The organism is Acidobacteriota bacterium, from assembly GCA_039030395.1.
Lineage (GTDB): Bacteria > Acidobacteriota > Thermoanaerobaculia > Multivoradales > JBCCEF01 > JBCCEF01.
This window is the reverse complement of record JBCCEF010000027.1, coordinates 1-56,548: the sequence shown is the minus strand read 5'-3', so window position 1 is coordinate 56,548 and position 56,548 is coordinate 1. Positions and strand designations below refer to the sequence as shown.

General features: G+C 65.7%; 52 protein-coding genes, 5 tRNA genes, 1 rRNA gene and 2 pseudogenes (1 of these 60 cut by a window edge). 19 read left to right on the top strand and 41 right to left on the bottom strand.

What is annotated here, in order from left to right:
• Both AAF481_18455 and AAF481_18450 read left to right on the top strand, forming a co-directional pair.
• Nucleotides 1-2,401, top strand: partial view of a hypothetical protein gene (locus AAF481_18455; GenBank protein MEM7483151.1) — the 3' portion only. The gene continues 1,838 nt to the left of window position 1, outside the view; only the last 2,401 of its 4,239 coding nucleotides appear in the window; the start codon falls outside the window, past its left edge; its stop codon occupies nt 2,399-2,401.
• A gap of 271 nt (nt 2,402-2,672) precedes the next feature.
• On the top strand, nt 2,673-4,532 hold the full coding sequence (locus tag AAF481_18450; GenBank protein MEM7483150.1) for a CBS domain-containing protein: 1,860 nt from the start codon (nt 2,673-2,675) through the stop codon (nt 4,530-4,532).
• A gap of 80 nt (nt 4,533-4,612) precedes the next feature.
• Here AAF481_18450 and AAF481_18445 read toward each other — a convergent pair.
• The 31 genes and pseudogenes from AAF481_18445 to AAF481_18295 all read right to left on the bottom strand — a co-directional run bounded on the left by AAF481_18445 (nt 4,613) and on the right by AAF481_18295 (nt 31,186).
• A pseudogene (locus AAF481_18445) lies at nt 4,613-5,013 on the bottom strand (GSU2403 family nucleotidyltransferase fold protein).
• A 221-nt stretch (nt 5,014-5,234) separates the two neighbouring features.
• Nucleotides 5,235-5,456 (bottom strand): hypothetical protein, encoded by a 222-nt coding sequence (locus AAF481_18440; GenBank protein ID MEM7483149.1) that lies wholly within the window; start codon nt 5,454-5,456, stop codon nt 5,235-5,237.
• Nucleotides 5,453-5,920 carry a DUF6036 family nucleotidyltransferase gene (locus tag AAF481_18435; GenBank protein MEM7483148.1) on the bottom strand — a complete coding sequence of 156 codons (468 nt, stop codon included), beginning with the start codon at nt 5,918-5,920 and terminating at the stop codon, nt 5,453-5,455. Before AAF481_18435 ends, AAF481_18440 begins: the two co-directional genes overlap by 4 nt.
• Nucleotides 5,921-6,059: 139 nt before the next feature.
• Complete coding sequence (locus AAF481_18430; GenBank protein MEM7483147.1) at nt 6,060-7,025, bottom strand: helix-turn-helix domain-containing protein; 966 nt, start codon at nt 7,023-7,025, stop codon at nt 6,060-6,062.
• A gap of 28 nt (nt 7,026-7,053) precedes the next feature.
• Nucleotides 7,054-8,007 (bottom strand): EamA family transporter, encoded by a 954-nt coding sequence (locus AAF481_18425; GenBank protein MEM7483146.1) that lies wholly within the window; start codon nt 8,005-8,007, stop codon nt 7,054-7,056.
• A gap of 128 nt (nt 8,008-8,135) precedes the next feature.
• Nucleotides 8,136-8,867 (bottom strand): cbb3-type cytochrome c oxidase subunit I, encoded by a 732-nt coding sequence (locus AAF481_18420; GenBank protein MEM7483145.1) that lies wholly within the window; start codon nt 8,865-8,867, stop codon nt 8,136-8,138.
• A complete protein-coding gene (locus AAF481_18415) occupies nt 8,864-9,808 on the bottom strand; it encodes a cbb3-type cytochrome c oxidase subunit I (protein MEM7483144.1) in 945 nt (314 codons plus the stop codon). Before AAF481_18415 ends, AAF481_18420 begins: the two co-directional genes overlap by 4 nt.
• Nucleotides 9,805-10,284: a cytochrome c oxidase subunit II gene (locus AAF481_18410; protein ID MEM7483143.1), complete on the bottom strand. Its 480-nt coding sequence runs from the start codon at nt 10,282-10,284 to the stop codon at nt 9,805-9,807. Before AAF481_18410 ends, AAF481_18415 begins: the two co-directional genes overlap by 4 nt.
• The gene (locus AAF481_18405) at nt 10,281-10,460 is read right to left on the bottom strand and encodes a hypothetical protein (protein MEM7483142.1); all 180 of its coding nucleotides are present in this window, start codon (nt 10,458-10,460) and stop codon (nt 10,281-10,283) included. The genes AAF481_18410 and AAF481_18405 overlap by 4 nt, the downstream gene beginning before the upstream one ends.
• Nucleotides 10,441-12,060 carry a multiheme c-type cytochrome gene (locus AAF481_18400; protein MEM7483141.1) on the bottom strand — a complete coding sequence of 540 codons (1,620 nt, stop codon included), beginning with the start codon at nt 12,058-12,060 and terminating at the stop codon, nt 10,441-10,443. Before AAF481_18400 ends, AAF481_18405 begins: the two co-directional genes overlap by 20 nt.
• A gap of 108 nt (nt 12,061-12,168) precedes the next feature.
• A complete protein-coding gene (locus tag AAF481_18395) occupies nt 12,169-13,221 on the bottom strand; it encodes a cytochrome bc complex cytochrome b subunit (GenBank protein ID MEM7483140.1) in 1,053 nt (350 codons plus the stop codon).
• Nucleotides 13,218-13,739 carry a Rieske (2Fe-2S) protein gene (locus tag AAF481_18390; protein ID MEM7483139.1) on the bottom strand — a complete coding sequence of 174 codons (522 nt, stop codon included), beginning with the start codon at nt 13,737-13,739 and terminating at the stop codon, nt 13,218-13,220. Before AAF481_18390 ends, AAF481_18395 begins: the two co-directional genes overlap by 4 nt.
• A gap of 283 nt (nt 13,740-14,022) precedes the next feature.
• Complete coding sequence (locus tag AAF481_18385) at nt 14,023-14,673, bottom strand: response regulator transcription factor (GenBank protein ID MEM7483138.1); 651 nt, start codon at nt 14,671-14,673, stop codon at nt 14,023-14,025.
• The gene (locus tag AAF481_18380) at nt 14,670-16,064 is read right to left on the bottom strand and encodes a GAF domain-containing sensor histidine kinase (protein ID MEM7483137.1); all 1,395 of its coding nucleotides are present in this window, start codon (nt 16,062-16,064) and stop codon (nt 14,670-14,672) included. Before AAF481_18380 ends, AAF481_18385 begins: the two co-directional genes overlap by 4 nt.
• A 37-nt stretch (nt 16,065-16,101) precedes the next feature.
• Nucleotides 16,102-16,296: a DUF3565 domain-containing protein gene (locus AAF481_18375; protein ID MEM7483136.1), complete on the bottom strand. Its 195-nt coding sequence runs from the start codon at nt 16,294-16,296 to the stop codon at nt 16,102-16,104.
• Between the two features lie 6 nt (nt 16,297-16,302).
• Nucleotides 16,303-17,121 (bottom strand): PhzF family phenazine biosynthesis protein, encoded by an 819-nt coding sequence (locus AAF481_18370; protein ID MEM7483135.1) that lies wholly within the window; start codon nt 17,119-17,121, stop codon nt 16,303-16,305.
• A 93-nt stretch (nt 17,122-17,214) separates the two neighbouring features.
• A complete protein-coding gene (locus AAF481_18365; GenBank protein ID MEM7483134.1) occupies nt 17,215-18,060 on the bottom strand; it encodes a hypothetical protein in 846 nt (281 codons plus the stop codon).
• Nucleotides 18,061-18,202: 142 nt separating this feature from the next.
• Nucleotides 18,203-18,637 (bottom strand): dUTP diphosphatase, encoded by a 435-nt coding sequence (dut, locus tag AAF481_18360; GenBank protein MEM7483133.1) that lies wholly within the window; start codon nt 18,635-18,637, stop codon nt 18,203-18,205.
• Complete coding sequence (locus tag AAF481_18355) at nt 18,634-19,695, bottom strand: hypothetical protein (protein MEM7483132.1); 1,062 nt, start codon at nt 19,693-19,695, stop codon at nt 18,634-18,636. The genes dut and AAF481_18355 overlap by 4 nt, the downstream gene beginning before the upstream one ends.
• 10 nt (nt 19,696-19,705) lie before the next feature.
• Complete coding sequence (locus tag AAF481_18350; GenBank protein MEM7483131.1) at nt 19,706-20,155, bottom strand: prepilin-type N-terminal cleavage/methylation domain-containing protein; 450 nt, start codon at nt 20,153-20,155, stop codon at nt 19,706-19,708.
• Between the two features lie 17 nt (nt 20,156-20,172).
• Entirely contained in the window at nt 20,173-20,652 is a 480-nt protein-coding gene (locus tag AAF481_18345) for a type II secretion system protein (GenBank protein MEM7483130.1), read from the bottom strand.
• A 180-nt stretch (nt 20,653-20,832) separates the two neighbouring features.
• Nucleotides 20,833-23,460, bottom strand: a complete 2,628-nt coding sequence (locus tag AAF481_18340; protein MEM7483129.1) for a secretin N-terminal domain-containing protein — start codon at nt 23,458-23,460, stop codon at nt 20,833-20,835.
• Between the two features lie 2 nt (nt 23,461-23,462).
• The gene (locus AAF481_18335; GenBank protein MEM7483128.1) at nt 23,463-24,020 is read right to left on the bottom strand and encodes a hypothetical protein; all 558 of its coding nucleotides are present in this window, start codon (nt 24,018-24,020) and stop codon (nt 23,463-23,465) included.
• Complete coding sequence (locus AAF481_18330; protein MEM7483127.1) at nt 24,020-24,625, bottom strand: hypothetical protein; 606 nt, start codon at nt 24,623-24,625, stop codon at nt 24,020-24,022. Before AAF481_18330 ends, AAF481_18335 begins: the two co-directional genes overlap by 1 nt.
• The gene (locus AAF481_18325; GenBank protein MEM7483126.1) at nt 24,622-25,302 is read right to left on the bottom strand and encodes a hypothetical protein; all 681 of its coding nucleotides are present in this window, start codon (nt 25,300-25,302) and stop codon (nt 24,622-24,624) included. The genes AAF481_18330 and AAF481_18325 overlap by 4 nt, the downstream gene beginning before the upstream one ends.
• Complete coding sequence (locus AAF481_18320) at nt 25,299-26,270, bottom strand: hypothetical protein (GenBank protein ID MEM7483125.1); 972 nt, start codon at nt 26,268-26,270, stop codon at nt 25,299-25,301. The genes AAF481_18325 and AAF481_18320 overlap by 4 nt, the downstream gene beginning before the upstream one ends.
• Nucleotides 26,239-27,840, bottom strand: a complete 1,602-nt coding sequence (locus AAF481_18315) for a GspE/PulE family protein (protein ID MEM7483124.1) — start codon at nt 27,838-27,840, stop codon at nt 26,239-26,241. The genes AAF481_18320 and AAF481_18315 overlap by 32 nt, the downstream gene beginning before the upstream one ends.
• A gap of 67 nt (nt 27,841-27,907) precedes the next feature.
• Nucleotides 27,908-29,131: a type II secretion system F family protein gene (locus tag AAF481_18310; protein ID MEM7483123.1), complete on the bottom strand. Its 1,224-nt coding sequence runs from the start codon at nt 29,129-29,131 to the stop codon at nt 27,908-27,910.
• 3 nt (nt 29,132-29,134) lie between these two features.
• Nucleotides 29,135-29,944: a secretin N-terminal domain-containing protein gene (locus AAF481_18305; protein MEM7483122.1), complete on the bottom strand. Its 810-nt coding sequence runs from the start codon at nt 29,942-29,944 to the stop codon at nt 29,135-29,137.
• Complete coding sequence (locus AAF481_18300) at nt 29,937-30,545, bottom strand: hypothetical protein (protein MEM7483121.1); 609 nt, start codon at nt 30,543-30,545, stop codon at nt 29,937-29,939. The genes AAF481_18305 and AAF481_18300 overlap by 8 nt, the downstream gene beginning before the upstream one ends.
• Nucleotides 30,542-31,186: an RNA polymerase sigma factor gene (locus AAF481_18295; protein ID MEM7483120.1), complete on the bottom strand. Its 645-nt coding sequence runs from the start codon at nt 31,184-31,186 to the stop codon at nt 30,542-30,544. Before AAF481_18295 ends, AAF481_18300 begins: the two co-directional genes overlap by 4 nt.
• 185 nt (nt 31,187-31,371) lie before the next feature.
• Between AAF481_18295 and AAF481_18290 the strand changes: the two genes are divergently transcribed.
• Genes AAF481_18290 through AAF481_18280 form a run of 3 tightly spaced genes read left to right on the top strand, consistent with a single transcriptional unit; the run spans nt 31,372 to nt 33,988 of the window.
• Nucleotides 31,372-32,631 (top strand): 3-deoxy-D-manno-octulosonic acid transferase, encoded by a 1,260-nt coding sequence (locus AAF481_18290; GenBank protein MEM7483119.1) that lies wholly within the window; start codon nt 31,372-31,374, stop codon nt 32,629-32,631.
• On the top strand, nt 32,628-33,665 hold the full coding sequence (gene lpxK / locus AAF481_18285) for a tetraacyldisaccharide 4'-kinase (protein ID MEM7483118.1): 1,038 nt from the start codon (nt 32,628-32,630) through the stop codon (nt 33,663-33,665). Before AAF481_18290 ends, lpxK begins: the two co-directional genes overlap by 4 nt.
• Nucleotides 33,662-33,988 carry a hypothetical protein gene (locus tag AAF481_18280; protein ID MEM7483117.1) on the top strand — a complete coding sequence of 109 codons (327 nt, stop codon included), beginning with the start codon at nt 33,662-33,664 and terminating at the stop codon, nt 33,986-33,988. Before lpxK ends, AAF481_18280 begins: the two co-directional genes overlap by 4 nt.
• 66 nt (nt 33,989-34,054) lie before the next feature.
• On the opposite strand, the gene AAF481_18275 is transcribed toward AAF481_18280, so the two are convergent.
• From AAF481_18275 to gltX, 3 genes are all read right to left on the bottom strand, one after another.
• Nucleotides 34,055-36,532 (bottom strand): hypothetical protein, encoded by a 2,478-nt coding sequence (locus AAF481_18275; GenBank protein ID MEM7483116.1) that lies wholly within the window; start codon nt 36,530-36,532, stop codon nt 34,055-34,057.
• 124 nt (nt 36,533-36,656) lie between these two features.
• Nucleotides 36,657-36,730: transfer RNA gene (locus tag AAF481_18270), tRNA-Gln, on the bottom strand.
• Between the two features lie 78 nt (nt 36,731-36,808).
• Nucleotides 36,809-38,263, bottom strand: coding sequence for a glutamate--tRNA ligase (gene gltX, locus AAF481_18265; GenBank protein MEM7483115.1), 1,455 nt, complete (start codon nt 38,261-38,263; stop codon nt 36,809-36,811).
• Nucleotides 38,264-38,522: 259 nt separating this feature from the next.
• Here gltX and AAF481_18260 point away from each other — a divergent pair, with 259 nt between their 5' ends.
• Both AAF481_18260 and AAF481_18255 read left to right on the top strand, forming a co-directional pair.
• Nucleotides 38,523-38,789 (top strand): hypothetical protein, encoded by a 267-nt coding sequence (locus tag AAF481_18260; GenBank protein MEM7483114.1) that lies wholly within the window; start codon nt 38,523-38,525, stop codon nt 38,787-38,789.
• A gap of 121 nt (nt 38,790-38,910) precedes the next feature.
• On the top strand, nt 38,911-40,272 hold the full coding sequence (locus AAF481_18255; GenBank protein ID MEM7483113.1) for a tetratricopeptide repeat protein: 1,362 nt from the start codon (nt 38,911-38,913) through the stop codon (nt 40,270-40,272).
• Between the two features lie 60 nt (nt 40,273-40,332).
• Here the strand turns inward: AAF481_18255 and AAF481_18250 are convergent, their stop codons facing one another.
• The 4 genes and pseudogenes from AAF481_18250 to trkA form a co-directional block, all read right to left on the bottom strand.
• Nucleotides 40,333-41,637 (bottom strand): VCBS repeat-containing protein, encoded by a 1,305-nt coding sequence (locus AAF481_18250; GenBank protein MEM7483112.1) that lies wholly within the window; start codon nt 41,635-41,637, stop codon nt 40,333-40,335.
• 80 nt (nt 41,638-41,717) lie between these two features.
• The gene (locus AAF481_18245; GenBank protein ID MEM7483111.1) at nt 41,718-42,107 is read right to left on the bottom strand and encodes an ACT domain-containing protein; all 390 of its coding nucleotides are present in this window, start codon (nt 42,105-42,107) and stop codon (nt 41,718-41,720) included.
• Between the two features lie 3 nt (nt 42,108-42,110).
• The gene (locus tag AAF481_18240) at nt 42,111-43,562 is read right to left on the bottom strand and encodes a TrkH family potassium uptake protein (protein ID MEM7483110.1); all 1,452 of its coding nucleotides are present in this window, start codon (nt 43,560-43,562) and stop codon (nt 42,111-42,113) included.
• 24 nt (nt 43,563-43,586) lie between these two features.
• A pseudogene (gene trkA, locus AAF481_18235) lies at nt 43,587-44,963 on the bottom strand (Trk system potassium transporter TrkA).
• Nucleotides 44,964-45,146: 183 nt separating this feature from the next.
• On the opposite strand from trkA, the gene AAF481_18230 reads away from it, so the two are divergent.
• The 5 genes from AAF481_18230 (at nt 45,147) to AAF481_18210 (ending at nt 48,100) form a co-directional block, all read left to right on the top strand.
• The gene (locus tag AAF481_18230) at nt 45,147-47,561 is read left to right on the top strand and encodes a TonB-dependent receptor (protein MEM7483109.1); all 2,415 of its coding nucleotides are present in this window, start codon (nt 45,147-45,149) and stop codon (nt 47,559-47,561) included.
• Nucleotides 47,562-47,683: 122 nt separating this feature from the next.
• Nucleotides 47,684-47,757: transfer RNA gene (locus AAF481_18225), tRNA-Pro, on the top strand.
• Between the two features lie 39 nt (nt 47,758-47,796).
• A tRNA-Arg gene (locus AAF481_18220) sits at nt 47,797-47,873 on the top strand.
• A 67-nt stretch (nt 47,874-47,940) separates the two neighbouring features.
• A tRNA-His gene (locus AAF481_18215) sits at nt 47,941-48,015 on the top strand.
• 8 nt (nt 48,016-48,023) lie between these two features.
• Nucleotides 48,024-48,100, top strand: a tRNA-Arg gene (locus tag AAF481_18210).
• 36 nt (nt 48,101-48,136) lie between these two features.
• On the opposite strand, the gene AAF481_18205 is transcribed toward AAF481_18210, so the two are convergent.
• Both AAF481_18205 and AAF481_18200 read right to left on the bottom strand, forming a co-directional pair.
• A complete protein-coding gene (locus AAF481_18205; protein MEM7483108.1) occupies nt 48,137-48,532 on the bottom strand; it encodes a type II toxin-antitoxin system VapC family toxin in 396 nt (131 codons plus the stop codon).
• Nucleotides 48,529-48,768, bottom strand: a complete 240-nt coding sequence (locus AAF481_18200) for a type II toxin-antitoxin system prevent-host-death family antitoxin (protein ID MEM7483107.1) — start codon at nt 48,766-48,768, stop codon at nt 48,529-48,531. The genes AAF481_18205 and AAF481_18200 overlap by 4 nt, the downstream gene beginning before the upstream one ends.
• Before the next feature lie 183 nt (nt 48,769-48,951).
• On the opposite strand from AAF481_18200, the gene AAF481_18195 reads away from it, so the two are divergent.
• The 4 genes from AAF481_18195 (at nt 48,952) to AAF481_18180 (ending at nt 53,501) form a co-directional block, all read left to right on the top strand.
• Nucleotides 48,952-51,066 carry a tetratricopeptide repeat protein gene (locus AAF481_18195; protein MEM7483106.1) on the top strand — a complete coding sequence of 705 codons (2,115 nt, stop codon included), beginning with the start codon at nt 48,952-48,954 and terminating at the stop codon, nt 51,064-51,066.
• Nucleotides 51,063-51,311: a glutaredoxin family protein gene (locus AAF481_18190; protein MEM7483105.1), complete on the top strand. Its 249-nt coding sequence runs from the start codon at nt 51,063-51,065 to the stop codon at nt 51,309-51,311. Before AAF481_18195 ends, AAF481_18190 begins: the two co-directional genes overlap by 4 nt.
• Before the next feature lie 430 nt (nt 51,312-51,741).
• On the top strand, nt 51,742-52,203 hold the full coding sequence (locus AAF481_18185) for a hypothetical protein (protein ID MEM7483104.1): 462 nt from the start codon (nt 51,742-51,744) through the stop codon (nt 52,201-52,203).
• Nucleotides 52,200-53,501 (top strand): tetratricopeptide repeat protein, encoded by a 1,302-nt coding sequence (locus tag AAF481_18180; protein MEM7483103.1) that lies wholly within the window; start codon nt 52,200-52,202, stop codon nt 53,499-53,501. The genes AAF481_18185 and AAF481_18180 overlap by 4 nt, the downstream gene beginning before the upstream one ends.
• Nucleotides 53,502-53,540: 39 nt before the next feature.
• On the opposite strand, the gene AAF481_18175 is transcribed toward AAF481_18180, so the two are convergent.
• The gene (locus AAF481_18175; protein MEM7483102.1) at nt 53,541-53,798 is read right to left on the bottom strand and encodes a hypothetical protein; all 258 of its coding nucleotides are present in this window, start codon (nt 53,796-53,798) and stop codon (nt 53,541-53,543) included.
• Nucleotides 53,799-54,002: 204 nt separating this feature from the next.
• Between AAF481_18175 and purM the strand changes: the two genes are divergently transcribed.
• From purM to AAF481_18160, 3 genes are all read left to right on the top strand, one after another.
• A complete protein-coding gene (gene purM, locus AAF481_18170; protein ID MEM7483101.1) occupies nt 54,003-55,082 on the top strand; it encodes a phosphoribosylformylglycinamidine cyclo-ligase in 1,080 nt (359 codons plus the stop codon).
• Nucleotides 55,079-55,714 (top strand): phosphoribosylglycinamide formyltransferase, encoded by a 636-nt coding sequence (gene purN / locus AAF481_18165; protein ID MEM7483100.1) that lies wholly within the window; start codon nt 55,079-55,081, stop codon nt 55,712-55,714. The genes purM and purN overlap by 4 nt, the downstream gene beginning before the upstream one ends.
• A 497-nt stretch (nt 55,715-56,211) precedes the next feature.
• Nucleotides 56,212-56,548, top strand: a 16S ribosomal RNA gene (locus AAF481_18160); the annotation flags it as partial.

Sequence of the window (56,548 nt, the reverse complement as noted above, 5' to 3'; positions counted from 1 at the left end):
CACCTCCTACAACGCCTTCGATCTGGATGGATTCTCGACGGATCCGGCCGGCTTCTTCGTGCTCGGCAACGCCGCGGTGCCGAACGTCAGCTTGGTGTTCCCGAGCAACGGCCTGCAGAACGGCGCCGACGCGGTGGCCGTCTACGAGGGCGATGCGACGGACTTCCCGAACGGTACGGCGGTGACCGCCGCCAACCTGGTGGACGCGGTGGTCTACGACACCAACGACGGTGACGACGCCGGCCTTCTCGGCGTACTCACGCCGGGCCAAGGGCAGGTCAACGAGGGCGCCAACGGCAACCAGACCGGCGAGTCCAACTCGCGGGTGCCGGACGGCGGCGCGCCCTTCGATACCAGCGTCTACGTGGCCCAGGCCCCAACCCCGGGCGCCTCCAACGTGCCGCCGCAGGTGCTCGAAATCTTCGAGCTCCAGGGCAATGGCCTGGCGACGCCGTTTGCCGGCCAGACGGTCACCACCGTCGACAACGTGGTGACGGCGCTGGCCGCCGACGGCTTCTTCATCCAGACGCCGGACGCCCGGGCGGATGCCGATCCGGAGACCTCGAACGGCATCTTCGTCTTCACTTCGGCGCCGCCGACGGTGGTGGTGGGCGATCGGGTGGATGTCACCGGTGAGGTGACCGAGTTCTTCGACTTCACCGAGATCACCGCCCCGTCCGTCACCGTCACCGCTGCCGGCGATCCGCTGCCGGCGATTTCGGTGCTCGACGGTACGACCCCGTCGCCCACGCCGCCGGTGCCGGTCACCGAACTGGAGCGGTTCGAAGGCATGCTGGTGTCCGTCACCGGCGGCCGGGTGAGCGGCCCCAACCAGAGCTTCGGTCCGGATCCGCTGGCCGAGGTCCACATCGTGGCCGGTCCGAACCGGGCCTTCCGCGAGCCGGGCATCGAGTTCCCGGGGCTACCGGGGCTGCCCGTGTGGGACGGCAATCCGGAGGTCTTCGAACTCGATCCGGACCGCCTGGGTTTGCCCAACGCGGCGATTCCCGCCGGCTCCACCTTCGACGCCGTCGGCGTCCTGGGCTTCGAGTTCGGCGGCTACGAGATCTGGCCGACGTCTCTCACCGTCACCGAGGCGGTGATCCCGCGGGCGGTGTCGCCGCGCCAGGCCGGCGAGATGACCATCGGCTCCTTGAACATGTTCCGCCTCTTCGACGACGTGGACGATCCGGGCAGCGAGGACGACGGCGCGGTGGCCTCTACCGCCGACTACCAGCGCCGCCTCGACAAGTTGTCCCTCTACATCGTCGACGTCCTCGACTCGCCGGACATCCTGGCGGCGCAGGAAGTCGAGAAGCTCGGAGTGCTGGAGGATCTCGCCGCCAACATCCTGGCGGCGGACCCGGCGGTCTCCTACTCGGCCTACCTGGTCGAGGGCAACGACGTTGGCGGCATCGACGTCGGCTTCCTGGTGCGCGACACGGTGGTGGTGAACGCCGTTACCCAGTTCGGCGCCGCGGAGATCCTCTCCGTCGATGGCTCGCTCTTGAACGACCGGCCGCCGCTCCTCCTGGAAGGTGACTACATCGGTGGCGGCGGAGCCTTCCCGATCGCCGTGCTGGGTCTCCACGGCCGCTCCCTGGGCGGTATCGACGACACCGGCTCGAACGGCAACCGGGTGCGCCAGAAGCGCCTGGAGCAGGCGCAGTTCGTCGCCCAGTTGGTGCAGGATCTCCAGACGGTGGATCCGAACATCCACCTGGCGGTGGTCGGCGACTTCAACGCCTTCGAGTTCACCGACGGCTATGTAGATGTCACCGGCCAGATGGCCGGCGACTTCAACCCGGCGGACAACGAGCGCTCCGGGCCGGATCTGGTCAACCCGGATCTGGTGAAGGAGACCTTCACGGTGCCGGCGGACGACCGCTACTCCTTCAACTTCCGGGGTACCGCCCAGGCCCTCGACCACGCCTTGACCTCCCAAGCCCTGGCCGCCTTGGTCACCGGCATGGAGTACGGCCGCGGCAACTCCGATGCGGCTCGGATCCTGATCGACGACCCGCTGACGGCGCTGCGCTCGTCCGATCACGACGGCTTCGTGCTGTACGTGATGGCGAGTTCCGACAGCGACTTCGACGGTATTGACGACGCCGACGACCTGTGCGCCGACACGGTGGTGCCGGAGGATGTGCCGACGCGCTTCCTGCTGCCCTGGCGCTTCGCCCTGGTGGACGCCGACGGCACCTTCGACACCTACCGTCCGGGGCACGGCGTGGGTCCGAGCCCATGGCACCCGTTCACCCTGGCGGACACCGCCGGCTGCTCTTGCGAGCAGATCATCGAGAGCGTCAACCTGCCGGCGTGGTTCGAGCGCATCCAGCGCCGCTATGGTTGTTCGCTGCCGCTGATGAAGTACTGGATCCGCCACCGCGCGAACTGAACTCGCCGGTAGGTTCCAGTCCGTAGGTCGCGACCGGGAGTCCCCCACGGGGCTTCCGGTTTTTCTTTGGGGTGACGTGCCGCTCGCTTCTCGATGCCCGGCCTTCAACCTACCCCTTCGGGTGGCTCGGTAACCCATCCGAAAGGGTGTCGATCCGGCGACTTGCCCCCCTTCATGCTCGGAGTGCCATGATCTGATTCAGCTCCCGGGAGCCTCACCGAGGCGAGCGGCACACCATCGGGACGAAGAGACCGACCGTGAAGGAGCCGGTATGGGGCGGCATGAAGTCAGTGAACAGATCGACGACCAGCGGGTCCGAGCCTTTACCCGGGCGATGCTGGAGGAGGTGCGCGCCCTCGAGGAATGGATCGCCGCCGGCGGCATCGAGTCGGGTATCCAGCGGGTGGGCTTGGAGCAGGAGATGTTCCTGATCGGCGCCGACGGTCGGCCGGCGCCCAAGGCGCTAGAGGTTCTCGAACAGGCCTCCGACGATCGCCTCACTACCGAGCTCGCCCTCTTCAACCTGGAGGCCAATCTGCCCCCGCGGCTCCTCGGCGGGAGTTTTCTGCGCTCGATCGAAACGGAACTCGACGAGGTGATGGACAAGGTCTCCCGGGCGGCCTCGGCGGTGGATGCCGATCCCCTCTTGACGGGCATTCTCCCCAGCCTGCGGATCGAGGATCTAGGCCTCCACAACATGACCCCGAAGCCGCGCTACCGGCAGCTCAACGACGCGCTGGTCAAGCTGCGCGGCGAGGCCTTCTCGGTGTTCATCCGCGGCAAAGATCTGCTGGAGTTGAAGCCCGACAACGTCATGTTCGAGTCGGCCAACACCAGCCTCCAGCTCCACCTCCAGAGCGATATCGACAACCTGCCGGCCCTCTACAACCTGGCCCAACTCGTCTCCGCGCCGATGGTGGCGGCGGCCGCCAACTCGCCGGTGGTCTTCGGGCAGCGGCTGTGGCACGAGACCCGGGTCGCCCTCTTCGAGCGCTCCGTCGACGCCCGCTCCGAGGCCGAGCGCATGCGCGGCAAACACCCGCGGGTGACCTTCGGCAGCGACTGGCTGCAGGATCCGGTAGAGCTCTTCCGCGACTCCGTCGCGCGCTTCCCGATCGTCCTGGTCGACGACGTCGAGCCGCCCGGCGAAGGTCCGCCCACCCTCGCCGCCCTCAACCTGCACGGCGGCACCGTGTGGCGCTGGAACCGGGTCTGCTACGGCGTGGCCGAAGGCGTCGCCCACGTGCGCATCGAAAACCGCGTGCTGCCGGCCGGCCCCACGGTGCTCGACGAGATGGCCAACGCCGCCCTGTTCTACGGCCTGATGCACGCCATGGCCCCCGATGCCCACTCCATTCCCGAGCGGCTGCCCTTCGACAAGGCGCACGGTAACTTCGTGCGGGCGGCGCGGGACGGGCTGGGCGCCGAGTTCGCGTGGTTCGACGAGCGGCGGGTGCGGGCCCGCGATCTCCTGCTCGAAGAGTTGATTCCCCTGGCCTCCCAAGGCCTCGCCGACCTCTCGGTGCCGAGGGAAGACATCGATCGCTACCTCGGCACCCTGGAAGAGCGCGTCCAGGCCGATCGCAACGGCGCTCGCTGGCTGCACGAGGCCTACTCCCGGCCCTCGGTGCCCACCCTCGCCATCTGCCGCGTCCTCCACCGGCACCAGGAATCCGGCGAGCCGGTCCACCGCTGGCCGGCGCCGCCGGAGCAAAAGAGCGCCTACTGCGTAGCGGACGTCATGACCCGCGACGTCTTCACCGTGCGGCCGGAAGACGTGGTCGACCTCGCCGCCGCGCTGATGACCTGGAAACACTTCCGCCACGTGCCGGTGGAGAGTTCCGACGGCCGGTTGGTGGGTCTCCTCTCCCACCGCGCCCTGCTGCTTCTCCAGGAGCGTCGCGGCGGCGAAGGCAGCGAAGCGGTCGAGGAGGTGATGGACCGCGACCCCCTCAAAGTGCCCCCGGACCTACCCCTGGGCGACGCCATCCGCCGCGTCCTCGGCTCCCTCACCGGCTGCCTCCTGGTGGTCGAAAACGACCGACTCATCGGCATCGCCACGGAGCGCGATCTGCTGCGGGCGGCGTTGAAGGTGATGGACCGGGGGGCGGCTCGCCGGTTGCGGCAGTGAGCGGCCGGGCAATCGGCTCCTCGAATCCTTTCGTCCAGCAAGTAGTCGAGATACTTGAGCGGCTGCGCCCACACCCCGAAGGGTCGGATCTTCACCGGCTTGCGCCGGCTGGAGGTCTCGGGGGTCAGAAAATCCACCCGCAGATCGCGCCCCCGCACGGCGAAGGACGTCGAAGGCTCCTCGTGGTTGAGGCTGGGCACCGCGAAGAACTTTCGTCCACTTCCTTCGGCCGAGCTTCGACGCTCTGCTGGGTCTGCTCCGGATCGAGGGCGATGGCGAGGGACGGTTCGGAACCGATGTGCACATCCTGCGTTCGCGCCATCGCTCCGGGAAACCGGACGCCCAGAGCGTTCTCATAGTTGGCGAAGGCGACGGTGCCCAGCAGCACGCCGCCGTGTCGAAACAGCCCGATATCCGCCAGCGCCGCCAGCACCCGCGCCGGCGGACGCGGCTCGCAGTGCGCCTTGCCGGCGCGGAGCATCGCTACCATCTCCTCCCGGCGTGCCCGGCTGGGGGCCGCGACGGCGCGTTGATCCTCGACCTCTTCGATCCACTGCCGCAAGACGGAGGAGTCCGCGCCCAGGTAGATCAGACGTGCATGAACGGCGGAAGGCACTCAGGAGCAAGGGGCCTGCGTTTGGTAGACGCGGAGCTGCTCTCGGGTCGCGTTCCAATCACCGCTGGGCCGCTCGCGAGCGGCCCCTACAGATCCTTTATCTTGGCTTGAAGATTTGCCGATCCGGAACCTTCGGGCTCCACTGAACGTTCGCGAGCCTGTGCCGCCCAGTCCTGCAAAGCGAGCATCTCAGCCACTCGCTCCTCCAGCCATCGGAGCCGCTCGACCGGTGTCAGTTCGAGGCCCAGCCGCAACTGGCGCTGGCGGGTGCCGGCAAAGGAATAGTCGTTCTCGCGCGGCTCAGTCATGGTTCGGGCTCGTTCGATTCTGCTTGCAAGGCTTCGAGGGCCTCGATGTCGTCGAGGTCGCGGTGCCGGCCGACGGCCTGCTTCATGGCGATCAGGTCGCGCACGCCGATCAATCGAATCGGCGTACCGCCGGCTTCCAGCGGTACGGGAGCTGAACGCGCGTAGACCGAGTCGAAGTCGAACGGTTCCTCGACGAATAGATCTACTTCGAGTGCAGACTTTTGGGGGTGCCATAGAGAGAAGACCTTCATGTTCTTCTCGTGCACCCACTGGCGGCGTTGGGTTGGGTCAGCGAATGACAGCAGCGGCACGGGAGGCCGGGGCTGCATACCCATGTTGCTGAGGACCTCCAAGGCACGTCGAAGATTCTTCTCTTCAAGCTGGACTACCAGGTCCAGATCCAGAGTGGTGCGCAAGTAGCCGTGCATCACCACCGCCACGCCGCCTACCACGAGAAATCGCACCTTCGCTTCGGCGAGATTGGTCAGTGTTTCGAGGATGCTCCGCTGCACCTCGGAAGCTTATCGGAATCGCGCGCGGCGAGGCGATCGCACCGACAACGGCGGCTTGCGTCTGCGTGCGTACTCTGACTCTTTGGGCGATCTAGTTCCCGGCCCGAAAGGCCGACCGGTACGCCCGCGGCGTCGTCCCAAGATGCCGCGCCAGGTGCTTCCTGAGGTTGGCCGCGGAGCCGAGGCCGGATTCGGTGGCGATGCGTTCGACGCTCTCGTCGGAGGATTCGAGGAGTTCGCGGGCGCGGCCGAGGCGTTGGCGGACGAGCCACTGGTGGGGGGAGAGGGAGGTGATCTCTTTGAAGCGTCGCTGGAAGGTGCGGAGCGAGTAGCCGAAGCGCCGGGCGATCTGGTGCATCGCGAAGTCTTGATCGAGGTGGGCGATCATCCAGTCGAGCACCGGGCCGAAGCTCTGGTCGCCGCAGACGCCCGCCGGGCAGTCGGCGTACTGCGACTGGCCGCCGTCGCGGTGGACCGGGGCGACGACGCGGCGAGCGATGGCGTTGGAGACGGTGAGGCCGAAGTCTTCCCGCACCAGGGCGAAGCACAGGTCGAGGCCGGCGGCGCTGCCGGCGGAGGTGTAGATGGGGCCGGGGCCGGCGGTGTCCTTGACATACAGCGCATCGTCCTGGACCTCGATGCGCGGAAAGGCGGTGCGCAGGGCTTCGACGTGCATCCAGTGGGTGGTGGCGGTGCGCCCGTCGAGCAGGCCGGCATGAGCCGGTACGAAGACGCCGGTGCAGATGGTGACCAGGCGGACTCCCTGCGCATGCGCGTCGCGGATGGCTTCGAGGAAGGGCTCCGGCGGCCGTTCGACGGCGCCCCGCCAGCCGGGGATGAGAACGGTGTGGGCTCGGGCGAGGTCGGCGAGGCTGCCGGCGGGCTCGAACTGCATGCCGTGCTGTGAGTGGAGCGGACCGTCCTCCACCCGGCAGGGCAGGAACTCGTACCAGTCGTCGACGATGTCCCGGCGATCCCGACCGAGCACCTCCCAGGCGATGCTGTACTCGAAGCCGGGGAGGCCGTCGTAGATGGCGGCTGCGATCAGCGGACCCACGGCGCGCGGGGTTCCTGAGTCACGGGTTTCACACGTTGCTCCTTGCCAGCTTCGGCGGCGGTGCGGCCGCCTTTCGGGTCTTCTTTTTCCGCACGATCAGAATCACGGCGGAGACGACAGTGGCGGTGGCGGCGAGGACGCGCAGGCCCATCGACTCTCCCGCCAGCGCCCAGCCCAGTAGGACCGCGACGACCGGATTGATATACGCGTAGGTCGAAACCTTCGCCGGGGTCGACACCTTGAGCAGCCAGACATAGGCGGTGTAGCCGACGACGCCGCCGATCAGCGACAGATAGATCAAGGAGTAGATGGAGCGGGCCGAGATCTCGGCGAGCACGGTGCGTTCTCCGAGAGCCAGTCCCGCCACGACCAGGATGGCGCCTCCGGTGAGCATTTGCATGCCGACGTTCTGCAGAGTGGAACTGGATTGCGGCGCACCGCGCGAGTAGATCGAACCGACCGCCCAACAAAGGGCGGCGAAGCAGATCACCAGCGCTCCGGGTACATGCACCGGTTCGCCGCCGAGTTCCGCCGGGCTGATGAGGATGACGATACCCACCATGCCGAGGATCAGACCGAAGATGACGGCGATGCTGGGCCGGGAGCCGCCGGGACGCAGGCTTTCGAGCAGAACCATCCACATTGGAACCGTGGCGACGATGAGGGCCGCCACTCCCGAAGCGACATACTGCTCGGCCCAGCTCACCAAGCCGTTGCCGGTCACCAGCAGCAGGGTACCGATGACTGCCGCCGAGCGCCAGTGCGTGCGGGTCGGCCGGCCGGCTCCCCGCCAGGCGGACCAAGCGTAGAGGATGGCGCCGGCGAAGAGGAACCGCACTCCCGCCATGGTGAACGGCGGGATGGTCTCGACGGCGAAGCGGATCGCCAGATAGGTCGATCCCCAGATGATGTAAATCAGGGCGAAGGCCGTGAGGACGGCGGCTAGAGAAGGCCTGACGGGGAGTGCATTGGAGGACGTCATGCGTTACACGATCGCAAAGACCGTGAGCGAATGAAAGTGGCACAATCGTCAAATTCCACTACGATCGCGCCAAGTGAGTGCAAACCGGGACAGGGTAGCGGGACAGAGAGGTTCGCCGATGCCTGGCGTCAGTAGGGCTTGAAGGGGAGAGAGCCGAAGCGTTCCAGGCCGAGGAGGTGGGTGATCGGCTGGAAATAGCCGAGGGCCACCAGCACCACCGCCACCAGGCTCCACAGCAGGAAGCGGTCCCACAGGCCGCGCTGCCGCAGGGGCGGCGCCAGGGGGAGGGCGAACTGTGGCGTCTGGGGCGGCCGCTCTTGCTTCTTGAGCAGGGTCGCACCGATGACCACCAGGAAGATCAACGAGCTGACGAACAGGATCACCCCGCCGAGGGCGGAGGCGAGGGTCCAGCTTTGCCAGCGCATGGCCTGTTCGGCACCGAAGTACTCGGCGCTGAACACCCGGCGGGGCATGCCCATCAGGCCGGTGATGTGGTTGACGACGCCAAACAGCATCATCCCCACGAACCACAGGTACGGCTGCGCCACGGCCCAGCCCGGGAAGGCCAGGGACCGCCCGGTGAGTTTGGGCAGCAGCCAGTAGGTGGCGCCCATGAAGGTGAGGGCCACGGCGGTGCCGACGGTGAGGTGGAAGTGGCCCATGATCCAGGCGGTGTTGTGGACCATCGAGTTCATGGCGTAGGCGGCGTTGATGGCGCCGCCGAAGCCGCCGAGGGCGAAGGTGACCATCGAGAGGATCACGCTGACCAGCAGCGGATCCCGCCAGGGCAGCTCCTTGAGCCAATCGAAGGTTCCTCTGGCACCTTTCAGGCGGCCGGCGGTTTCAAGTGAGGCGATCACCGTGAAGGCGGTGACCAGGCTGGGGAAGAGACGTAGGTGCTGAAGGTGTGGATCAGCTTCCAGTCGGCGGAGATGCCCGGATCCGAGAGCTGGTGATGGAACCCGACCGGCGTCGAAAACAGCACGAAGAGCACGAACACCATGCGGGTCAGCGGTTCGCTGAACAGGCGGCCGCCGGCGATCTTCGGCAGCACCGTGTACCAGATGACGTAGGCCGGCAGCAGCCAGAAGTAGGTGAGCGGGTGGCCGAACCACCAGGTGTAGGTGCGGGCGAGCACCGGGTCGATGGTTTTCACCCAGCCGAGGGACCAGGGGATCAACATCCCCAGGGCCTCGATGGCCAGGCCGCTGGTGGCCAGCAGCCACACGATCACCGTGGCGAGGAGGCCGTGAACGGGCAGCGGCAGGGGCTCGCCACGGTGGCTTTTCTGCCAGTGGCGGACGGAGAGGATCAACCCGGCGCACCAGATCCAGGAACCGATGACCAAGAGGGTGGCACCGATGTAGAAGGCCGGGTGGGCCTGGAGCGGTGGGTAGAAGGTGTAGAGGACGGTCGAGGTGCCGGAGAGGATGGCGCCGGCGGTCAGAGAGGTGCCGAGGGAGGCCGTCCAGAAGCCGATCCAGCCGAGACGTTCGTTCACCCATTCACCCAGGCAGGCGCGCACAAAGGCGATCCCAAGGGCCATGATGAAGAAGGTGGTGAAGACCAGCCCCATCAGCACGCCGTGGGCGGTGACGGACAGGTAGTAGAGGGCCGGCGAGTTGAAGACGACGGGCAGGTCCGCCCGCGCCAGGGACTGCATCACCGCCATCAGCGCGCCGAGGGCGAAGGCGCCGAGGGAGACGCCGAGGTGCGACAGGGTGAGGCGATCGAGCTGCCAGGCGGCGGCCTGGCCCTCGCTGTTAGAGAGGGCGGAGGTTGCGGGCTGGGCAACGGTCACGGCGCAGCCTCCTCGACGATCAGCCGGCCGGCCATCTGGTGGTGGGCCAGGCCGCAGTACTCATTGCACAGCAGCAGGTACTCGCCGGGCCGCGGAAAGGTGACGGTGAACTCACTGACGTAGCCCGGCACGACCATGGCGTTGGCGTTGGTGCCGACCACCTGGAAACCGTGGAGGACGTCCGGGCTGGTCATGCGGAAGCGTACCGGCTTGCCGGCGGGCACCCGGATCACCGACGGGCGAAAGCGAAACATCTCGGCGACGGCGGTCACCACCACCGAGCCGTCGTCGTCGATGTGGACGCCCGGAGCGGCAAACTCCGAGGTGGTGTTGACGGTCAACGGATCGAGGGTTTCGATGTGGCTCGGTGGATGCACCGCGTGCATCCGGGCGCCCCATACGATGGCGGTCAGAAAGGCGGCGATCATCGCCGCCGCGCCGATGATCCACAACCGCTCGTAGAAGTCGACCTTCACGGTCCCGGTGCTCCCCGCGGCAGGAATTGCCAGAGGTAGAGGGCCGCCCAGCCGAGGGCGAAGAGCAGGCCGTAGATGCCGACGATCACCAGCGTGCCCTTTGGGTGGCCGACGACGGCTTCGAGGTCTTCATCCGGATCGAAGACCGGGTGCTCCTCAGCCGGCGTCGTGGCCATAGCGCTCCTCCATGCCCTCGCGGATCTGCCGCATCTGCTCCTCGGCGCCCTCCTCGAACCAGGCGTGCTCCGGGCGCGCCAGGATCTCTCCGATCACCGCGTCGACGGCCGCGCCGCCGGGGCCTTCGGCCATCTCCCGGGCCTGCGGGATCAGCTCCATGTAGAAGCGCTCGGCGACCTCGTACATGCCGTGCCAGTGGGTGTAGTCCGGCGCCATCATCGAAGCGCCGTGACGCGCCCGGCGGCCCTCGTGGTGCCACAGGTAGAACCACGTCCATTCGATCTCTTCGTCGAACTGGGTGGGGGTGCGCAGGCCGCTGTCGAGGAGCGCCGCCATGATGTCCTGGCCGGGCTTGGCGAATTTCTCGTTGTAGAGGATTACCAGGTCGTCGTACTGGGTGTAGAAGGCGTTGATGTAGTCCGGCGTGTGGCAGTGCGAGCACACCGCCTTCATGCGGTTGCGCTTGGCCTCCGCCGTATCGGCAATGAGCGCCCGGCGCTCCGCCGGGTCGAGGGCGGTCACCACCTTGCCGTCGGCGTCCGTGTCGAGCACCAGGCTGACCGGCGGCCGGTTGGTCCAGGAAATGCGCTCGCCGGGATCATGGGTCACTCGTCCGCCGTTGCGCGAGTGGCCGGAGAGATGGCAGGTGGCGCAGGTGGGAGCTTCGGAGTAGTCCTCGCCGAGCACCCAGGTATCGCCATCCAAGTTCATCTGGTCCTTCAGATCGCGGTAGGCGACGCCGTGCTTCGACTCTTCGAAGATCTCCTTCTGCGGGTGATCCGGCCCCAGGTGGCACTTGCCGCAGTTCTCCGGCTGGCGGGCGCGGCGCGGCGAGAAGTCGTGCCGGCTGTGGCAGGCGGAGCAGGAGCCGCGGGAGCCGTCGAGGTTCAAACGGCCGATGCCGGTGTTGGGCCAGGTGCCGGGATCGAACTTCGGCTTGCCGTCCGGATCTTTGAGGATGCGGGCCAGGGCGACGGTGTTGGTGGGCTTGCCGTCGGCGTCCGGCGCCAGGTCGTCGACGGTGACGCGCCCGCCGTCGGTGGCCTGGAAGGCGACCTTGCTGCCGTGGCACTGCTGGCAGCCGGAGAAGGCGCTGGCGGTGCCGTTGACCGATTCGACGGCCTTGCCCGGCGTCGGCGAGTGGGGGTTGAACATCGGCGGTCCGCCCTCCACCGTCTCGGCCAGGAAGTTGTCGAGGGAGGCCAGGATGTTGCCGGCGTCGGCGTGGTGGCTGCCCTGGAACTCCTCGGCCACGTCGCCGTGGCAGCGTCCGCAGTCGAGCGGCGTGACCACCGTCGCGATGTAGTTGCCGTAGTGGTCGAAACCGTCCGCGTCGCCCTGTTCGGCCTTGTGGCACTCGTAGCAGGAAACCCCCGACACGGCGTGGGTGCTGCCGGACCAGTGGGCCAGGATGCCGGGCGTGGTCTTGCCGTGGCAATCGACGCAGGAGCGCGACGCCGCCGGCACCGTGAAATGGGGTTCGGCCAGGCCGAGTTCCTCATTGCGCCGGCCCACCTCGCGCCACTGCACCAGCAGCAGCGAGAGCAGAAAGAGCAGGGCCATGACGAGGAGCACCACCCGCTTGTGTTGTAGATCCACGACGTCGACCTCCTTGTTGCAACTCTTCGCCGGCCTACGACCGAGTCCCGCAGGGCTCGGCGGCAGCTTGGCTGCCGAGGACGGGGTGAGCCCGAACTCTTGTTCGGGCTAGTGGGTGACCAGCCCTTCCCACACGGTCAGCGCGATGATGCCAAGGGCCGCCACGATGCCGATCCAAACGCTGGCCTCGGTGAAGCGGGTGCGGCGGCGAAACCAGCCGTCGATCCACGGCCACACATACATGACGAAGACGATGAATCCGATGGACATCAGGGCGAAGGTGCCCGAGAACAACTTGAGCCATCGGAAGGCGACGTAGAAGAACCACTCCGGCTTGATCACCTCTGGGGTCACCAGCGGATTGGCCGGCGGACCGAGGGAGGCCGGGATCACCGTCGCCAGCACCGACAGGACGATCATCAGCCCGAGGCCGACGATCAGCTCGGTGATCACATGGTCCGGAAAGAAGTCGAAGGTCTTCTGTTCGACCGGTTTGCTGGCGTTCGAGTCTTCGAGCGGCGCGATGCCGTGCATGCGGATGAGGGCGATGTGGAGCATCACCAGGATCACGATCAGCATCGGCAGCACCGCCGCGTGGAGCACATAGAAGCGCGACAGGGTGTGCTCGTTGTAGGTCTCGCCGCCCAACAGCATCTGCTGCAGAAGGTTGCCGATCAGGGGTACGCCGGCGGCCATGTTGGCGCCCACCGTGGCGCCCCAGTAGGAGAGTTGCTCGTAGACCAGGCTGTAGCCGGTGAAGCCGAGCATCAAGGTGGCGATCAGCAAGGTCATGCCGACCATCCAGTTGAGCTCCCGGGGCTTGCGGTAGGCGCCGGTGAAGTACACCCGCATCTGGTGCAGGATCACCGCCGCGATCATCAGCGTGGCGCCCCATTTGTGCAGTCCGCGCACGTACCAGCCGAAGGCGGCTTCTTCGGTGATGTAGCGCACCGACTCGTAGGCCGTCGCGGGAGTGGGCTGGTAGTAGAAGGCGAGGATGATGCCGGTGACGACCTGCACCACGAACAGATAGGCCGGGGTGCCGCCGAGGGCGAACCAGAAGCGTTTCAGGTGCAGCGGGACCGGCTCGTTGGTCATCGTGCGGAGCTGTTCCGGCGATACCGGAAAGCGCTCCGCCAGCCAGTCGCCGGCGCGACTCATGCGGTACCTCGCCGCCTCGAAAGGGTTTTGCTGGCCAGTGAGTCGAGGGGCACCCGGATGAACAGGAGGCCCTTGCGGTTCTCCAGGGGGTAGCGGTCGAGGCTCTGGTCGGCGTCGGCGGGAGGTCCGGCGATGGCCTTGCCGTCGGGCCGGAACACCCCGTTGTGGCAGGGGCAGAAAAAGCGGTTGTTCTGCGCCTCCCAGTGGACTTGGCAGCCGAGGTGGGGGCAGGTACTCGACAGGGCGACGAGTTCATCGCCCTGCTGGGAGATGCTGACCGGCGCTCCGTTCGGCAAGCGATAGGTGAAGGCTTCGCCGGGTTCGAACTCGTCGATCCGGCGCACGAAGAGCCAGCCTCGCCGGTCCGGCCGGGCGGGAAAGAGGAAGCGGGCGAAGAATGCCGCCAGGGTGCCGTAGGCGGCGACCAGGCCGCCGCCGATCAGCACCGCTCCCAGCCGCTTGAAGAGGCTCCGGCGGCTGGAGCTGTCGGGTGGGTCCGATGTCTCCGGTTGGCTCATGAGAGTTTTTTCGTTTCCAGCCATTGTGTTGGCGGAGAGCAGGTTCACCAACAACCCACGGGGTGGTTGGGGCCTACCCGTGGGGGTGGGATGGCGCGCCGTGGAAATCAACCCAACTCCAGCCATATGGCAGGGCGCCCGAGGGATCTGCTATCCAGGCAGATCGCAACCGAGCCGGAAAGGCGAGGCGGCGGCAGAGCCGCCGAGGATGGGGGTGTACCGCCAAGAATGGCACTTCTTGGCGGTGAGGGGCGGACCGCGGGCGGGGCGCCCAGCCCCCCTGCTAAAGGACGTCGGGGTCGACGATGCCGTGGCGGAGGGCGTAGCCCACGGCCTGGGTGCGGTTCTTGAGGTGCAGTTTGTCCAAAATGTTGCGGACGTGAAACTTGATGGTGTTCTCGCTGATCCCCAAGGCTTCGGCGAGGGCGCGGTTGCTGGTGGTGCCCTCGACCATCGCTTCGAGCACCTCGAACTCACGAGCGGTGAGGTGGTCCGGACCCTGCGGCGGCGCTTCTGCTTTGTCCCGCGCCATTTCCTGCAGCACCCTGCGAGCGAGGGCTGGGGTGAGGGCCGGTTCGCCGCGTGCCACGCCGGCCAGCAGGTCGAAGAAGTGGTCCGCTTCGAGGTCCTTGAGCAGGAACCCTTCGGCGCCGGCCTTGATCGCCTCGAACAGACTCTCGTCGTCCGTCGAAGCGGTCAGCACGACGATCTTGATCTCCGGGTGCTCGGCGCGCAATCGGCGCGTGGCCTCGAAGCCGTCCATCTTCGGCATGGTCAGGTCCATCAGCACGATGTCCGGTCGCGCCCGAGCGGCGACCTCGAGAGTTTCGACGCCGTCGGAGGATTCCCCCACCACCTCTATGCCGCGCGCCTCGAGCAGGCTGCGCAGGCCATCGCGAAACAAGGTGTGATCGTCGGCGATCAAGATCTTCACGGCGTCTCTCCTCGTGGTGAACCGGCGATGCGGAGGCGCGGATCCATCTCGGGGTTCGTCGGTTCCTCATGATAGACCAGGGTGACGCGGGTACCCTCACCGGGGCGGCTGTCGATGGTCAGGTCGGCGCCGATCGCCTGGGCCCGTTCGCGCATCGTGGCGAGGCCGAAACGTGGCCGGCGATGCGGCGGTGATGCCGCCGCCGGATCGAACCCCCGGCCGTCGTCGTTCACCCGGCATCGAAATCCGGAGCCGTGCTTTTCGAGGTGCAGGGTGACCCGCTCGGCGTGGGCGTGCTTGCGCACGTTGGCCAGGGCCTCTTGCAGGATGCGGAGCACCTGGAGCTCGACGTTCGGCGAATACTCCGGGATCTCCTCGATGTGAGCTTCGACGACCAGGGAAGTGGTGCTCATCCAGGCATCCACGAAGTCGGTGAGGGCGTGGTGAAAGCTGCGCCCGGTCTCGCCGTGGCGGAGTCCCAGAATGCCTTCCCTGACGTCGGCCAGGACCTCCCGCGCGGCGGCGGCGAGCTGATCGAGGTGGCGCCGGGCGTCGTCCGTCTTGCCGACGGCAAGAAACGTGCTCACCGCCTGGGCCTTGGTGTTGACGAAGGCCAGAACCTGAGCCTGGCCGTCGTGCAGCTCCCGGGCGAGGCGTTGGCGCTCTTCGGAAATGGCCGAAGCGGCGGCGAGGGAGTGGAAGTAGGCGTTGTCCACGGCAATCGCCGCCTGAATGGCAAAGCGGTCGAGGGTTTCCTCGTCGTCTTCGTCGAAGAAGCTGTCATCCAGTTTGTCGCATAGGTAGAGGTTTCCTCGGTACGGCCCGCGACAGACCACCGGCACGGCGAGAAGCGAGTGCATTCGCGGGTGATATGCCGGAAAACCGAAGGAGCGGTCGTCGGCGCGCAGGTTGTTGATGCGCAGCCGTTGGCCTCCCCGCAGGACGATGCCGAGGAGTCCCTTGCCCTGCGGCGGATGTTCGATCTGCCTTGCTTCTTCGGGGCTGATCCCGAAGGTGACGAAGGAGCGGATGGAGCCGTCCGTCTCGAGCACCGAGAGCGCTCCGTAGTGCGTTCCGATCAACTGTGCCGCCTGTTCGACAATGCGTTCCAGAAGGCTGTCGAGGGAGATTTCGGAGGTCACTTCCAGGCCGGCGCGGCGGAGTGCTTCCAGCTCCTGATTTTGACGCGTTAGGCGGTCCTGGAGGCGTCCGAGAACGGTGAAGACCACGCCGTAGAAGATGACCGCTCCCACCCCGACGGCGCCGCGCATCAGCCAGCGGCCTTCGACGGTGGCGAAGGAGGCGCCCAGCAAGGCGCGCGCGGTCTCCAAAAGCGCGAGGAAGGCGAGGGGCGCGAGGATCGCCGCCCAGCGGAGTCGGTGAAAATTCACGCGGGCCAGTGTATGCGGGTAGGTGATGAGGGGTGGGTCAGGGCTCGCCCCGATCACACTTCTTGCAGTCGAGAACGGTGCCGAGGAATCTTCGTCGGCCTTCGGCGGTGATCACCCAGGGGCGATGCATCCAGGGCGGATCGTGGCGTACATGCTGGCCGTGGCCGCAGGCGAGGTCCGCCACCCAGTGATCCTCTTCGTCTTGGTGGAAGCCGACGATCACCTGCTCCATGGGCAATCAGGCCAACAGCTCGCCGACGAGCACCGTCACCGCTTGCCCTTCGAGAAACACCCGTTCGCCCTCCACCCGCAGAGCGATCTCGCCGCCCCGTTCCGAAGCCTGGTAGGCGCGCAGGCGGTTCTTCCCGAGGCGCTCGCTCCAGTACGGAGCGAGTCCACAGTGGGCCGAGCCGGTCACCGGATCCTCCGGCACTCCCACCCGGGGGCCGAAAAAGCGCGACACGCAGTCCCAGGGTGGGTCTTCGGTCTCGTCTCCCGGCGCGGTGAGGGTGAGGCCACGCACCGGCAGCGTGGCGATGGCGGCGAGATTCGGCTGAAAGGAGCTCACCGTTGCGGCGTCCTCGGCTACCGCCAGGGCGTCTGCGCCATACTCGGCGACTTCCACCAAGGGGATGCCCAGGGTGTCGGCGATGGCGTTCGGGTTTCGCGCCGGCCGGCAGGGCGTGGCGGGAAAGTTCAGCTCAACGCCCGCCGCCGTTCGGCGCGCCGTCAGCAGGCCGCTGCGGGTGTGGAACCGGGCGCCGTCCGATGCGGCGAGTTGACCGGTCTCGAACAGCCAGTGGGCCGAGGCGAGGGTGGCGTGGCCGCACAGGTCCACCTCGACGGCGGGGGTGAACCACCGTAGGTCGAAGGAGCCGTCGTCGAGCCGCCGCAGGAAGGCCGTCTCGGCGAGGTTCATCTCCGCCGCCACCTGCTGCATCCAGGCGTCGTCGCGCTCCGTTTCCAGCGGACACACCGCCGCCGGATTTCCGTGGAAAGGCCGGCTGGTGAAGGCGTCGATCTGGATGATCCGCTGGCGCGGAAGGATTTCGGGCATGGAAACATCCCTCGTATGAAGGCTTCGGAACGACAACCGCTCGCGAGGGATTCTACGGCACCTAGCTGTCCTGCCCTTTCGATCTATGAAGCTCTAGTCCATTGAATCCGAGAGAGGTTCCTTCGGATCCAAAGTCCTGAATGGGTGGAGTGCCACCAGGAGATCGGCATCGGTGACGATTCTCCCTTTCAAGGCCTTGCCGGTTTTGAGGGTGCGCGGTCCGTTCGCCATCTCAGGCTCTCGACCGTCGAGAAACACGGCAGAGAGGATTGCGCTCAGAATCTTCAGCAGATCCGTGATGCCGCGCGGCTGATCCGCGATACGGTCCTCCGAGGAAATGCCTAGCTGCCAGTCCTTCATTTCCGCATCGAGGAACCAGACGACTTCTCGGAACGACTCCGGTACGTCGGTTGCCAGGTCGGTGGCGAGCTCTTGGTCCCAGAGCTGCTCGGCGTATTGGGCCCAAGCATCGACGTCGGCCGTCGCCGGAAGGTCTACTAGTTGCTCGAATCCGCTACTTGTGATGACGCCCATTCGCATGGTGACCGTAGCCGACTCTTCCTGGTTTCGATAGGCAGCCTGGAATAACTCATGAAGGCTGTCTTCGCGAGTAGGGTAGTGAATCTCGCTGCGAATCCACCAGCCGGAGCGATCATCACGCAATTCTAGAGAGTCGATGCCATTCACAGAGTTGATCCCATCCGTGAGGACGGCTCTCCACCCCGAATCGGACTGACGGATCGCTAGACGGCGGATCAGCTCGGTCTGAGAGACGGTGAAAGCAAAGGCTCCCTTTTCCAATACCTCACCTTGGGACGTTTCCCACCAAATCGCTCCATGGCGGCTTTTGGAATGATCCGCAGAGATCTGCCCCGCAAAAGAGGCGATTCCAAGAGCGATGATGAGCCACTTGACCTTGGTCTGTTGTTCAAGTTTCACTTGAACTTCTTTGCCTTACTAGGCGCAATGGTTGGTCTCACAGTGGGTCCCCTCCAATGCCCGAGTCAAGTTGGTTGTAATAAAGAAAATCTCCCACTGCCTGGGGTTGGCAAGAAGGAGGTGCGCGAGACGTTCGCGAGTTCTACTTGCGCCCGGTGGATCCGAATCCGCCGCTTTGGCGTCTTGAGTCCGTGAGGGAGTCTACGGCATCCCATTCCACCGCTTCGACCCGAGCGAAGACGAGCTGGGCGATGCGGTCGCCGCGTTCGATAGCGAAGGGTTCGTTCCCCAGGTGGATGAGGATGACCTTGATCTCGCCGCGGTAGTCGCTGTCGATGGTGCCCGGAGCGTTGGCGACGGTGACGCCGTGTTTGTAGGCGAGGCCGCTGCGCGGGCGCACTTGAGCCTCCCAGCCGGAGGGAATCTCCAGGGAGATGCCGGCCGGCACGAGGAGCCGTTCACCGGGAGAAAGGACGACGGTTTCTTCCACCGCGGCGCGTAGGTCGAAGCCCGAGGCGCCGACCGAAGCGCGCTCCGGCAACGGCAGATCCGACAGGGAGCGAACGCGGACCTTCACGGATTGGAGGGCGTCGGGCGGAAGACGCTGCGCGAGAGGTTCTGCGGCACCGTGGGGTCGATCCCGCCACCTCCAGGGTTGCCCCCCGGATTGGTCCCGGGACGGTCGTCGCCCGGCTGTCCGCTGGTGGGATCACCCGGCTGTCCGGGCAGCACCGGGAAGCCCGGCCGCGGGTTGCGCGGGCGCGGATTGCGCGGCGGGTTGACCCGCGGGTTCTGCGGCCTCGAAGTGCCAGGGTCGTCAGGGTTGAATCCCGGCTGTGCGCCGGTCGTGCCACCCGGAACTCCGGGATTGAACCCCGGTCGATTGCCCGGCTGTCCGCCGAAGGTGCCGCCCCCTTGCCCGGGCTGCCCCGGCTGGCCGGGGAGATTGGGCACGAGCTGCGTGCCGCCGCCCATCTGCGGCTGCAGTAGCTCGTTCTGGAGTTCGGGGATGAAGGGCCGTCCGAGGGTGCGGACCTCCAGGCGGGGGATCTTGCCGGGGTCGCCTCCACCTCCTACGCCCGCTCCGCCGATGGTGTTCCGCTGCAGCAAGTCCGCCGTGAACTGCCATTCCTTGTAGGTGGCTTTGCCGAAAAAGCTCGACAGGGCATCTTCGTCGCTCAGGCTGTAAACCCCGAGGATCGGACCTACCGTGACGGTGCGTTTGCGACCGTCCGGCGAGGTCGTCGGATCGACCGCCACGGTGCCCTGCTGTGGCGGCTGCTGGGGATTTCTGTTGCCGCCGCCTCCCACACGCTGGGCGAAGATCAGCCCCCACTCGCCGTTCTCGGTCATCGGGTCGTCCCATAGCTGCCGGATCGAGCGCGGTTTGATCTCGATCAGCTCTTTGAGGGTGGTGGGCTGGCGGCCGTAGCGGCCGCGGAAGATGCGGATGGCCTCGGCGTACTGTAGACCCCGGCTTCTGAGTTCCTCTTCTTTGTCCTTCTTGATGCGGTAGCTCCACATCGGCATGGCGGCCGCCAGCATGATGTTGATCACCGTGATGGCGATCACCAGGAGCGCCATGTTGTAGCCCGCTTCTCCGCGGCGGTGCCGTAGGCGGGTGGGGCGGATCATCGGGTTGCCGTCACCACTCGTTGTAGGGAGTACCGTCCAGAGCGAGCCGGTCGGAGCCGGAGCGCACGTCGTAGATCCCCGGTTCGCCATCGTCCCCCACCTCCGTCTCCGCTGGCTCGAAGTCCGGATCGACCTCTTCGCGCAGTAGTTCCCAGGTTTCGGAGCTGTCGGTGATCGGGTCTTCCGGCACTTCCCGCAGGTAGCCGTCCTCCACCAGCGCTTCGAGGGTCGCGGGGTAGAAGCCTTTGTCGCCGCGGTACTGGTCGAGCACATCGCGGATGGTGTGAAGGTTGGTGCGTAGCACCGCCTCGTTCGCTTTGATCGGCGTTTCGCGCAGGTTCGGCAGGGCGATGGTCGCCAGGATGCCGATGATCGCAATGACGATGATCAGCTCCAGCAGGGTAAAGCCCCGCTGGACGTAACGCTTTCGGCCGTGGCCTGGATGGTTGGAGTACCGCATGTCGTTTCCTCTCGTACTTACCATTCGCTGTAGGGGATGCCGTTCAGGCCGACCCCTTCGGACAGCGAGTACACGTCGTAGACGTTCTCGCCGCCCCAGGAGGAGGAGTCCGGATCGTCTTGGTAGCTGCGCAGGCCCCACTCCGCTTCGCCGGTCATCGGGTCGAGCGGGATACGCCGCAGAAATCGGATCTGGGTGTCGATCTGGCCGACGATCTCGATCCCTTCGATCATCGTCTCGAGTTCCTTGGGGTAGCCATCGGTGCCGAGGTCGATCGGGATGAAGCCATTGTCGCTGTATCGTTTGTACTCGTCGATGGCGCCGCGCATGCTGCGCAGGTGGCCGCGCAGCTCCATCTCCTTCAAACGTTTTTCGGTGAACTTGACCACCGGCAGGGTGACGCTCGCCAGAATCGTCATCAGCGTCGCCACGATCACCAGCTCGATGAGCGAGTAGCCGCGGTTGCCCCGGCGATGGTGGCGGGTGGACAGGCGCATCAGGCCTGCCTTTCTCATCGGCGACCGCAGCGAGAGGCCGTGGGTGGCTGAAGATGCAAGGCATCCGCGGGTTCTGCGACGAAGGCGTACTTGTAGTACGTCGATGAGCAGGTTCCGTGGATAACGCAGCAGATTCTGTGACATACGGCCTCGTAGTAGGTTGCCGGTGAGAAAGGCAGGCTATGGCCTCGGCCGCTCGCGGATTTCAGGGTCGCGCCGCGGCAGCGGTCCGGCGCCCGAGTCGACCTCGATCCGCGCCGCTTCGAAAATGCCGGTTTGGATTTTCCGGAGACCGGAGTCCATCGCCTCGGCGTCGAGCAGTTCGAGGCGCGTCGGTCCTTCGGCAATGGCCCGGAAGACGACCCGCAGCACGGCGCCTTCGCCGGTCACTCCTGGCACCTCGCCCAGGCGGCTGGCGCCGATGACGATGCGGCCCGGCTGGGACGTGTCGGCGAGGACCTCGGCCTCGTTCTCCCGGCCGAGAAAATCACCGGCTTCCACCCGCTTGACCTCCAGCACCTGCGGGTCGAAGGCGAGGGCCATCGGCAGGTGGGAAACCTCCATCAGGGCGTTCGCCTGAACCACCATCTCGAAGGTGTCGCCGGGGGAAACGGCGATCAGCCGTGGGCTCACTCGTAGCTGAACGGGCGTCGGATTCCAGACCGCCGGCCAGGGAGCCTCGGTGGCGCTGCCTTGGGCCTCGCCGACGGCGTCTTGGTCCTCTACGGCGAGGAAGGAGGTGACCACCTGGTCGAGGCCGGCGCCGCTGGAAGCGACCAGGTCCCGCGCCGGAGCTTCCAGGAAGGCTTGGCCGCGGAAGGGATCGATTTGCGGTTGCAGCGGAACGCCGTCCGGCACGTCCTCATCGTCGTCGCTCGATTCGTCCGGCCGGAAGGCGCCGCCGGGATTGGGCACCAGGTCGATGCCCTGGGGCAGCGGCTCTTTCTGCTGCTCCTGCTGGTTCTGGCCTTCCCGCAGGCCGCGCGGCAGGCGCTGGATCCGGCGGCGCATCATCTCCTGCAGTTCTTCCGGCGTGCTGCCGTCGTCGAAGGGGCCGTCGATGTTGGATTCCACCCGTGGACTGCCGCCCCGGAAGGTGATGTTCGCTTCGGTGCCGACCCAGATCGGCAGCAGATCGTCTTCGGTGATCTCGGCATTGCGCACGATGTGCGGCGTCAGGGTCAGAATGACGTCGGTGCGATTGCGATCGGCCCGCCGACTGGAGAAGAGCTGGCCGAGGACCGGAATGTCCGAGAGGCCCGGCACGCCGGACTCGTTGGAGCTTTCGTCGGTCCGCAACAGGCCGGCGAGGAAGTTGGTTTCGCCATCCTGCAGGCGAATCACCGAGTCGATGGTGCGGGTGCCGATGCGCGGCTGTTGCTGACCGCCGGAGCCTTCGATGAAGCCGTTGATGTTCGACACCTCGACCCGCACCTTCAAGGTGACTTCCTTGTTGTGGTGCACCCGCGGCTCGATTTCGATGGTGATGCCCACCTCCTGGTACTGGAAGGAGGTGATCGGCACAATGTTGCCGCCGACGGTGTTGGCGGTATTGAACGAGGTCACCGGAATCGGCACCCGGTCGCCGATCACCAGCCGTGCTTTCTCACCTTCGGTGATGCGGAGCTGCGGCCGCGCCAGCAGCTGCGCGCTCGAACTCTGTTTGATGAAGCGGTAGATGATGTTCGGGATGTTGAGAGTCCAGTTGTTCTGGTTCAAGAACTCGATGTCCGAGAAGCGCAGCGTGTTGCCTTCGGTCCCGGTGTCCAGGCTCTGGGTGATCGAGTAGGGATCGAGCGACACGCCGAGGTCGCGCAAGCTGGTGGTGTCGAGCTGCATCAGTTCGACGTCGATCACCACTTCCGCCTTGGCCTTGTCGTTGGCCTCGATGATGCGTTCGGCCACCTTCACCTTGTCCGCCGTGTCGCGCAGGATGATGGCGTTCAGTTGCTCGTTGGTGGCGATCTTCTTGGCGTCCACCAGGCTGCGCAGGATGGTCATCATCTCCTTGATCTCGGCGTTCGACAGGAAGAAAGTCTGGATCACCAGATCTTCGTAGGTGCGCCGGTTTTGCGGCGTGTCGGCGGCGATGATGATGGTGTGCTCGTCCTGCACCTTGTAGAAGTGGCCGGCGGCGCGCATCAACGTTTCGAGGGCGCTCTGGGCGGTGACATCCTCAAGCTCGATGGGAATCTCGGTGTCCTTCAAGTTGGGATCGAACAACACGTTGATGCCGAAGGCCTTGCCCAGGGCGCGGTAGATCTTGAAGATCGACTTCGGCTCCGGGAAGTTGAGGGAGATCGGCTCGTCGGAGCGCGGATCGAGCACCGGTGGCTGGGGCCGGCTGCCGCTGTTTTGCGCTTTCAAATCCGCCAGGGTCGTGGCGCCGCGGCCGGCGGCCCGGGCCGCCAGGATTTCGCGCACGTTCATCAGCTCCGCCTCGGCGTACTGGTTGGTGGGGTCGAGGGCGACGGCCTCCTGCAGTTCCACCATGGCGCGGTCCCAGACCTCGGCGTTCATGTACTTTTTGCCGCGCTCGAAATGCATCTGAGAGGCGCGGATCTTGGCCCGCAGCAGCGCCGCGCGGTGGCGGATGTTGCTGGGATCCGCTTCGATCGCGTTCATGTACTGGACCACCGCCTCGTCCCAGTCGCCGGAATCGGCGGCGATCTCCGCCACTCGGGAGCTGCGGTAGCTGGTGCAACCGGCGAGCGACACCAGCAACAGCAGGATCGCCAGGGACACTCCGGCCCGGGAACGGCGGGCCTCTCTCAGGCCGGATCGTTTTGGGGTGCTCGAACGCTTCATGCTCATCTCCCGAAGGTGGTGTCGGCCCCGGCGGCCAACCGTTTCGGCGGCAGATCGGGAAATTCAATGTACTTGATGTCTACGGATTCCAGCCCGATGGCGTCGATCACGAACTGATCTTCGAGCACCTCGCCCACCTGGGCGTTGAAGATTTCGTCGCCGTCCGCCAGCACCGCGATCTTGCGCTCCTCGGGACCGAAGCTGCCGAGGAATTCATAGGTGATGGCCGGCGGTCGGGGTCCGGTGTCCACCGGCACCGGCGTCGGCGTGGGCCGCACCGGCTGGGGTGTCTCCACCCGCGGTGGCGGCGGTTCCGGTGGCGGATCGTAGAAGCTGAAGGGGTCGCGGCCGGCGGAATAGTCGCGGCCGGCGCGATTCAGTAGGGCCAGGTCGAGGGTCGCGATGCGGTCCGTGCCGGAGAGTTCCGCCAGGCCGGAAGAGAACTGCCGGACACCCTCACCGCTGCCGGTGAAGATCGCCGGCGCGAAGCGCCAGACGGCGGCCAAGGCGAGCAACACCAGCAAGCCGGCGAGTAGCCTTTTCTTTTGTTCGTCGCGCATCAGCCCGCCTCCCCCTGCGGGGCCACCGGGACGTCTTCGACCACCTCCGGCAAATCGGTGGCGAAGAGGGTCGAGATCTTGAGGTCGATGGCCAGTCGGTTCTGGTTTTCACCCACCAACGTCACCTGCTCCAGGGTCAGAAACGAGTCCGACAGCTCCAGCAGGTTGATCAGGCGCCGGAGTTGGGTGTAAGAGCCCTGCACGCCGAAGACGATCGACCGTTTGCGCAGGCCGAAATCGTCGATCACCTCGTCCGGGTAGCCGATCGCCTGGGGATCGAGGCCGGCGGTTTCGGCCAGCGTCTTGACCTCGGCGATGATCGCCGTCAGGCGCTCGTTCTCGGTGGAGAGCTGGTCGGTGAAGAAGGCGGCGAGCTGGTTGCGGGTGGTCTCGATCTCGTCCAGGTTGCTCGCCAGGTCGCCGCTGCGCTCCTCGAGGTCCGACAGCACCCGGGTTGCCCCTTCCACCGAACGAACGCTGCCTTCGGCCTGTTCGGCGAAGCGGCCGCGATAGACGCCGAGGGCGACGAGAGCGGCCACCAGGATCACCAGCGGCGGCACCCATAGCCCCCACCGGGTCTGCCAGATGTTGGAAGAGGCGCTCACGGCGCACCTCCCGCGGCCGCGGCGAGGGCTTCTTCCGCTTCGGCCGCCGCCACCTGCGGCAGGTAGACGACGCTCAGGCTGAAGTTGATCTGATTGCCTTGACGCGCTTCCTGGAGCGGGTTGGGGTTCTCGAAGGCGGCGTCCGCGAACAGTGCGTCGACCATCTCTTCCAGCGAGCCCGGTGCCCGGCCGATGGCCTGGATCTGGAGTGGCACCTTGTTGGCGGCCGAATCGGCCTCGCCGGCGGCGTCTCGCGATCGACCTCGGCGCCGTCGGGTCTGCCGTAGTTGCTGAGGGATGCGCGGACTCAAGGAGACCACCCGAACGTTGTCCGGCTGCAGGCCCGCCAGCCGGTCGAACAGCACGCTCCAGCCGAAAGTCCGCTCGCGGATGCGTTCATTGAGGAAGTCGACGGCCTCGTTCTGGTTCTCCAGGTCGATGGCGGCGAGGCGATCCTGCAAGTTGGAAATGTGGGTGCGCTCCTCGGCGATCTGCCGCTCGAGCTGAGCGATGCGCGTTTGCCGGTCTTCGCGGGTGGAGAAGTAGCTCCAGTAGAGCCCCGCCGCCAGCAGCGCGAGGAGTAGGGCGGCGATCCACAGAAAAATGCTGGCCCGCAGCACCGGCTGATTATTGACGAAGGGGCGGCCGGCGAGATTGGGTAGGGCGCTACGGCTCATGACACTTCCTCCCGCACCGCGCCCAGCAGCGCGACCACATCGTGGGCGGAGAGCTGCGGCGACAGGCCCAAACTCGGCGGTAGTTGACGGTCGTTCAGGCGGGTGGCCGGTTGGTCGAATCCGGTGGAGAGCCACTCGTCCCAGCTCTCTTCGGTGGCGCGGGGTGCGCACAGCAGCAGACGTTCGATCTCGAATCCCGGCACGCTGGTTTCCAGGAAATCCCGTGTCAGGCGCAGATCGCGCACGATCAATTCGCGCTGGGCGGCCGCCGTCAAGGCCTTGTAGCGGTGCAGCAGCGGCTGGCCGTCGTGGGTGAAGAGCAGCGAATAGCCGCCCGGCTCCACCCAGCAGATCACGCTGCCGCCGGCCAGGCTGGTGCCGTCCACCGCGGCCAGCAGCGGCAGGCTGGAATTGACGATCCGGCCGATCCGCACCCCGGCGCTGCGGAAGACGGCTTCGATCTGGCGGAGAACCGATTCGAGGCCGAAGGTCACCATCACCCGCCGGCGTTCGAGCTGCCCCGGCAGGGTCGGCACCTCGACGCCGTCGATCCTGAGATCGTCCGGCGGAAAGGGCACGAGCTGCTTGAGCTTCCAGCGCAGTACCTCGTCTCTTTCCTCGCCCCTTTTGGGCAGATCGTCGATCTGAGCGAAGGCTACCCGCAGCCAGTCGTCCGGCAGGGTGAGGGAGGCCTCCTTGACGCTGCCGGAAAGGCGGCCGATGAGGCGCGTCAAGGTCTCTTCGAAGGTCCCTCCCTGCACCAGGCTGCCGCCCAGCACACCCGGCTGAAAGGTGTCGGCGGGCAGCGCTTCGCTGTGGAACTCGCGGAACTGTGGCGCCCTGGCGGCGGTGGTGAAGCCACCGTAGGCGATTCGCTCGCGGTCGAGCGCGAAGGCGTGCGGGGGCGCCGGGATCGGCCGAAGGCCGAACAGGGCCTCAGTCCACGAAGGTAACTTTATTGATTTCACGGAGTGTGGTGACTCCCTGGAGGGCCTTCTCGAGAGCGGACTCTCTGAGGAAGGTCATGCCCTCTTCCTTGGCCGTTCGTTTGATTTCCGACGCCGGGCGCCGATCGAGGATCAATTCCCGAATGTGGTCCGAGAGGTTCAGCAACTCGGACACGGCGAGACGCCCGAGGAAGCCGGTGCCGTTGCACTCGATACAGCCGGTCCCCTCATAGAAGGTGTAGTCCACGTAGGTAACCGGGTCGAGACCGCTGTGCAGCAGCAACTCCCGCGACAGCTTGGTGGGCCGGCGGCAGTGCGGGCAGATCTTGCGCACCAGGCGCTGCGCCAGCACGCAGTTGAGCGCCGACACGAAGTTGTAGAGGTCGACGTTCATGTTCAGGAAGCGGCCCAGCACGTCCACCACGTTGTTGGCGTGGACGGTGGTGAACACCAGATGGCCGGTCAAGGCGGACTGAATGGCGATCTGTGCCGTCTCCTCGTCGCGGATCTCGCCGACCATGATCTTGTCCGGATCGTGGCGCAGCACCGAGCGCAGGCCGCGGGCGAAGGTCAGGCCCTTTTTCTCGTTGACGGGGATCTGGGTGATGCCCTTCAACTGGTATTCGACCGGATCCTCAATGGTGATGATCTTGTCTTCCGCCGACTGGATCTCCGACAGGCAGGCGTAGAGGGTGGTCGTCTTACCGGAGCCGGTGGGGCCGGTGACCAGCACCATGCCGTAGGGCTCCAGGATGAACTTGCGCAGCTTGACCAGGGTTTCGTCGTCGAAGCCGAGGATGTCGAGGCGCAGGTTCTTGAATTCCTCGTTCATCGACTCCTTGTCGAGAATACGGATCACGCAGTCCTCGCCGTGGACGGACGGCATGATCGACACGCGGAAGTCGATGGTGCGGCCACGCAGCCGCAGCTTGAAGCGACCGTCCTGCGGGATGCGCTTCTCGGCGATGTCGAGCTCCGCCATCACCTTGATGCGGCTGATGATGGTCTGGTGGTGGCGCTTATCGATCGGCTCCATCGCCTGGTAGAGCACGCCGTCGATGCGGTACTTGATCACCACTTCCGTGTCGCGCGTTTCGATGTGGATGTCCGAGGCGCGGCGCTGGATGGCGTTGAACAGCGTCGAGTCCACCAGCTTGATGATCGGGCTGGTGTCGGCGCTGATGCTGTCGATGGAGAGGATTTCCTGCCCGTCCTCGTCTTCCTGCACGAGCTGCATACGGAAGCCTTCGGTGGCTTCGTCGAGCACTCGCTGGGCGCTCTCGGACTTCTGCAGGATCTCCTCGACCTCCGAGCGCAGGCCGACCTTCACCTCCACCGGCTGGCCGAGCTGCATTTCGAGTTCGTCGATTTTGAAAACGTTCGACGGGTCCGCCATGATCACCGCCAGGCGGCCCTCGAGCTGCTCCTGCGGCAGGAAGCTGTAGCGCAGCATCAGATCGAAGGGGATCCGCCGAAACAGATCGTTGTCGATCCGGAAGGAACTCATGTCGATCAGTTCGAGACCGTAGCGCTCGGCGAAGCTGTGCGCTTCCTGCGCTTCCCGCTCGCGGGCACCCTCGGCGGTCTCCATCTGGAGAGCTTGCGGATCGAGATCTACGGTCATGGCAACAAACTCCTGGTGGACGAAGGGACCCTCATCAGCTCACCGACCCCATCGCACTGAACAGCGGAATATAGATCGAGACCAGAAGAATGCCCACCACGATGCCGAGAAACACCAGCATCAGCGGCTCGACCAGGGTCAGGATCCGCTGCAGACGGGTTTCCACCCGCTCGTCGAACAGATCCGAGACGCTGGAGAGCATCTCGTCCAAGGAACCGGTCGACTCGCCGACCTTGATCATGTCGATCGCCATCGGCGGAAACACGTCGCTCGCCTCGAGGGCTTCGTAGAACGGTTCGCCCTCGCGCACCCGCTGGATGTTGGGTTCCAGGCTGGTACGCACCTTGGCGTTGCCCACCGCATTGACGGAGATCTCGAGCGCCGGAACCAGCGGCATGCCGCCGGCCAGGAGCGTCGACAGGGAGCGGCAGAACTCCGACAGCGAGAACAGCATCAGGACCGGGCCGAGGAGCGGCGTTCTCAGCTTGATGGCGTCCATCGCGCGGGCGCCCTCCGGCCGGCGGGACCACACCCGCACGGCGACGGCCGCGGCGGCGATCGCCAGCACCGCCCAGATGCCGTTCGGGACCAAGAACGCGGTTTCGCGCGAGAATCCCGATACGCCGAGGACCGCCTTGGTGATGAAGGGCAGCTCCGTATCGGAATTCTCGAAGAAGGCGCTGAATTTGGGCACCACGTAGAAGGTCATTACCAGGATCATGATCAACGCCAGGTTGATCAGCACCGCCGGATAGACCAGCGCCGAAACCACTCGCCGCCGGGCCTCGATCACCAGGTTCTGGTGGCGGATGAAGCGGCGGATCACCGCTTCCAGCTCGCCGCTTCGCTCGCCGGCCTTCAAGGTGGGGGCGTAGAGGCGCGGGAACTGGTCGCCGTAGGACTCGAAGATCTCCGATAGATCTTCGCCGGAGCGAACCCGCTCGCGCACCTCCGCCAGAATTGGCCGCAGCGAGGGATCCTCCATGCGCTCCAGCATCAGGTCCAGCGCCTGCATCAGCGGCAGGCCGGCCCGTAGCAGTGCCGCCAGCTCCTGGTTGAAGATCAGGAACTGGCGGTCGCCCACCCTCTTGCGGCGGTTGACGAACGGCAGATCGAGGGACAGACCCTTGCGGCGGACTTCGAAGATGTGAAATCCGCGCTTCTGGAGATCGCTGCGCAGGGCCGTTTCATCGGTCGCCTCGAAGGGCTTTTCGATGATCCGGCCCTCGGGCGTGCCGACGCGACAGACGAACTCCACCGCCTACTCCAATTCCCGAACCGTCAGCCGGCTGCCCGGCCGGGCCGTGATGGCGACCATCAGGGCGCTGTCGCTCGTTTCCGTGCGGGCCAGGCCGAGGGTGGTGGTCTTGCCCACGAAGAGATTGAGGTTGGTGTGGATCAACGAGCCGCCTTCGGCGCCGTCGATCAGGCGCTCCACCTTGAAATCCCGCAGCTTCAAGCGCTCGGTGCGGTTGGGGGTGGCGACGACGGTGCCGAGCCGGAAGGCCACCCGGTAGCTCCTGTTGAGGTCGTAGGACACCGCTTCGCCCTCGAGCGTCTGGAGGCGAGCCCGGGCCACCAGGCGGAAACTCTCGTAGCGCAGCAAGCTGCGCAGCTTGCCGGCCAGCGCCGTCGGCACCCGGGCATTCTCCGGAATCGGACCCTGCGCTCGCGAAAAGGCTCGCAGGACGACGACCTCGAGTTCCAGGGGCTGTGGCTCGTGATCGAAGCTGTGCACCTTCGGCCCGATACGGGCGAGGGAGGCCAGGGTGTCCCGCACCACCAGGGTGTTGCTGCGCGCCTGGAGCTCGACGGAACCGCGATTCGAGAGCATCGGCTTCACCAGCTCCAGCGCCTCTTCGGCCGGCTGGTGCTCCAGGGTGAAGACGTGGAGGCGCAGATCCTCTTCCTCCGGCGCCGGGCTGATGCGCGATGGGTTGGAGTCCTGCCGCAACACCTGGGCAGCCGCCGGAAGCGCTGCCAGGCACGGCAGCGACAGCACCCACAGGCAGACGAAAAGACGGCGTAGATTCAGCATCAGAGTGGTGGAGAAGACGGCCCGGCTACACATCCAGCGTTTCGTGGACGACCATCACGACGTGCAGGTCATCCTCCGCGAGCTGGTAGACGCTGGCGGCGGCGGGGCGCTGGAGATCATCGAACACCGGTTGCTCGGCGTAGGCGTCCATCGGCTCGGCGAAGGCGTCGAGGGGGTCGGTCCACGGCATTGGCTCTACCGCGCCGGCGGACGGAACCGCCGCCGTGATGCTCGGTGCCGGCGGGCCGGAATCCTCGCCGACGCCGGTTCCGTTGTCGACCACTCCCAGGCTCACCAACATCACGGCGAAGGCCGCGGCGGCGGCATAGCGCATCCAGGAAGTTCCGGTGAGGCGCGTCTCCCTGTGTGTGCGCTGACCGCGGCGCAGGGCCTCGACGGAGATCCGCATGCGCTCCACGTCCACCTCGTCTTCGAGGGTGGGGATGTCCTGCCGGAGCGGGCGCAGCAGGGCGAGGGGGTCGCTGGCGGCGGCGCGCGGGCCGCAGTCTGCGCAACCCGAGGCGTGGTCCAGCGCCTCGTTCCACCGGGCGTCTGCGGCTTCGCCGGCCGCCGGGTCACGGCGCATGGCGGCGAGGTTCCGCCAGTCGGGGCACTGCGCGTTCAGCAAGCTCACGATGCCTCCTCCGCCGGTGCCGCATAGCCTTCGGGAGCGTACTCCGGGTATCGCTGCACCAGCTCCCGGCGCAGGACCTTGCGGGCGTTGAACAGGTGGTTGCGCACCGTCGATTCGCGGCAGCCGGCGACCTTCGCCACCTCTTGGGAAGAGAGGCCCTCGATCTCCCGCAACACGAACACCAGGCGCTGCTTTTCGGTCAATTCCGAGGAGAGTTCCCGAAAGATGCCGAAGACCTCGTCCTGCCGCAGGTCCCGGGAGGTGCCGCCCTGGCCCGAAGAAACCTGCCGCAGATGCTGCTGCATCGGCTCAGCGGAGCGCTCGCGGCTCTTGCGGGAGCGCAGGTGGTCGATCGCCAGATTGCTGGCGATGCGGTAAATCCAGGTGTTCGGCGACCATTTCTCGTTGAACTTCCGCCGGTTCTCCCACACCTTGAAAAAGGTCACCTGCACCACGTCCTGGGACTCTTCGCGATCGCCCAGGATGCGGTAGACAAGTTGGATTAGAGGCTTGGTCTTGCGCCCGATCAGCTCGTTGAGGGCGGATTCGTCGCCCTGCCGGACGGCGATCAACAGATCGCGGTCGGACACCTCTTGCAGGGTGGCTTGGTGACGGTTGGCGGAATAGACGAGTTGAGGCATGATTTCGATTCGCTCCCTGAACGTATACGGGGTACTGTCTTCGACCGTCTACCGATCGCGCTGCGGTCCGGCGCGAGGCCTCGGTACGCACCCGGCGGCAGCGCCCGTAAAGGAGCCCGGGCATTATACTTTGGGCTCCCGTGGGGGCCTTCCCGCGGGGGCCGTTTCCGGGCCGCCCTCCTCCCATGTGGATCCTCTACCAGATCGCCTACGCCCTCGCTCTCGGTCTGGCGGCTCCGATGCTGCTTTTGAAGCGTGGCCGGCACTACCTGCCGACCCTCGCCGGGCGCCTGGCGAGGCGCTTGCCGCCGGCACCGCCAGGAGGCGAACCCATTTGGATTCACGCTGTCTCCGTCGGTGAAGTGGGAGTGGCCGGCACGCTGGTTGGCGCCCTCGACCCGGAGCTGCCGCTGGTGGTCACCACCGTGACCCCCACCGGCCAGGAGCGTGCGCACAAAACCTTGAGCGCGCGCGCCGCCATCGCCTATCTGCCCTTCGAGGTGGGCTTTGCGGTCAACCGATTCCTGCGAAGATTTCTTCCCCGCGCCCTGGTGCTGGTGGAGGGCGACTACTGGCCGCTGGTGCTCAAGGCCATCACTCGGCGCGGTGGCCCGGTGGCGGTGGTCAACGGGCGGGTGGGAGACGGTAGCTTTCGGCGCATGCGGCGGTTGCGGTTCTTGCTCGGGCCGCTCCTCGGTCGGGTCGAGCGTTTCGGGGTGCAGAGCCGAGAAGATCGCGACAAGCTCCTCGCCCTGGGGGTCGAGGCCGAGCGGGTGGTGGTCACCGGCAACCTCAAATTCGAATCGCCGGAGCCTGCCCGCACGCCGGAACTTGAAGATGCTCTGCGCAAGCTCGCCAAGGGGCGGCCCCTCTTGATCGCCGGCTCCACCATGGAGGGCGAAGAGGAACTCGTCCTCGACGCCTTCGAGGCCGCCGGCGACGCCCTGCTCATCCTGGCGCCGCGCCACCCGGAGCGCTGGCCATCGGTGGCGGGTCTGCTCGAAGTGCGGGGCATTCCGTACCGGCGCCGTTCGGCCCTCGACCAAGGTCCGCCGCCGAAGGTCGTGCTGCTCGACAGCCTTGGCGAGTTGGCCGGCCTCTACCGCATCGCCACCAGCGCCTTCATCGGCGGTACCCTGGTGCCCACCGGCGGCCACAACCCCATCGAACCGGCCCGCTTCGGCGTCGCCACCGTCGTCGGTCCGTCGATGGAGAACTTTCGCGCCATGGCGCAGGACTTTGACCGCGCCGAAGCCTGGGAGCAAGTTGCCGACGCCGAGGCCCTCGGTGTTCTGTGGCGTCAATGGGTAGAGACCCCCGGCCTGGCCCGCAAAGTGGGCCGCAGCGCCAAGGCTCTGGTGGAATCAAATGGCGGAGCGCTCGCAAAAACCCTCGAAGTACTGCGACCGCTCCTCCAGCCGTCGGAATCCGGGAAGGCACCATGAAGCTCACCCCACCTCGCTCCCCGTGGCAGCTCATCTACGGCGGCGCTCACCACTTGCGGCGGCGGTGGTGGACATCCCGGGCCGGCACTCTGCCGCGGCCGGTGATCAGCGTCGGCAACCTGCACTGGGGCGGCACCGGCAAAACGCCCTTGACCGCCGCCATCGCCGGCTGGTTGCGGGACCAGGGCCAGCAGGTGTGCATCCTGTCCCGGGGCTACGGCGGCAGCGGCAAAGGAGTGCGGGTGGTCAGCCGCGGCGAAGGACCGCTCCTCGGGCCCAAGGTGGCCGGCGACGAACCGGTGCTCCTGGCCGGCGCCCTGCCGGGCGTCTCCGTGGTCGTCGGGCCGGATCGCCACCGTGCCGGCCTCCAGGCCCTCCAGCGGCTGGATCCGGCACCGGACCTCTTTCTCCTGGATGACGGCTTCTCCCACCTCCGTCTGGCGCGGGCTCTCGACCTCTTGGTCCTGCCGGCCTCGGACCTCTTCGGCGGTGGCCGCCTCCCTCCCGGGGGTCGACTGCGGGAACCCCTCGCCTCGGCAAAGCACGCCCACGCCCTCCTCATCACCGGCTCCGCCCGCAGGGAAATGGCCCAGAGCGCCGCCCAGGCCCTCCGTGCCTTCGGCTTCGCCGGTCCCGCTTTCGCCGCCCCCACCCGCATCGGCGAAGCCCGTCTTGCCTCCGGCGAGCCGCTGCCCCCAACCACTCCCCTGGTCGCCGCCGCCGGCATCGCCCGCCCCGAACGTTTCTTCGACGCGGCCGTCGCCCAGGGCCTTGACCTGCGCGATCGAATGACCTTCCCGGATCACCACGCCTATCTCGAGGCCAGCCTCGAAAAACTGCGCAACGCCCTGGACCAAACCGCCGCCGGCGCGCTGCTCATCACCGAGAAAGACCTGGTCAAACTGCGCGGCCGGAGCGATCTGCCGCTGGCCTACCTACCGGTGCGGGCGGAGCCGGAGGAGGGTTTTTGGGAGTGGTTGGGGGTAGCCGGTGGGCTGATCGAGGAGCTGCCAAGCGGAGACGTCACTAGATGAGCCTACGGTCCACCGAATCTCCCTTGGCGATCCGGTCGATTCTGATCGGCTCGGTGACCTGGGTAGTGATCATCGTGATGCTTGTGTTCTCAGGATTCGTTCTCACGCTCCTTTCCCAGAACGAGGCGCTGGTCCGGCCACTGGCCGGGGCCGTCGTCGGCCTTTTCTTCGCCTCGGTGATTCCCTTCGGACTGGGAATGACCTATGGCGTCAAGAGCCTGTCGCGGGAGCCGAAACTCCTGGCCCTCCTCGGTGGCGCGATCAACGGATTCGGCCTGCTGATGTTGACTGTGGTCCTGCTGGCGATCTTGGTGGAAGGCTAGTCTGTGTCGATCGGACCTGCAGAGATTGGTGGGAATCAGGGAGACAAAGGGGGATCTGGCGGAAGGCTAGAGCAGCTTGGGCACCAGAGCGACCAGGCCGTCGATACCGGCATGGGCCACGAAGCCGACGGCGAACGCCTCCAGGTAGTCGCGGCGGGCGCCTCCGAAAGGCCGGTCGCCGGCCACTCGCCAGCCTTGGATCAGCAGGCCGATGGCGAGCGCGAGCAGGAATCGTAGGTTGAAGAAGAGACTGCCCAAGCGCCGGGCAGCGACGATCGGGTCCGCTGCGATTTCGATGGCGGCGGCTCCATCGCCCAGGAGCTGGCTCGCCGTCGCAGCGTCAGCGGCGTCGACCGGCTGGCCGCTCACGCGCACAGACACCCGGTAGCGGCCCGGCGCACGGTAGCGATGCTTCAACACGGGCTGCTGTCGCAGGGTCTCCGCGTCGCCGACCCAGGCCGCCGACCCGTCACCGAAGTCGACCCTCACCTCGCTGCCTGCACCCCACACCGGATCGAGATTCCGCACCTCGACGCCGATCCGGCGCCCGCCCAACCGCTTCGCCGGCGGCGTCACGACGGACACGTCGAGCGGGCGCACTGGGAGAAGAAGTCGCTTCGCCTCGGGCACCGCAGCGCGAACTCCCGATGAGTGAGCAGCGGCCAGCAGATCTTCGGTAGGCGCCGGGATGCGCCGGAAGCCGGCGACGAACAATCGGTTTTGCAGCTTCAGGAACCGACCGGACACGTTGGTGAGCGCCGAGTGGCAATCGGCGTCCTCGCGCACCGTGGCGATCTGCTGGCGCAGACCTTCGATCTCCCGGTCGGCAGTAGCCATTTCGGGATCGTCCTGCAGTACGGCGAGTTGCTCGCCGGCCCCGACGAGCTGTAGCGAGAGCGAGGCTTTCCAGTTCCGGCAGTACGGCAGCAAGACCGACGCCTGCGCCGCTCGCGTCTGCTCCTCTTGGTACTCCAGCCAAGCGTCGCTGAGCTCGCCCAGGCCGCCGAGCGCCGCTTCCCAGCTCTCAGCCTGGGCTTGCTCCCCAATCCGCGTGATGAGCCCAGCGAGCTGCTCGCGACGCGAGGGGTCCTCGACCACTTGGATGCGCTCGCGCCACAGCTCCAGTGCGCCCCCAATCGCCGCGATCTTGCCTTCGGGTGACGGATCGGGCGCCAGGCTCTCCACATAGGCATCGATCCTGGCCCGGCTCGTGCGGGCATCGGCCGCGTCAAACGCCGCTTGGATCCGCTGGATCAGAATCTCGTTCTCGAACGCATACGCTGCGGTGGTCGCTTCCTGGATCTGTTGGTGCGCCAGGCGGAACCGTTCTGGCGTAGGTTCGGCCAGCGAGAGCCGCGCGCCGGCGAGAGCCGCTCGAAGCCGACTTCGACCCGCCGGGTCGACCTCCGGCCGGTCGGCGATAGCGGCCACGTACCCCGCCGAGATCGAAGTATCGGAGGCCAACCGGCTGAACACCCAGTAGTTCTCCACCGCCTGGTCCAGCTGGCGCGCAGCCCTCCGCATCAGGCGGCGGGTCGCCACCGCCGATCGCTGAGCCCGGGCCAGCTCGCTGGCGCTCGCGGCCCGGGCCACTCGCTCGACCTCGGGTCGTAGCGTCGCTTCGATCGAGGTGACCGTATTGCCGACGTCCAGCCGCCAGCGGCTGTCGAGGAACCGCTCGAGCCCATCGCCCAGCTCGCCGTCACCGACCCACGAGCCGGGAGCCTGGTCGCGCAGCGCCAGGGCCGCATCCATGCGTTGGCTCAGCGCACTCCAGTCTGCTGCGACCGCCTCGGCGCCCATCGCGGCCGGATCGCTGCCTCCGTATCGCTTCCGCAATCCCGCGGCCCCCTCCCGGGCGGCAGCCTGCCGTCGCCCGGCACGCTCGATCCGATCGTCGCGCAGACTCAGGGGCCGACTTTCGTCGAGAAAGCGAAAGGCGTCGCCAAACGCCTCCTCGGTCTCTTGCACGGCGACCGGATCGAGCTCGCGCGCCAAGCTGCGGTCGACCATTTCGTCGAAGGCACGGCGCTCAGCGAGCACCCGGGCCCGTTCGTCGCGGAGCTGCCCCTCACCCGCCAGGAAGGCGAGGATGCCAACCGTGAGGAGGCCGAGGAGCAGGAAGGCTACGGGCCACACCCAATGAGCCCGCACTGTCAGGATCACCGGAGTTCGTGTCGCCACCGCCCCACTCTCGTCGAGGATCAACAACTCGCTGTCGTAGGTACCCGGACAGAGATCGCCCTGCACGGTCAGCGTCGCCTCGATCGCACTGCCGACCGCCGCCGCGGTACTTGCGCCATGCACCGAGGTCACCAGTCGGGCCGAGGTCGCCGTGCCGTCGTCGGCCCGGCGTATCGGAACCGGCGGTGGGCTGGCCGGACTGAACGCTCCCGGCCCCGCCACGACGAGCGAGACAGGGCTACGGCCGAAGCGTGCCCTACCGACGCCGCGCGACGCTAGCAGCCCCCACGGATGAACGGCCTGAAGGCGCACCGTACTCGGTCCGGCAAGTGCCGGTCGTCCCTCCTTCGATGGGCTCATTTACAACGAAGCTTAGCTTGTTCGCCGATCTTTGGGGTTTTGGTCGCTTTAGGCAACGGTCGACACGAATCTGACGAGGCTAGGTTGGTGGAGTCAAGCGACCTAGAGGCGGGGATTCCTAGATTGGTTGGGACGCAGGGAGTCGAACCCCGATTCCACGCTCCAGAGGCGCGTGTCTTGCCATTAGACGACGTCCCAAAGGGGATCGAGAGGCTATCGGATCCTCGGAGGTCGGGTCAAGGTGATGGCGCCCGGTCTTGCTGCGGGTTTGGCGGCTCAGGCCGGTTCGCGGATTTCGTCCAGATAGGCGATGAAGGCGGTGAGGCGGCGATGGGTGGCGTCGCGGCCGACGAGGGCGACCAGATCGAAGACCGGTGGGCCGGTCTTGGAGGCGGAGACGGCCATTCGCAGGGGGTGGATCAGGTGACCGGCTTTTTGGCCGAGTTCTTCGCACAGGGCGCGCAGCGCCTGGTCAAGGGGGTCGATGTCGAAGGTCTCCAGGGCACTGTAGTGGTCGCGTAGCTGGGCGATGTGCTCCCCAAGGCCCTCTTTGTTGGCGAATCTGGCACAAAGGGCGGGGTCGTAGGTGAGATCGTCGACGAAGTAGTGGCCGATGCCCTCGGCCAGTTCGCGTAGGTTGTGGGCGCGCAGACGGTGGAGGGTGACGGCTTCCCGTAGGCGCTCCGGGTCGGCGTTCGCCAGGCCCGCTTCGTCCAGGAAGGGCTCCAGGTGCGGCCAGATCTCTTCGAGCGGGGAGTTGAACAGGTACTGGGCGTTCATCCAGGCCAGTTTGTCCGCATCGAACACCGCCGCCGAGGTGTTGAGGCGGTCGATGGTGAAGAGGTCGACCATTTCTTCGCGCGAGAGGATCTCCCGGTCGTCGCCCGGCGACCATCCCAGTAACGCTAGGAAGTTGTAAAGCGCCTGGGGCAGTACTCCCTGGGCCCGGAACTCCTCGACGGAGGTGGCGCCGGTGCGTTTCGAGAGGCGCTTCTTGTCCGGCCCGAGGATCAGCGGCAGATGCCCGAAGGTGGGCACCGGCGCGTCCAGGGCGCGAAAGAGGGCGATGTGCTTGGGGGTGTTCGACAGGTGGTCGTCGCCGCGCAGGACGTGGCTTACGGCCATGTCGATGTCGTCGCTGACGACGGACATGTGGTAGGTCGGCGAGCCGTCCGATCGCAGCAGGATGAAGTCGTCCAGGGCGTCCGGTGGAAAGTCGACTTCACCCCGCACGAGATCCTCGAAGCGGATGTGGTCCTCGCCCATGCGGAAGCGCACCACGAAGGGCGTGTTCGCCGCCATGCGCCGCTCGATGTCGTCCACCGCCAGGTGGGCGCAGGTTCCCGGGTAGCGAAAGCGCTCGCCCAGTTTCTCCGCCGCTCGGCGCTGCTCGGCCAGTTCTTCCGGGGTACAGAAGCAGCGGTAGGCGCGGTCCGCCGCCAGCAGATCGTCCACCCGCTCGCGGTGCCGGTCCACGCCGGCGCTCTGCAGGAAGGGACCCTCGTCCCAGCCGCATCCCAGCCACTCGAGGGCATTCTGGATCTGGCGGGTCATCGCTTCGTCGGAGCGGGCGCGGTCGGTGTCCTCGATGCGCAGCAGGAATTCTCCCCCGAGGTGGGCGCGCAGCAGGTCGTTGTAGATCGCCGTGCGGGCGCCGCCGACGTGGAGATAGCCCGTGGGAGATGGGGCAAAGCGGACCCGGACAGGGCCCTCGAGGGTGTTCGATGTCATGGTTTTGGGTTCCTCTCTGGTGAGGCCGAACCTTACCAGCCGGTCCCGAAATTTTGGGGGACCAAGAGTCGCCGATCCCCCGCCGCCCGAGTAGGATGGTAGGCACTTATATTCCGAGACGTATGTTTTTAGGCGGTTTTTGGCGATCGTGTGCACGCCAAATCGTTAGATTTGTTGCCTCAAATGATAATCAAATCGACGGGATCGCTGATGTGGGCATGGTGCCGGCTTCGGTCGATCCTGGATGAGAGGAGGACTTATGTCTAAGTCTTTTGGTTGTTTGCTGGTCCTGCTGGTGGTTACGATTCTCTGCGCACCGGTAACCGTCGCGGCGCCGATGGATGCCTCGGAACGCTCGACAGTTTCCTTTGCAGGCGATTTGTGGTCGCAGGCGGTGAACTGGTTCCACGCCGTCGCCGGATCGAAAAGCGGTCCGCCCGACAAGGCTCCGGATGGCTCCGGAGCCGAGTCGCAGGAAGGCTGTGACCAAAATGAGCACGGCCCAGGAATGGATCCCAACGGCTAGCCATTTGGCCTTGCTGAGGGGTGTCGGGTCGCCGACACCCCTTTCATCTGTGTCGAAGATCGGTTATTTTTTATGAAACATCTATTTTGATTCGACTTTGGCTACTCCGAGGGGTGCATCCTTGATCGATATTCACCTGACCCGTGAACTGCTGCAGGCAGTGACCCGGGGGGAGCTTCACCCCTCGGTGCTGACGACGACCCTGCTTGAGCATCTGATGGCGCTCTGTCCGACCTGCCATGAGGAGATCGAGGCGTGGCGATCCGAGTCATCGAGCACGGGTTCGGCTTGCCGAACAGACTCCTTCGAGAAGGCCCAGGCGATGCGCACTGCGGTGGAGCGCTCGGCAAGTCAGGTCGGCCGGCAGGAGGTCGACCTACGGGTTGAGAGACGGGAAGCCAAGAAGGATTTCAACACCCTGATGCGCCTTGTCCCGGAATCGCGCCTGGACCGTATTCGGGGAGCCTATAAGCGATTTCGCAGTCCGTTCCTGGCCGAGCGCCTGCTGGATCGGTCGCGGAGCTACCTGCCAAACGAGCCGGCCCAGGCGTTCCATTTTGCTGAACTGGCCCATGTGGTGGCGCAGTGGGGCCGCGATCGCATCATCGCCCATGAGATGCAGACCTTGGCGCTCGCCAACATGGCGAATGCTCGTCGAGCACTGGGAGAGATTCGGACTGCCGATGCCCTATTTCGGCAGGCGCGGTCCGTGGTGCGCATGGAAGGGGTGACGGAGAAGCTCGTCTACGCGGAACTGGACTGGCGAGAGGGAACCTTGCGCCGTGACCAGAGGCGGTTTGACGAGGCGGAAACCCTGCTGGAACGCTCCGTTCTGCACTATCGCTTGGCGGGCGATCGCGGGGCCTCGGTGGCTAGCGTCCTCCTCAGCTTGGGGGAGGTCTATCGGGAAATAGGAGAGCTGCAAAAAGCGCTGGCGTCGATTGACGATGCCTTGCAGTGCATCGATCCGGAGCAAGAGGATCGCCTGTTCCTGATGGCTTGCCACAATCGGGCGCTTTGCTTCTACCACCTCGATCGCTATGAGGACGCACGCGTCGCGCTGGAGGAGAACCATTCTCTCTACGCCCGCTTCCCGGATCGCTGGACGCAGTTGCGGGCGCTTTGGCTCGAAGGCAAGGTGCTTCGCGGTTTGGGCGAGACGCAGACGGCGGAAAGGACCCTAGAGAGTGCGCGAGACGGGTTCCTCGAAGGGGGCCGTCCGTTCGATGCCTCGCAGGTGGCCTTGGACCTTGCTTTGGTGTACTCGGACATGGGGCGCGCCGCGGAGTTGCAGAGCTTGTCGGACGATCTGGTGACCGTGTTTCAGGGACAAGAACTTCACCGTGAGGCGATGGTGGCCCTGGTGCTGTTCCGGCAAGCGGTGCGGGACAACTCCCTCACCCGGGCAATTGTGGACCAACTCCATCGCTGCCTGAGCCGCGCCCCCGAGGATCGGGAAGCGTCCCTTCAAGAGCCTTCCTAGCCGTGCCGCCGACCTTCGGCACTCGCCGCCAATAGGGCCTCCGGGTTTCCGCTCCCGAGCCTATGGAACCGTCGTCGTCCAGGCGTCGGTATTACCGGATTCGAAGCCGTCCACCAGCAGCCATTTCTGGCGGTTCATGAACACCATCACCGAAGGGTCCCCGGAGTTGCCGACCACTAGGTCCGGTGCGCCGTCGCCGTCGATGTCGCCGAAGGCCAGGGCGGTGCCGACGGCGGAGGAGTCGAAGGTCCAGGTGGGGGCGGTGTCCAGCACGCCGCCGCGGTTCAGGTAGATTTGCGCCTTGCCGTTGGCGAAGTGGACTTCGGCGAGGTCCGGGTCGCCGTCCAGGTCGATGTCCTCGAAGCGTAGCTCCGCGTGGCCGAAGAAGGTGCCGGTGGCCGTCTGCGGGCTGCCGAGGGTGCCGTCGGTGTTGAAGTAGACGAGGGTCGGGTCATGGCCGAGAGCGAGATCTTGGTCGCCGTTGTCGTCCACATCGGCCCAGGCGACGCCCTTGTCCGTGTCGTCGTCACCGGTGGTCCAGGTGGTGGTGCTTTCGAGGGTCCCTTGATCGTTGCGATAAACGCCGCTTTCGAAGTTCGCCCACTTGGAGACGGCGAGATCTTCCCACTCGTCGTCGTCGAGGTGACCGAAGGCGAGGAAGTTCTGGATCGACATCTCCGGGGAAAGCGCTGCGGGAGTGGTGGGCAGCACCCCGGCGTTCGACTCGAAGATGTAGATCGGCCGGAAGGGGTCGTCCTGGGAGCGGCCCTGGTTGGCGGTCACCACGTCCACGTCGCCGTCGTGGTCGAAGTCGAAGGGCAGCGCGTAATTGGTCCAGGAGGAGTCCGTGGAGAGCCAGCCGGGGGTGGTCGCCGGGCCGTTCGGGCCGCCGAAGTAGATCACCGAAGGATCGTAGCTCCCGCCGCCATTGGCGGCGAAGACGTCCGGGAAGGCGTCGTCGTTCAGCAGGGCGACCTGAATATCGCCGGTGGAGCGCTGGTCGTCGGACGCCCAGGAGGGGGAGCCTTCGAGGCCGCTGCCGGTGTTGAAGTAGATGAAGTTTCGCCAGTCGTCGTAGGGCGGAAAACTGTTCGAGATGTAGCAGCCGACCACCACATCCTGCCGGCCGTCGCCGTTCATGTCTGCCACCTGCAGGCCGCCGACCTGGATGCGGAGGTCGTTTTCCCAGTCCGGCGTGGTCGGGTAGGGCACTTCGGTGCCGCCCGGAGGAGGAGTTTCCGCGGCGGACTCTCGTTCGTCGAGGAGTACCGTTTCGAGGCTGTCCGAGGAGATTTCGACGGCCACTGGCGTGCTGGCCACCGGCGCGGCGAGAATCGACAGCCCGAATGCGAGGACGATGTACATCAGCACCTTCTTCCCGGCGCATACGAAGGCCCTCGGCGGGTTGGAGCGCTTCTAGCGCCTGATCTGGATTTCGCGTTCCATCATATGCCTTCTCCCTCCACCCGATGTCCTGCTTCCCGCAGGGTGTCGAGGGCGCGGGGCAGATTCTCTTGCGAAACGAACAGGTAGTCCGTGTCGAAGGTGGCGACGGCCAAAATGCCCACTTCTGCCGCTGCCAAGGGGCCGGTGACAGAAGCGAGAACGCCGGTTTGGTCGAACGCGAAGGTGCCAGCGAAGCGGATCAGCCGCCAGCCGCCCTGGTGCCGGACGTCCGCTGGAACGGCGTTTTCCGGGCAGAGGATGGACAGCTCGGCGGCGGTGCGGGTGATGGATGCGAAGGTGCCGCCTTCGGCCCACTCGGGAATCGCCGCATCCGGAGCGAGCCGGCAGACGGCCCAGCGACCGGGTAAGACGGTGAGGTCGAGTTTCATGGCCTATCTCCTCCAGAAGCGGAACATGAAAAGGGCTGCAATGGAGTAAACCTCCAGGCGACCGACCCACATCAAAAGGACCATCAAGAGTTTTTCCCAGGGTTTGAAGAAGGCGTAGGACTGAGTTGGGCCCACGGCGTCGAGGCCTGGGCCGATGTTGCCGAGGGTAGCGATGGCGGCGGTACCGGCGGTGACCAGGGAGTGGCCGCCGAGGGTTAGGAGCAGAGTTCCTACGCCCCAGCTCGAAAGAAAGAGAATGAAGAAGCCGGTGACACTCCGCACCACCGATTCCGGCACTGCCTTGCCGCCGACGAAGACCGTCGCCACGGTGTTCGGGCTGAACGACAGGCGGACCTCCCGAAAGGCCGTCTTGAGGCCCACCACCATCCGCATCACCTTCATCGAGCCGGAGGTCGAGCCCGCACAGCCTCCGACGAACATCAGGATCACCAGGAGCATGCGTGACAGATTGGGCCAGGCGTCGAAATCTTGCGAGGTGAAACCGGTGGTGGTCATGATCGAAACGACCTGGAAGGCCGCATCGAGGGGCAGTCGGGCGTTGAGCTCGAAGGTGCCGGAACGCCACAGATTGATGGTCACGATCAGCGCAGCGACGCCGATGACCGTCAGGTAAAGACGAAACTCGAAGTCCCGCAGCAAATTCCAGCCTCGCTTTCGGCGAAGGCCGTAGTAGAGGGAGAAGTTGCCGCCGGCCAGGATCATGAATACCAAAATGATCAGATGGATCCAGGGCGAGGGGTAGGCTGCGATGGAGTCGGCGCGCGGTGAGAAGCCGGCGGTCGCAAGGGTACAGAAAGTGTGAGTGAGGGCATCGAAGAGACTCATGCCGCAGAGCTTCAGCAGCGTCGTTTGAACCAGGGTCATCCCAAGGTAGATGCGCCACAGGACGGACGCCGTGTCGCGAATGCGGGGCTGGAGCGCTTCGGCGGTGGGGCCGGGGATTTCGAGCTTGTAGAGAAAACGGGCGCCGGGGCCGAGTTCCGGCAGCAGAGCGACAAAGAGCACGATGATTCCCATTCCGCCCAGCCACTGGGTGAAGCTGCGCCAGAAGAGGATGCCGTAGCCCGCCTCTTCGATCGCCGGCAGCACCGTGGCCCCGGTGGTGGTGAAGCCCGAGGTGGCCTCGAAGAGGGCGTCTACCGGGTGGGCGAGGGTGCCCGTCAGGAGGTACGGCAGGGCGCCGAAGGCGGAGGCCAAGATCCAGCCGCCGACCACGATCAAGATGCCTTCCCGGCGGAAGATCTGAGTGGTGGCATTGCGGCTGGCACCGACCATGGCCAGGCCGCACAGGGCGGTGATGGCCATCGATATCAGGAAGGCGCCGGCGGCTCGGCCCTCGCCGTAGATCACGCTCACCACCGCCGGGAAGAGCAGGGCGAGGGCGAGCACCAGCACCAGGCGCCCGAGGAAGCGCAGAACCGGCCGCAGGTTCATCGCGGGCCACTCACGGCGAGCCGATCATGACGGTCGTTCGATCGCCGGGAACAGCAGCCGGACGGTGGACATCTCTTCGTCCTGGACGAAGAGGATGACCATGTCGCCGGCTTCGAGGCGATCCTTGCCCCGCGGCACGAACACCTTGTCGCCGCGCACCACCGTGCCGACGATGATGCCGCGCGGTGGTTTCATCTCCGCCAGGGTCACACCGGCCGCCGGGCTCGCCGCGTGCAGGGTACGTTCGATCACCTGGGCGGCGCCGCTCTGCAGCGACACGATGTTGGCGCGGTAGCCGTTGTCGATGTACTCCTGGATACGGTCCAGGGCCAGGGAGCGCGGCGAGAACACCTGCATCAACCCGAGGCGCCGCCACAGGTGCGAAGTCTCCGCCCGATCGACCAGCGCCACCACGTTCGAGACTCCAATCTCCTGGGCCAGCAGGCTGGCCATCAGGTTACTCTCGTCGAAGCCGGTAACGGCGAGGAAATAGCGCGCTTCCTCCACCCGCTCGGCCCGCAGCAGGGCGAGGTCCGTGGCGTCGCCGTGGAGCACGTGGAGCCACGGCAGGCTGGCCGCCAGCTCGCCGGCCCGGCTGCGATCGCGCTCGATGAGGGTGACTCGGGCGTCGAGGCCGGCGAGGGCCTGGGCGACCATTTGCCCGGTGCGGCTGCCGCCGGCGATCACCACGTCGCCGAGGCGCTGATTCTGAGCCGTGACCATCCGCTCGACGTCGCGGATGGACTCCGTGCCGGCGAGGATCAGAGCGTCGTCTCCGACCTCGGCGCGGTCGCCGCCGGAGGGAATGACCAGCCGGTCGCCGCGGAACAAGGCCACCACCAGGCTGTCCGGCGACAGTTCGACCTCGGAGAGCGGCTGGCGAACCAGCGGCGATTCCTCCGACAGAGCCACCTTTCGCAACTGCACCTTGCCCTCGGCGAAATACTCGACGGCGGTGGTGTCGAAGCCGCGAAAACAGTTGATGATGCGGCTGGTGGTGAGGACCTGGGTGGAGAGCAGCAGGTCGGCGTCGAAGGTCTGCTGGTAGGCCTTGCGGTGGCGCAGGAGTTCACTGCCGGCGCCCATCCGCACCACGCTTCGCCGAGCGCCGGCGCGCTTGGCGAGGAGCGAGGCGGCGAGGTTCGCCTGGTCGTCCGAAGTCACCGCCAGAAACAGGTCGCAGCCGGCGACCTGCGCCTCCTCGAGCACTCCGAGCCGGCTGCCGTCGCCCTCGATGACGCGGGCGTCGAGCTCTTCTTCGATACGCTGGGCGCGTGCCGGTGCAGTTTCGATGACGGTGACGCTGTGCCCCTCGTGGGACAGCGTGCGCGCGAGGTGAAATCCGACCTCGCCGGCTCCCATCACCACATAGCGGCTCATCTCCATAGCTCGGTTCCCGCTGAGAAGTCGACGTTCGGATCTCTGAAGTTGTGCCGATGTGTCCCTTGACTCGCCGGCTGGCCTACTGCTATTTAGGCAGGGAGCTTATTTTCTTTGACGGTGGCTCCGGAAGCCCGTGATGTTATCGCGTTCGCGCGGCGGGACTTCAGGGAGTTCACGGGGACAACGAACGAGGGAGGCATCATGAGGAGCCAACGCATCATCTGTCTGTTTCTCGCATCTTGGGTCGTTCTGACCGGCGCGGTCGTGGCTCAGGATGACGGGGGAATCGAGGGTACGGTCACGCGTGAGGACGGCAGCGCTATCGGTGGAGTCACTGTCGTCGTCGAGGGAACGAGCATGGCGACCGTCACCGGTTCCGATGGCGCCTTCGCCTTCGATGAGGTACCGGCGGGTACCTACTCCCTGAACATCAGTCTCGGCCAGAACGTCGACCGGGTGGACGGTGTCGAGGTCACCGCCGGTGAGACCGCCAGCGTTGATCAGCAGGTCGACTGGGAGGTGACCTTCGTCGAGACGATCACCGTGTTTTCGGCCTCGCGCCGCGCCGAGCGCATTGTCGAAGCGCCGGCGGCGGTGACCCTGATCACCGCCGAAGAGGTGGAGCGCGAGGCGGCCCACGGTCAGCTTCCGAAGCTGCTCGAGTTCACCCCCGGCGCCGAAGTCACCCAAAGCGGCCTCTACGACTACAACTTCAATACCCGCGGCTTCAACAGCTCGCTGAACCGGCGCGTGGCGGTACTGGTGGACGGGCGCAACCCGGCGGTGCCTTTCCTCGGTTCCCAGGAATGGCCGGCGGTTTCGTTCCCGCTCGACGATCTGGCGAACCTGGAGTTCGTCCGCGGCCCGAGCGCCGCCTTGTACGGCGCCAACGCGTCGAGCGGCGTGCTCAATTTGGTGACCAAGCGTCCGCGCGATAGCCAGGGCGTCAAGGTGCGCTTGGCCGCCGGTGAGATTTCCACCACCAACGCCGACGCCCGCTGGGCGGGCGCCTTGGGTAGCGACTTCTACCTCAAGCTGCAGGGTGGTCTGCGCGACAGCGGCGACTTCTCCGTTTCCCGCAACGGCCAGGCCGAGTACGTCGTTCCGTGCGGCGGCGGGGTGACCACCGACTGCTTGCCGCAGGAGGCGATTCCCTTGAATCCCGAGGACGCCGTCGAGGTGAAATTCGGCAGCGCCCGACTCGACAAGTACTTCGGCAACGACGACCTACTGTCCATCGACGTCGGCCTCGCCCAGTCCGAGGGTGTGGTGGCCCAAACGGGCATCGGCCGCGTGCAGCAGCAAGAGATCGAGCGCACCTACGGGCGGATCAACTACTCCTCCCTGCGCTGGAACCTTCTCGGCTACTACAACAAGCGCGACGCGCCGGAGCAGGCGGCCCTGTCCTCCGGCGCCAACCTGGTGCTCGACACCAACAACTACCAGGTCGAGTTCCAGACCAATTGGGATCTGATGAACGACCGCGCTCGCATCGTCGCCGGCGCCGCCTACGGTGAAGAGGAGATTGACACCTTCGATCCGCGCCTCGGGCGACAGACCTTGGTCTTTGCGCCGATCGATTCCGACAAGTCCGCCCTCTTCGGACAGTTCGACATCGATGTCACCGAGGCCGTCAAAGTGGTGGTCGCCGGACGCTACGACGACAGTTCCCTGCACGATGGCCAGTTCTCGCCCAAGGCGTCGCTGGTCTATGGCATCAACCCCAACAACACCCTGCGCTTCACCTACAACGAGGCGTTCCAGGTGGCGAACTACTCGGAGTTCTACCTGCAGGCGCCGGTGGCGCCATCGGCCGACCTGAGGGGCGTCAACGCCCTGGTGTGCCTGTCCCGCAACCTCGACTGTGGCCTTGGCGTGACGCCGGTGCTGGCGGTGGGCAACGAGGACCTCGAACTGGAAGAAACCCAGACCTTCGAGGTGGGCTACAGCGGAATTCTCGGCAAGTCATTCCTGACGGTGGACTACTACAACAGCCAGAACGAAAACTTCATCACCGACCTGATCCCAACCCTCGGCACCCCGCTGGGCCGGATCAACTCGAACTTCGGCCCTTGGCAGGCGCCGGCCGGCGTGCCGGAGGCCCTGGCGACGGTGATCCGCGGCTTGGTGCCGACGCTGACCAACAACCTCGACGGCTCGAACATCATCGCCGCCGTCTCCTACACCAACTTCGGCGAGGTGGACACCCAGGGCATCGACCTGGGGCTGACCAGCTATTTCGGCAACGGCTGGAACTACAACTTCACCTACTCGTGGTTCGACTTCGACATCAAGGACGGCAGCTCCGCGTTCGCCAATCTGCTGCTGCCGAACACCCCGGAGCACAAGGGCGGCGTGAGCTTCGGCTACGCGCGGGACGCCTGGGACCTGGATCTCTCGATGCGTTTCGTGGACGATTTCCGGTGGGCGGTCGGTCCCTTCCAGGGCGATGTGGAGGCTTACTACACGGTGGACGTGGGCGGCAACTACGCCATCAACGACAACTGGAGCGTCGGCGTCAATATCTCCAACGTGACCGACAACGACCACTGGGAGTCCTTCGGTGGCGATCTCCTGGGCCGGCGCGCTCTCGGCCACGTGACTTTCGAGTGGTAGTAGCGTAGCTTTCACCAGCCTCAACGGGGATCGCTCCGGGTCGACCGGGGCGATCCCTTGGGCTTTTGGGGAGATTGACTCCGTCGGGCGGCTCGCCTTAGACTGGCGCGCGCTGTTTCCGACGGGGCGTGGCGCAGTCTGGTAGCGCACCTGCCTTGGGCGCAGGGGGTCCCCAGTTCAAATCTGGGCGCCCCGACATTCAACGGAGACCTCGGAGGTTCCAAACCTCCACCGGCTGCCTGTAGCTCAGCTGGATAGAGCGGCGGCCTTCTAAGCCGTTGGTCGGGGGTTCGAATCCCTCCAGGCAGGCCACTGCTCTTTCGAAGACACGGGTTATTCCCACTAGGTTTTTTTCCTACGGGGGTTATTCCCTACTGTGGTGAGCGTAGCTCAATGGCAGAGCGCTGGATTGTGGTTCCAGTGGTTGGGGGTTCAAGTCCCCTCGCTCACCCCAACACCCACGCGCCCTTAGCTCAGCTGGATAGAGCGTCGGCCTCCGGAGCCGAAGGTCAGAGGTTCGAATCCTCTAGGGCGCACCATCTCCTCTACATCTGATCCCCCAGACCAGCGCATCATTAGACGGTGAGCGTTTCGACCTCCTCCGAGAGGGCGAGATGACCGTCCATGGTGACGAGCGTCAGTCCGAAGACCCGAGCCGTGGCGGCCAAGAAGTGGTCCGCTGGATCGCTTTGCGGCAGTTCCAACTCGGAGACCTCGCGGGCGACCTCGAAGTTGATCGGTGCTTCCCGCAGGGGAAAGCGGTCGAGCGCTTGGGCGATCCACTCGCCGGCGTCCTGCCGTAGGCGAACCTTGCCCTTGTGGGCGAGCATTCCCACCTCCCACAGGGTGATCGGCGACAGCCAGCACGCTCCGACCGCCTGGTCGATAGCGTCTCGCAGGACCGCGGGTAGGTCGCGGGAGCCGGCGGTGTACCAGAGCCAGATGTGTGAGTCGAGGAGCAGCCGGCTCACCGGGCGGCGTCCCACTCGCCGGGGTCCGCGGGGCTCACGATGTCGCTCAGCACTTCGACCGTATCCCGCATACAGCCGAAGCCGGTGGCCGGCGGTTCCGGCGCTGGCGGCGGCAGGACTTGAGCGATCGGGACTCCATGCTTGGTCACTAGCAGGGGCTGGCCCGTTCGCCGAACGGTTTCGAGGCGCGAAAGGCAGGTGGCTTTGAACTTGGAAATGGCGATCTTTTCGGTCATGATTAGATTCTAGCATCATTTGACCATGGTCCTTGACTATGGTTGAAAATTGTCCTGGCGAACGAGCGGCAAGTAGGGTTGAGGAAGCGCGCTGTCACCAGGGGCATCGAACTCGGAGACGCAAGGGGCGGCGAGCATCTTTCGCTCGCAAGCGCTTCGATGCCGGGGTGTACGATGCGGAGAATGCTTCAACTGCGATGGATGGAGTGGATCGGAGCCGGGCGGCGAGTACCTTCCGGGGGATTGCTGCTGTTTTGTTTTCTGGTCCTGGCGGCCGTCCCGGTTCTCTGGGGCGGCGCCCTCTGGGGTGGCGATTCCAAGGAGGTCGGCGAGACTTCGGAAGTGATGGGCTTCCGGGTCACCGGCGGCGCGGCCCCCGGATACATCGAGGACCGCGCCTGCGCGCTGTGTCACCGCGAGATCGCCAAGAGCTACGAGGCGGTAGGTATGGCGCGGTCCTTCATGACGCCGAGCGCCGACAACCGCATCGAGGACTTCAGCGAAACGCCCTGGACTCACGAGCCGTCCGGGCGTACCTACGAGATGGCGTGGGAGGAGGAGCAACTGATCTTCCGGCGCTGGCAAGAGGGTGAGGGCGGCGAACGCGTCAATCTCTGGGAGCAGCCGGTGAACTGGATCCTGGGCTCCGGCAACCACGCGCGGACTTATCTGGCCCACAGCCCCGGCGGTGAGCTGTACCAGCTACCGGTCGCCTGGTACTCCCAGGAGGGGCGCTGGGGAATGGCGCCGGGGTTCAATCGGGCAAACCACGAGGGTGTAGGTCGGCGGGTGCGGCGGGAGTGCATGTTTTGTCACAACGGCTATCCGAACGTCCCGGCCGGGAGCGACGCGCACTTCCGCGGTCACCGCTTCCCGGAAGTCCTGCCGGAGGGCACCGGTTGCCAGCGTTGTCACGGCCCCGGCGCGGAGCACGTCCGCCGGGCGATGGGCGGAATGGGGACCACCGACGCTCTCCGCCAGGCGATCGTCAATCCCGCACGGTTGCCTGCGGCGCGGCGCGATGCCGTTTGCTGGCAATGTCATCTGCAGCCGTCCTTCACCATGGTGGGGGTGCGGCGGTTTGGCCGTGGGGACTACTCGTTCCGGCCGGGTGAGGCTCTTTCCGATTACCTGGTGTCGGTGGACGTGGTGGAGGCGGACGAGCCGGAGGAGGAACGTTTCGAAATCAACCACCACCCCTATCGTTTGGAGCAAAGCCGGTGCTTTCAGGAGAGTGCCGGTGCCCTTTCCTGCCTGACTTGCCACGATCCGCATCGCAAAGTGCCGGCGGCGGAGCGGGCGGCGCATTACCGTGCCGCCTGCCTGAGCTGCCATCAGGACGAAGCCTGCCGGCTCGACGAGATGACGGCGACGGTGTCGCATGCGGGCGTGGATCCAGAAGACTGCGTCAGTTGCCATATGCCCGAGCGCCGGCCCCACGACGTGGTCGAGGTGGTGATGACCGACCACACCATCCAGCGCTCGCCGCCGCCGGAGTCAGAGCGACTGGCGACGCGCCCGGAAGGAGATCCAGAGGTGGAGTCTTTTCACCTCCACCGGTCCGCCATCGAAGACAGTGCGGACCCGGATCGCCTCGCCCTGCTCGGGGTTCTCGCCGCCGTGCGGGCCGGCGGGGGTTCCGCCGGAGAAGCGGTGGCACAGCTCGAATCGTTGATCGAGAGCAAGCCGCCGCAGGCCTTCGAACCGTATTTGGATCTGATGCGAGCTGCCGTGCAGCAGCGCCGCTTCGGGGTGGCCGAGAAGGCCTTCGCCGAAGTCTCGCGGCGCACCGCCGGAGAGCCTGCCGCGGAAGAGTGGTCGGCGATCCTGCGGCTCGCTCGCGGCGACCGCGAAGGGGCCTTGGCGATCCTCGACCAGGCCGTTGCCGGGAATCCCGAGCGTCCCGAGGCACGTTTCAATCGAGGGCGGATCCGAGTCGCCGTCGGCCGCCTGGAAGAAGCCGCGGCGGATTTCGAGGCGGTGGCGGCGAGCCGGCCGAACCAGGTATTCGCTTGGTACCAGTTGGGTTTGGTGCGGGCTCGACAGGAGCGCCCCGAGGCGGCGGTCGCAGCCTTCCAGCGGGCCCTTGCCGTAGAGCCGTCCCATACGGATTCCTATCGCGCGTTGGCGGAGACATTGGGAGCGATGGGGGAGGACGCCGAGCGCGATCGCTGGCTTCGCTACGGCGCTCGCTGGGCGAAGCGGCCGGCTGAGCTACCGGACCCGGACGTGAGAAGTGAGTCGACATCCAAAGAGCCATCGATAGACGGCCGGAAAGGCCGAGGAGGTAACGAATGACCGAACAGAAGATCACCGTGTACAGCACCACCTGGTGTGCCGACTGCCGCCGGACCAAGGCGTTTTTGGACCAGCAGGGAGTGGCCTACCGAGAGATTGACATCGAGCAGGACGAGGCGGCGGCCGAATTGGTGATGAAGCACAATGACGGAAAACGCCGAGTGCCGACTTTGGAGGTGGCGGGTGCCTACTACGGAAATCCCACCATTCCCGAGCTGAGGAGCATCTTGAGCGGCGCCGCCTAGCCCGTTCTTCTGCCCAATCGAGGGCCAGATACCTTGCGGCGATCTCTGGCGCGCTTGTCGCTGCGATGTGGGTGAAAACAGCGGGCTAGTTGCTTGGCGCGCCAGCTTTCCTTCTTGCTCGGTTCCCGATGCCGGCGCAATCTCGCTCCACGGCGAGAGGTCTTGCCGATAGTTTACGCATTTTCTTCGAAGCATCTCCGGTCGTCGCGAAAGCCCGGAAAGTTCTCTGCCAAGCCTAGTTTCTGGAAATACCAAGAAAATGTGGCGCGGCGAATTTTTTTGTATTCAAACATAGGTTTTTGTCGCATTCTATGACGATGTGCTAGTTTTCTCACGAATGAACGTCAGTCGGCAGGTGCAGCAGTGGAGTTGGCGTTTGAAGGACGTTTTGCGGGAGAGAGGGCGCACACAGCGTTGGGTGGAGGGACAGTTGGGTTGGGCGTCTGGCTACCTGAGCCAGCTCCTCGCCCCTGGGCCGCCAGCCCTCAAGGTGCAGCAGGTTCTCGAAATACTCGCAGCGATCGATGTCACTCCGGCGGAGTTCTTCTCCGGTCTCTACGGGCTCGGCATGCCGGTGCCCGGTGGAACCGGCGGCGAAGCGTGGACTCTGGACCGCGGACAGGTCCACGCCCTGGTCCTAGAAGACCTCGAAAAGGTCGAAAGCCGCCAGCAAGAAGGCTTGCGTGAACTCGACGAGCGTCTCACTTCCGCGATTGTAGAGGCCGAGCAGCGTTTGCTGAACGGCCCTGATGGTTTGCGTTCTCTGGTTGCAGACTTGGTCCGCCAGGAACTGATGCGGTTGGCACAAAGTCCAGCCCATTCGTCCGTTGTCAGCGGTCGTGACGCACTTAGAGAACGGGGAGGCCCTGGAGAGGAGAGCGAGATTCGATGAGCGGGAAGAAATCCGAATCTCATCCGCCGACGGCGGTTCTCGAGCGCTTTGCGTCCGGGACGGCTTCGGCCGATGATCGTAGGGTGGTGGTTCGTCACCTGTTGAAGGGCTGTGCAATGTGCGGTCAGGTGGCTTCCGGAGCCGATCGCAACGGTTGGTCCGAGGGGGTAACGGTCGATGCCTTTCTCGAGCGCAGTGCGCAAGAATCTGCTGAATTGGTGGCGCGCTTTTGCTCCGAGCGGAGCGCTGCCGCGGAGATCGTTCAAAAAATTGCGCCGCTTACCGGCGCCCAGCGCCGCCTGTTGCTCAACAACCTGCCGGCGAAGCGTCGGCGGGCGGTGTGTGAGTTGTTGATCGAGCGTAGTCGAGAGTCTCGCCACCACAATGCTCGGGAAACTCTGACCTATGCAGAGTTGGCGGTTCTCGTGTCGCAGGGTATCGAGGGAACGCATGCCGACGAGCCGCGGTCCCGCGCCTGGGCCGAACTCGGAAACGCTCGCCGAATCCTCGCCGATCTTGCGGGAGCCGAGCAGGCCTTGGACGAAGCCGAGCGACTCTTTGATCGCGGTGGTGCGGATCCCCTGTTTCAGGCGGAGCTGTATTCGTTGCGCGGTTCCCTGGCCCAGTACCAGCGTCGCTTCGATCTGGCTTTTCAGCTCCTGCATCGTTCCTTTCGACTTTTCGAGCGCCATGAGGATTTGAACGGAGCGACTCGTGCCCTGTTGAAGCTGGCTCTGGCCCATGTCTATCGAGGGGATCCCGAAGAGGGATTGCCGCATGCGGAGCGTGCCTTGGCTCTGGCTGCGGGATCCGAGGACACGCGGCTAAAGCTGTACGCTTTCCACAATCTGGTGCTGATCCTCACCGAGGCTGGCCGAGTCGACGAGGCTGCCTGGCACGCTCACCGCGTACGACCTTTATTCGATGCTGCCGGCCATCGGCTCGATCGCTTGCGCTTCGATTGGTTGACGACGCGGATTGGAGCCGAACTCGGAGTGTTGGAGCCAGCAGCTCGTGCCTTCGACCGGTTGCGAAAAGGGTACGCGGATGAGGGAATGCCCTTCGAGGCAGCTCTTGTGTCTCTGGACTTGGCGGCTGTCTATGCCCGCTTGGGCGAGCGCCGAAAGCTGCGACTCTTGGCGCAGGAGACCCAGGAGATTCTGCGTTCCCTAGGGGTGGGGCGAGACCATCTCGCCGCTCTCTTTCTGCTGGCCCGCAGTGAGGGCGCTGAGGCGGTCCGTCTGGTGGCGAATCTTCGCAAGGTGGTGGAGGGCGCCCGAGATGGGCGCCACTCCTAGATCCATCTTCGCGGGGTGATTGGTCGGCTACCTTTGATCCTAGGGACAGCCGTCCGGGTCGATGCCCGGTCCGCAGGTGGAGCCACTCTCGTCTTCCGAAGGACCGTTGGGCTTGGACTCGCCCTTCGGTACCTCGCCAGAGTTCTTGTCCGAACTCGGAAGCCAGTCCCTTACCCGTTCGGTAAGGGTTTCGAGCCATGAATTCCATTCGGTCTCATGGTCGGTGGCGCCCAGCGTGACGGGGACGGTCGACAAGACCAGCAGAACTGCAAACATCCATCGAGACGCGATCTTCATCGCGAGTCCTCCTCTCCCCTAAGTCCTCCGGCGCCCGGATGGCGGCGGGGCCTAGGGATTCCTATATACACCGTGACGTCAGTGCGTCATACCGATCCGGTGACAAGGGAGAAGTTCCGGCGATCGGCCTTGGCTGAGTGTCCAAAGAGCGGCTTGCCGCGCCTCTTCTCCTGGTATAGTCGCGCCTTCTCTGAGGCCAGATGAATGAGCCGTTCTCCCGAAGAAAGTGCGTATGCCCGGGCCGGGGTTGACATCGATGCCCAAGATCGTGCGCTAAAGCGAGTCAAGTCGCTGGCGCGCTCCACCTTTACGCGCGGCGTGCTGACAGACATTGGGAGCTTTGGCGGGTTGTTTCTGCCCGACCTTGCGGGGCTCGCCGAGCCGGTTTTGGTAGCGTCCGCGGACGGTGTGGGAACCAAGTTGATGGTGGCGCGGCGGGCGGGCGATTTTTCGTCCGTCGGCCGTGACCTGGTGAACCACTGCGTCAACGACATCCTCGTGCAAGGTGCGCGTCCTCTCTTCTTTCTCGACTATGTCGGCGCCGGCGTCCTCGAACCGGATGCGATGGTCGAGCTGGTGAGCGGCGTGGCGGCCGGTTGCCGGGAGAACGAGTGCGCTCTGCTCGGCGGCGAGACGGCGGAAATGCCGGGCTTCTACCAGGCCGGCGACTATGAGTTGGCGGGCTTCATCATCGGCCTGGTGGACCGTTCGGCAATCCTCGACGGCGGCCGAGTGGAGGCCGGTGATGCGTTGGTCGCCTTCCCCTCTTCAGGGCTCCACACCAACGGCTACTCCTTGGTACGGCGCATCCTGTTCGATCAGCTCGGTCTGTCCCTCGAGGCTCCGGCCCCCTGGCTTGCGAAAGGGGCGTCCGCGGTTCGCTCCGTAGGGCAAGAGGTGCTGGCACCGCATCGCTCCTATTTGCCGGTCTTGCGGCCATATCTCGACTCGCCGGAGCTGCACGGCCTGGCCCACATCACCGGCGGTGGGCTGACGGACAACCTGCCCCGGATGTTGCCGGACGGCTGCCGGGCGGAGATCGACCTCGAATCCTGGCGGCCGGCGCCGCTGTTCGATTTTCTGGGCGAGCACGGCGGAGTGGACCCCGACGAGATGTTCCGGATCTTCAATATGGGGGTGGGTCTGGTGGCCGCGGTAGCCGCTTCCGGCGCCGAAGCTTTCCTCGATGCGTGCCGCTCCGCTGGCGAAGAGGCTTGGCGCCTCGGTTCCGTCCTGGAACGTCGAGGCGGCGAGGCTGGAGTCGTGTATCGGACCGCCCCGTGACCGGCGGTTCCGCAGTGGCGCGCCTGGGCGTCTTGCTGTCCGGCCGCGGCAGCAACTTCTTGGCCATCCAGCACGCCATCGCCGCCGGCGATTTGCCGGCCAAGATCGTCCAGGTGGTCTCCAATGTCGAGGGGGCCGCGGGTTTGACGAAGGCACGGGAGCTGGGCCTGGCGACCGCCGCTGTCGTCCAGCGCGAGGGTGAAGATCGCCTGGCCCAGGAGCGGCGGGTGATCGAGGCTTTGGCGTCGGCCCGAGTCGACTGGGTGTGCCTCGCGGGCTATATGAGGCTCCTCTCCCCTGAGTTCGTACAGCGCTTTCCGCGTCGGATCGTCAACATCCACCCGAGCCTCCTGCCGTCTTTTCCCGGTCTCGACGCCCACGGTCAGGCGTTGGAGCACGGTGTTCGGATCTCCGGCTGCACCGTCCACCTGGTCGACGAGGGGATGGACACCGGGCCGATCATTGTGCAGCGGGCCGTGCCGGTGCTCGACGGCGACGATGCCGAAAGTCTGGCTGCGCGCATCCTGATCGAAGAGCATCGTGCCTATCCGGAGGCCTTGCGGCTCCTCCTTGAGGCGCCCTGGGAGGTCGCGGGGCGAAAGTTTTTCTTGCGGGAGAAGGCCAGTGGCTGAGGTCCTTTTCGAGCTTTTTCGGGACTTTCCTCGGCAGAATCTTCGGGAGCGGGGCTTGACAGCCTCGAATCCCTCACCTACACTCCGCAATCCCTGGAGCGCAAGCCACAGGGGACTGACGACGGCGCCTCGGCGCCCGAATCTTTGAAAGCTTCGCCTCGACTTCTTCCGGCCCGGTGGGCCGGCGTAGGAGTCGGGTTCCCGGTGGCCCGTCGCGGGCCAAATCCTGACCAGGATGCGTTGCCTCTCTAGCGCCGTAAGGTGCCAGGGCAGTGCCGCGAAGAAAGCTCGGCTTTAGGGGTTGACAAAGTCCCCTGGGGAGCTAGAATGAGGATTCGTCCTTAGGGGCGGCGCCACACGGCGCGTCGGTTCTTTGAAAACTGAATAGAGGAAGATGACAACCTGAAAATTCCTTTGCTTCGCAGCGCGAAGCAGAGAGAATGCCAAGCGAATAATGAAGCTGTCAGAGGCTCCGGCCGATGGCAGTTCTAGGATTTAAACTGGAGAGTTTGATCCTGGCTCAGAATGAACGCTGGCGGCGTGCCTAACACATGCAAGTCGTGCGCGAACGTGGCTTCGGCCACTAGTAGAGCGGCGAACGGGTGAGTAACACGTGGGTAACCTGCCTTGGAGTGGGGGATAACTTGGGGAAACTCGAGCTAATACCGCATATGCTGCCGAGACTACGGTCTTGTCAGCAAAGCTGGCCTATTCTTGAAAGCTAGCGCTCCTAGAGGGGCCCGCGTCTGATTAGCTAGTTGGTGGGGTAATGGCCTACCAAGGCTGCAATCAGTAGCCGGCCTGAGAGGGCGATCGGCCACACTGGGACTGAGA

Bases quoted from the DNA above. Each gene is read 5' to 3' on its own strand.
- AAF481_18230 (MEM7483109.1), top strand. From the start codon at position 45,147: ATGAGGAGCCAACGCATCATCTGTCTGTTTCTCGCATCTTGGGTCGTT.
- AAF481_18345 (MEM7483130.1), bottom strand. From the start codon at position 20,652: ATGCGCCTGTCCACCCGCCACCATCGCCGGGGCAACCGCGGCTACTCG.
- AAF481_18200 (MEM7483107.1), bottom strand. From the start codon at position 48,768: ATGACCGAAAAGATCGCCATTTCCAAGTTCAAAGCCACCTGCCTTTCG.
- AAF481_18175 (MEM7483102.1), bottom strand. From the start codon at position 53,798: ATGAAGATCGCGTCTCGATGGATGTTTGCAGTTCTGCTGGTCTTGTCG.
- AAF481_18290 (MEM7483119.1), top strand. From the start codon at position 31,372: ATGTGGATCCTCTACCAGATCGCCTACGCCCTCGCTCTCGGTCTGGCG.
- AAF481_18390 (MEM7483139.1), bottom strand. From the start codon at position 13,739: ATGAGCCAACCGGAGACATCGGACCCACCCGACAGCTCCAGCCGCCGG.
- purM (MEM7483101.1), top strand. From the start codon at position 54,003: ATGAGCCGTTCTCCCGAAGAAAGTGCGTATGCCCGGGCCGGGGTTGAC.
- AAF481_18280 (MEM7483117.1), top strand. From the start codon at position 33,662: ATGAGCCTACGGTCCACCGAATCTCCCTTGGCGATCCGGTCGATTCTG.
- AAF481_18405 (MEM7483142.1), bottom strand. From the start codon at position 10,460: ATGGCCACGACGCCGGCTGAGGAGCACCCGGTCTTCGATCCGGATGAA.
- AAF481_18240 (MEM7483110.1), bottom strand. From the start codon at position 43,562: ATGAACCTGCGGCCGGTTCTGCGCTTCCTCGGGCGCCTGGTGCTGGTG.
- AAF481_18305 (MEM7483122.1), bottom strand. From the start codon at position 29,944: ATGTGTAGCCGGGCCGTCTTCTCCACCACTCTGATGCTGAATCTACGC.
- AAF481_18260 (MEM7483114.1), top strand. From the start codon at position 38,523: ATGTCTAAGTCTTTTGGTTGTTTGCTGGTCCTGCTGGTGGTTACGATT.
- AAF481_18370 (MEM7483135.1), bottom strand. From the start codon at position 17,121: ATGCCCGAAATCCTTCCGCGCCAGCGGATCATCCAGATCGACGCCTTC.
- AAF481_18350 (MEM7483131.1), bottom strand. From the start codon at position 20,155: ATGCGGTACTCCAACCATCCAGGCCACGGCCGAAAGCGTTACGTCCAG.
- AAF481_18340 (MEM7483129.1), bottom strand. From the start codon at position 23,460: ATGAAGCGTTCGAGCACCCCAAAACGATCCGGCCTGAGAGAGGCCCGC.
- AAF481_18375 (MEM7483136.1), bottom strand. From the start codon at position 16,296: ATGGAGCAGGTGATCGTCGGCTTCCACCAAGACGAAGAGGATCACTGG.
- AAF481_18190 (MEM7483105.1), top strand. From the start codon at position 51,063: ATGACCGAACAGAAGATCACCGTGTACAGCACCACCTGGTGTGCCGAC.
- AAF481_18295 (MEM7483120.1), bottom strand. From the start codon at position 31,186: ATGCCTCAACTCGTCTATTCCGCCAACCGTCACCAAGCCACCCTGCAA.
- AAF481_18395 (MEM7483140.1), bottom strand. From the start codon at position 13,221: ATGAGTCGCGCCGGCGACTGGCTGGCGGAGCGCTTTCCGGTATCGCCG.
- AAF481_18450 (MEM7483150.1), top strand. From the start codon at position 2,673: ATGGGGCGGCATGAAGTCAGTGAACAGATCGACGACCAGCGGGTCCGA.
- AAF481_18325 (MEM7483126.1), bottom strand. From the start codon at position 25,302: ATGAGCCGTAGCGCCCTACCCAATCTCGCCGGCCGCCCCTTCGTCAAT.
- AAF481_18250 (MEM7483112.1), bottom strand. From the start codon at position 41,637: ATGTACATCGTCCTCGCATTCGGGCTGTCGATTCTCGCCGCGCCGGTG.
- AAF481_18180 (MEM7483103.1), top strand. From the start codon at position 52,200: ATGAGCGGGAAGAAATCCGAATCTCATCCGCCGACGGCGGTTCTCGAG.
- lpxK (MEM7483118.1), top strand. From the start codon at position 32,628: ATGAAGCTCACCCCACCTCGCTCCCCGTGGCAGCTCATCTACGGCGGC.
- gltX (MEM7483115.1), bottom strand. From the start codon at position 38,263: ATGACATCGAACACCCTCGAGGGCCCTGTCCGGGTCCGCTTTGCCCCA.
- AAF481_18315 (MEM7483124.1), bottom strand. From the start codon at position 27,840: ATGGAGACCGCCGAGGGTGCCCGCGAGCGGGAAGCGCAGGAAGCGCAC.
- AAF481_18355 (MEM7483132.1), bottom strand. From the start codon at position 19,695: ATGATCCGCCCCACCCGCCTACGGCACCGCCGCGGAGAAGCGGGCTAC.
- AAF481_18425 (MEM7483146.1), bottom strand. From the start codon at position 8,007: ATGACGTCCTCCAATGCACTCCCCGTCAGGCCTTCTCTAGCCGCCGTC.
- AAF481_18440 (MEM7483149.1), bottom strand. From the start codon at position 5,456: ATGACTGAGCCGCGCGAGAACGACTATTCCTTTGCCGGCACCCGCCAG.
- AAF481_18245 (MEM7483111.1), bottom strand. From the start codon at position 42,107: ATGAAACTCGACCTCACCGTCTTACCCGGTCGCTGGGCCGTCTGCCGG.
- AAF481_18195 (MEM7483106.1), top strand. From the start codon at position 48,952: ATGCTTCAACTGCGATGGATGGAGTGGATCGGAGCCGGGCGGCGAGTA.
- AAF481_18275 (MEM7483116.1), bottom strand. From the start codon at position 36,532: ATGAGCCCATCGAAGGAGGGACGACCGGCACTTGCCGGACCGAGTACG.
- AAF481_18335 (MEM7483128.1), bottom strand. From the start codon at position 24,020: ATGCGCGACGAACAAAAGAAAAGGCTACTCGCCGGCTTGCTGGTGTTG.